The sequence below is a fragment of the Thalassospira sp. genome (assembly GCF_002709775.1).
GTDB lineage: Bacteria > Pseudomonadota > Alphaproteobacteria > Rhodospirillales > Thalassospiraceae > Thalassospira.
This window is the reverse complement of sequence record NZ_PAQR01000064.1, coordinates 1-57,671: the sequence shown is the minus strand read 5'-3', so window position 1 is coordinate 57,671 and position 57,671 is coordinate 1. Positions and strand designations below refer to the sequence as shown.

At 55.3% G+C, this 57,671-nt stretch carries 49 protein-coding genes (1 of these 49 running past the window's edge); 14 read left to right on the top strand and 35 right to left on the bottom strand.

Annotated features, from left to right (window positions below; translation table 11 throughout):
- Both CMO10_RS19245 and CMO10_RS19240 read right to left on the bottom strand, forming a co-directional pair.
- Window positions 1-1,641: the 5' portion of a dihydroxy-acid dehydratase domain-containing protein gene (locus tag CMO10_RS19245; protein ID WP_297025001.1), read on the bottom strand. Its footprint begins 522 nt before the window's first position; 1,641 of the gene's 2,163 nt are visible here — the first part of the coding sequence; the start codon lies at window positions 1,639-1,641; its stop codon lies beyond the left edge, outside the window.
- Window positions 1,642-1,700: 59 nt separating this feature from the next.
- Window positions 1,701-2,462 carry an SDR family NAD(P)-dependent oxidoreductase gene (locus CMO10_RS19240; protein WP_297024999.1) on the bottom strand — a complete coding sequence of 254 codons (762 nt, stop codon included), beginning with the start codon at window positions 2,460-2,462 and terminating at the stop codon, window positions 1,701-1,703.
- A gap of 243 nt (window positions 2,463-2,705) precedes the next feature.
- Between CMO10_RS19240 and xylF the strand changes: the two genes are divergently transcribed.
- The 5 genes from xylF (at window position 2,706) to CMO10_RS19215 (ending at window position 8,446) form a co-directional block, all read left to right on the top strand.
- On the top strand, window positions 2,706-3,737 hold the full coding sequence (xylF, locus tag CMO10_RS19235; RefSeq protein WP_297024997.1) for a D-xylose ABC transporter substrate-binding protein: 1,032 nt from the start codon (window positions 2,706-2,708) through the stop codon (window positions 3,735-3,737).
- 104 nt (window positions 3,738-3,841) lie between these two features.
- Complete coding sequence (locus CMO10_RS19230) at window positions 3,842-5,107, top strand: sugar ABC transporter permease (RefSeq protein WP_297024996.1); 1,266 nt, start codon at window positions 3,842-3,844, stop codon at window positions 5,105-5,107.
- 11 nt (window positions 5,108-5,118) lie between these two features.
- Window positions 5,119-5,967, top strand: coding sequence for an ATP-binding cassette domain-containing protein (locus tag CMO10_RS19225; RefSeq protein WP_297024994.1), 849 nt, complete (start codon window positions 5,119-5,121; stop codon window positions 5,965-5,967).
- Window positions 5,964-7,145: a fumarylacetoacetate hydrolase family protein gene (locus tag CMO10_RS19220; RefSeq protein ID WP_297024992.1), complete on the top strand. Its 1,182-nt coding sequence runs from the start codon at window positions 5,964-5,966 to the stop codon at window positions 7,143-7,145. The genes CMO10_RS19225 and CMO10_RS19220 overlap by 4 nt, the downstream gene beginning before the upstream one ends.
- A gap of 59 nt (window positions 7,146-7,204) precedes the next feature.
- Complete coding sequence (locus tag CMO10_RS19215) at window positions 7,205-8,446, top strand: ROK family transcriptional regulator (protein ID WP_297024991.1); 1,242 nt, start codon at window positions 7,205-7,207, stop codon at window positions 8,444-8,446.
- Window positions 8,447-8,511: 65 nt separating this feature from the next.
- Here the strand turns inward: CMO10_RS19215 and CMO10_RS19210 are convergent, their stop codons facing one another.
- From CMO10_RS19210 to araD, 3 genes are all read right to left on the bottom strand, one after another.
- Window positions 8,512-10,026 carry an aldehyde dehydrogenase (NADP(+)) gene (locus CMO10_RS19210; RefSeq protein WP_297024990.1) on the bottom strand — a complete coding sequence of 505 codons (1,515 nt, stop codon included), beginning with the start codon at window positions 10,024-10,026 and terminating at the stop codon, window positions 8,512-8,514.
- Window positions 10,027-10,104: 78 nt separating this feature from the next.
- Entirely contained in the window at window positions 10,105-10,824 is a 720-nt protein-coding gene (locus tag CMO10_RS19205; RefSeq protein WP_297024989.1) for a ribonuclease activity regulator RraA, read from the bottom strand.
- Between the two features lie 10 nt (window positions 10,825-10,834).
- Window positions 10,835-12,568: an L-arabinonate dehydratase gene (araD, locus tag CMO10_RS19200; protein ID WP_297024988.1), complete on the bottom strand. Its 1,734-nt coding sequence runs from the start codon at window positions 12,566-12,568 to the stop codon at window positions 10,835-10,837.
- A 227-nt stretch (window positions 12,569-12,795) separates the two neighbouring features.
- Between araD and CMO10_RS19195 the strand changes: the two genes are divergently transcribed.
- Window positions 12,796-13,506, top strand: a complete 711-nt coding sequence (locus CMO10_RS19195) for a GntR family transcriptional regulator (protein WP_297024986.1) — start codon at window positions 12,796-12,798, stop codon at window positions 13,504-13,506.
- A 27-nt stretch (window positions 13,507-13,533) separates the two neighbouring features.
- On the opposite strand, the gene CMO10_RS19190 is transcribed toward CMO10_RS19195, so the two are convergent.
- From CMO10_RS19190 to CMO10_RS19135, 12 genes are all read right to left on the bottom strand, one after another.
- A complete protein-coding gene (locus CMO10_RS19190) occupies window positions 13,534-14,445 on the bottom strand; it encodes a dihydrodipicolinate synthase family protein (RefSeq protein ID WP_297024984.1) in 912 nt (303 codons plus the stop codon).
- A gap of 238 nt (window positions 14,446-14,683) precedes the next feature.
- The gene (fdhD, locus tag CMO10_RS19185; RefSeq protein WP_297024983.1) at window positions 14,684-15,493 is read right to left on the bottom strand and encodes a formate dehydrogenase accessory sulfurtransferase FdhD; all 810 of its coding nucleotides are present in this window, start codon (window positions 15,491-15,493) and stop codon (window positions 14,684-14,686) included.
- On the bottom strand, window positions 15,490-15,714 hold the full coding sequence (locus CMO10_RS19180) for a formate dehydrogenase subunit delta (RefSeq protein ID WP_297024982.1): 225 nt from the start codon (window positions 15,712-15,714) through the stop codon (window positions 15,490-15,492). The genes fdhD and CMO10_RS19180 overlap by 4 nt, the downstream gene beginning before the upstream one ends.
- Before the next feature lie 93 nt (window positions 15,715-15,807).
- Window positions 15,808-18,687: a formate dehydrogenase subunit alpha gene (gene fdhF, locus CMO10_RS19175; protein WP_297024980.1), complete on the bottom strand. Its 2,880-nt coding sequence runs from the start codon at window positions 18,685-18,687 to the stop codon at window positions 15,808-15,810.
- A gap of 4 nt (window positions 18,688-18,691) precedes the next feature.
- The gene (locus tag CMO10_RS19170; protein WP_297024979.1) at window positions 18,692-20,248 is read right to left on the bottom strand and encodes a formate dehydrogenase beta subunit; all 1,557 of its coding nucleotides are present in this window, start codon (window positions 20,246-20,248) and stop codon (window positions 18,692-18,694) included.
- Window positions 20,245-20,709, bottom strand: a complete 465-nt coding sequence (locus CMO10_RS19165; protein ID WP_052657636.1) for a formate dehydrogenase subunit gamma — start codon at window positions 20,707-20,709, stop codon at window positions 20,245-20,247. Before CMO10_RS19165 ends, CMO10_RS19170 begins: the two co-directional genes overlap by 4 nt.
- Before the next feature lie 109 nt (window positions 20,710-20,818).
- Window positions 20,819-21,712, bottom strand: coding sequence for a LysR family transcriptional regulator (locus CMO10_RS19160; protein ID WP_297024976.1), 894 nt, complete (start codon window positions 21,710-21,712; stop codon window positions 20,819-20,821).
- 333 nt (window positions 21,713-22,045) lie between these two features.
- Window positions 22,046-23,770, bottom strand: coding sequence for an OFA family MFS transporter (locus CMO10_RS19155; protein ID WP_297024974.1), 1,725 nt, complete (start codon window positions 23,768-23,770; stop codon window positions 22,046-22,048).
- Between the two features lie 297 nt (window positions 23,771-24,067).
- Entirely contained in the window at window positions 24,068-26,080 is a 2,013-nt protein-coding gene (locus tag CMO10_RS19150; RefSeq protein WP_297024972.1) for a sensor histidine kinase, read from the bottom strand.
- Window positions 26,077-27,510, bottom strand: coding sequence for a sigma-54-dependent transcriptional regulator (locus tag CMO10_RS19145; protein ID WP_297024971.1), 1,434 nt, complete (start codon window positions 27,508-27,510; stop codon window positions 26,077-26,079). Before CMO10_RS19145 ends, CMO10_RS19150 begins: the two co-directional genes overlap by 4 nt.
- Window positions 27,511-27,647: 137 nt before the next feature.
- Window positions 27,648-28,406 (bottom strand): SDR family oxidoreductase, encoded by a 759-nt coding sequence (locus CMO10_RS19140; RefSeq protein ID WP_297024969.1) that lies wholly within the window; start codon window positions 28,404-28,406, stop codon window positions 27,648-27,650.
- Window positions 28,407-28,443: 37 nt separating this feature from the next.
- Window positions 28,444-29,178 (bottom strand): TSUP family transporter, encoded by a 735-nt coding sequence (locus tag CMO10_RS19135; RefSeq protein ID WP_297024967.1) that lies wholly within the window; start codon window positions 29,176-29,178, stop codon window positions 28,444-28,446.
- A gap of 194 nt (window positions 29,179-29,372) precedes the next feature.
- On the opposite strand from CMO10_RS19135, the gene aptA reads away from it, so the two are divergent.
- Window positions 29,373-30,692 (top strand): omega-aminotransferase AptA, encoded by a 1,320-nt coding sequence (gene aptA / locus CMO10_RS19130; RefSeq protein WP_297024966.1) that lies wholly within the window; start codon window positions 29,373-29,375, stop codon window positions 30,690-30,692.
- A 327-nt stretch (window positions 30,693-31,019) separates the two neighbouring features.
- On the opposite strand, the gene pdxR is transcribed toward aptA, so the two are convergent.
- On the bottom strand, window positions 31,020-32,534 hold the full coding sequence (pdxR, locus tag CMO10_RS19125; protein ID WP_297024964.1) for a MocR-like pyridoxine biosynthesis transcription factor PdxR: 1,515 nt from the start codon (window positions 32,532-32,534) through the stop codon (window positions 31,020-31,022).
- A 235-nt stretch (window positions 32,535-32,769) separates the two neighbouring features.
- On the opposite strand from pdxR, the gene CMO10_RS19120 reads away from it, so the two are divergent.
- From CMO10_RS19120 to CMO10_RS19105, 4 genes are all read left to right on the top strand, one after another.
- Entirely contained in the window at window positions 32,770-33,912 is a 1,143-nt protein-coding gene (locus tag CMO10_RS19120) for an extracellular solute-binding protein (RefSeq protein ID WP_297024962.1), read from the top strand.
- Between the two features lie 144 nt (window positions 33,913-34,056).
- Window positions 34,057-35,154 carry an ABC transporter ATP-binding protein gene (locus CMO10_RS19115; RefSeq protein WP_297024960.1) on the top strand — a complete coding sequence of 366 codons (1,098 nt, stop codon included), beginning with the start codon at window positions 34,057-34,059 and terminating at the stop codon, window positions 35,152-35,154.
- A 14-nt stretch (window positions 35,155-35,168) separates the two neighbouring features.
- Window positions 35,169-36,089, top strand: a complete 921-nt coding sequence (locus CMO10_RS19110) for an ABC transporter permease (RefSeq protein WP_044829051.1) — start codon at window positions 35,169-35,171, stop codon at window positions 36,087-36,089.
- The gene (locus CMO10_RS19105) at window positions 36,086-37,246 is read left to right on the top strand and encodes an ABC transporter permease (protein WP_297024957.1); all 1,161 of its coding nucleotides are present in this window, start codon (window positions 36,086-36,088) and stop codon (window positions 37,244-37,246) included. Before CMO10_RS19110 ends, CMO10_RS19105 begins: the two co-directional genes overlap by 4 nt.
- A gap of 80 nt (window positions 37,247-37,326) precedes the next feature.
- Here CMO10_RS19105 and CMO10_RS19100 read toward each other — a convergent pair whose 3' ends face one another.
- The 15 genes from CMO10_RS19100 to CMO10_RS19030 form a co-directional block, all read right to left on the bottom strand.
- Window positions 37,327-37,722, bottom strand: coding sequence for a RidA family protein (locus tag CMO10_RS19100; protein ID WP_297024956.1), 396 nt, complete (start codon window positions 37,720-37,722; stop codon window positions 37,327-37,329).
- Window positions 37,715-38,146, bottom strand: a complete 432-nt coding sequence (locus CMO10_RS19095) for an acyl-CoA thioesterase (protein ID WP_297024955.1) — start codon at window positions 38,144-38,146, stop codon at window positions 37,715-37,717. The genes CMO10_RS19100 and CMO10_RS19095 overlap by 8 nt, the downstream gene beginning before the upstream one ends.
- Window position 38,147: 1 nt before the next feature.
- Window positions 38,148-38,837, bottom strand: a complete 690-nt coding sequence (locus CMO10_RS19090) for an ABC transporter ATP-binding protein (protein ID WP_297024953.1) — start codon at window positions 38,835-38,837, stop codon at window positions 38,148-38,150.
- Between the two features lies 1 nt (window position 38,838).
- The gene (locus CMO10_RS19085; RefSeq protein WP_044828269.1) at window positions 38,839-39,588 is read right to left on the bottom strand and encodes an ABC transporter ATP-binding protein; all 750 of its coding nucleotides are present in this window, start codon (window positions 39,586-39,588) and stop codon (window positions 38,839-38,841) included.
- Entirely contained in the window at window positions 39,581-40,567 is a 987-nt protein-coding gene (locus tag CMO10_RS19080) for a branched-chain amino acid ABC transporter permease (RefSeq protein WP_297024950.1), read from the bottom strand. The genes CMO10_RS19085 and CMO10_RS19080 overlap by 8 nt, the downstream gene beginning before the upstream one ends.
- A complete protein-coding gene (locus CMO10_RS19075) occupies window positions 40,567-41,484 on the bottom strand; it encodes a branched-chain amino acid ABC transporter permease (RefSeq protein WP_044828267.1) in 918 nt (305 codons plus the stop codon). Before CMO10_RS19075 ends, CMO10_RS19080 begins: the two co-directional genes overlap by 1 nt.
- 79 nt (window positions 41,485-41,563) lie before the next feature.
- Window positions 41,564-42,703, bottom strand: a complete 1,140-nt coding sequence (locus CMO10_RS19070) for an ABC transporter substrate-binding protein (protein ID WP_044828266.1) — start codon at window positions 42,701-42,703, stop codon at window positions 41,564-41,566.
- Between the two features lie 137 nt (window positions 42,704-42,840).
- On the bottom strand, window positions 42,841-43,686 hold the full coding sequence (gene kynA, locus CMO10_RS19065) for a tryptophan 2,3-dioxygenase (RefSeq protein WP_297024948.1): 846 nt from the start codon (window positions 43,684-43,686) through the stop codon (window positions 42,841-42,843).
- A 1-nt stretch (window position 43,687) separates the two neighbouring features.
- Window positions 43,688-44,881, bottom strand: coding sequence for a kynureninase (kynU, locus tag CMO10_RS19060; RefSeq protein WP_297024946.1), 1,194 nt, complete (start codon window positions 44,879-44,881; stop codon window positions 43,688-43,690).
- Window positions 44,878-46,503: an AMP-binding protein gene (locus CMO10_RS19055; protein WP_297024944.1), complete on the bottom strand. Its 1,626-nt coding sequence runs from the start codon at window positions 46,501-46,503 to the stop codon at window positions 44,878-44,880. Before CMO10_RS19055 ends, kynU begins: the two co-directional genes overlap by 4 nt.
- A gap of 25 nt (window positions 46,504-46,528) precedes the next feature.
- A complete protein-coding gene (locus CMO10_RS19050; RefSeq protein WP_297024942.1) occupies window positions 46,529-47,680 on the bottom strand; it encodes an acyl-CoA dehydrogenase family protein in 1,152 nt (383 codons plus the stop codon).
- Window positions 47,680-48,492 carry an enoyl-CoA hydratase family protein gene (locus CMO10_RS19045; RefSeq protein ID WP_297024941.1) on the bottom strand — a complete coding sequence of 271 codons (813 nt, stop codon included), beginning with the start codon at window positions 48,490-48,492 and terminating at the stop codon, window positions 47,680-47,682. Before CMO10_RS19045 ends, CMO10_RS19050 begins: the two co-directional genes overlap by 1 nt.
- Window positions 48,485-48,979, bottom strand: a complete 495-nt coding sequence (locus CMO10_RS19040; RefSeq protein ID WP_297024939.1) for a MarR family winged helix-turn-helix transcriptional regulator — start codon at window positions 48,977-48,979, stop codon at window positions 48,485-48,487. The genes CMO10_RS19045 and CMO10_RS19040 overlap by 8 nt, the downstream gene beginning before the upstream one ends.
- Before the next feature lie 2 nt (window positions 48,980-48,981).
- On the bottom strand, window positions 48,982-49,740 hold the full coding sequence (locus CMO10_RS19035) for an SDR family NAD(P)-dependent oxidoreductase (protein WP_297024937.1): 759 nt from the start codon (window positions 49,738-49,740) through the stop codon (window positions 48,982-48,984).
- Window positions 49,741-49,746: 6 nt separating this feature from the next.
- The gene (locus CMO10_RS19030) at window positions 49,747-52,041 is read right to left on the bottom strand and encodes a bifunctional salicylyl-CoA 5-hydroxylase/oxidoreductase (protein ID WP_297024935.1); all 2,295 of its coding nucleotides are present in this window, start codon (window positions 52,039-52,041) and stop codon (window positions 49,747-49,749) included.
- 192 nt (window positions 52,042-52,233) lie between these two features.
- On the opposite strand from CMO10_RS19030, the gene CMO10_RS19025 reads away from it, so the two are divergent.
- Window positions 52,234-53,070 (top strand): alpha/beta hydrolase, encoded by an 837-nt coding sequence (locus CMO10_RS19025; RefSeq protein WP_297024933.1) that lies wholly within the window; start codon window positions 52,234-52,236, stop codon window positions 53,068-53,070.
- A 1-nt stretch (window position 53,071) separates the two neighbouring features.
- Window positions 53,072-55,024 carry a 3-hydroxyacyl-CoA dehydrogenase NAD-binding domain-containing protein gene (locus CMO10_RS19020; protein WP_297024931.1) on the top strand — a complete coding sequence of 651 codons (1,953 nt, stop codon included), beginning with the start codon at window positions 53,072-53,074 and terminating at the stop codon, window positions 55,022-55,024.
- 202 nt (window positions 55,025-55,226) lie between these two features.
- Here CMO10_RS19020 and CMO10_RS19015 read toward each other — a convergent pair whose 3' ends face one another.
- Window positions 55,227-56,132 (bottom strand): hypothetical protein, encoded by a 906-nt coding sequence (locus tag CMO10_RS19015; protein WP_297024930.1) that lies wholly within the window; start codon window positions 56,130-56,132, stop codon window positions 55,227-55,229.
- A gap of 47 nt (window positions 56,133-56,179) precedes the next feature.
- A complete protein-coding gene (locus CMO10_RS19010) occupies window positions 56,180-57,481 on the bottom strand; it encodes an MBOAT family O-acyltransferase (RefSeq protein WP_297024928.1) in 1,302 nt (433 codons plus the stop codon).
- Between the two features lie 97 nt (window positions 57,482-57,578).
- Here CMO10_RS19010 and CMO10_RS19005 point away from each other — a divergent pair.
- Window positions 57,579-57,671 (top strand): transposase (locus tag CMO10_RS19005; protein WP_297025037.1); only part of this gene is annotated, 93 nt, incomplete at its 3' end.

The window sequence follows — 57,671 nt, the reverse complement described above, 5'->3', positions numbered from 1 at the left end:
TCCGCCATTGCGCCGAACGACTGAGGCAATCAGGTCTTCGTCAACGCCATCGGTTTCCATCAGACGCGTGATCAAATCGGGTGATGCAAAGTCCGCATTACATACATGTTCGTTTTCGTAATAGCGCACGATGAAAACATGATCGTCGAAATGCGATAGCAACCGGTCACTCATGCCAGATGTCTTGACCGCGCAATTCTCAAAGAAACTGCCACTTAGCACATCAACGCCAGATCGCTGCCTGACCGGATTGGCACGAATGACCGACGCATCCCCAAGCGAAAGATCGACCGGGTTTTCAAGATTGGCAATCCGTTCTGCCCAGCTCTTCCCAAGGATGGTCGGCGCATCAAGATCCATCGCAACACCAAGGTCGGCAAGAATGCGATAGATGCTTTCCATACCGCGATTTTTGCCCTCGGCCATTTGCTGGGCCAGAACAAAGGTGTCACGATTTTCCGTCAGACTATGGGCGAAAATTTCCGGCACCGGGGTTTGGGTGCGGACGTCCTGATAATCGTCGATCGAGATATCAAAACCCGCATAACGCATCATGAAAGGCAAATGCAAAAGCATGTTGCTACTTGAGCCGGTGGCATTGTGAATGCGCACGAAATTGGCAAAATTGGCATTGAGCAAATAGCCAATCGCATATTGCGGTTTGTTGAACACCCCAAACAGCGCATCGACCCCTGCCGCCACGGCCTCATAGGGTGGGACATCGGTCAGCAATTCAAGTTCCGGCGGGGTCAGACCGAATGCCGCCAGTATGGTGCGCGACGAATTGCCGGTACCGTTAAAGGCACAAATCCCGCCTTTGGAGTCACAGGTCGCAGTTGCCAACTCATCAAGCACGCGACGCTCCAACGCATCGTCAATGATGCCAAGCAACCGGGCACGTTCAAGCAACCCGGCAAAGGCTTCGTCCGATGTGCATTGCAGGATGTAACGCATGTTTTCGCGGATATCAGCGCCAAGGTCATCATGTCCTGCGGCGTCCGCGTCATCCGCGATCTTGTCGAGCAACCGGCGCGTGCCATCGGGGATTTCACCGCCCTTAAGAACATGCGACGGCGCAAACACGGCCCAGACTGGCGCCTGATCCCCGCGCCAGGCGCGTGCGTGATCCGCAGAAGCCAGACCAGCAACCACCGCCGCAGGCGACTTGTCGCAACCGGCAATCACATAGGCCGCATGATAACTGTGCCCTTCAAAGGTGATATTGACCGCCGCTGCCGTATGGTTACGTGATGCCAGTGAATAGCTTTGGCCGATATTGTTTTGCGCTGTGCCATCGCAAATCACCGGAACATGAAACAGGAACGGCACCCCGCCCATTTCCCAGATGCGCATGGCCGCCATAAGCGCTTGTGGTCGATCAAGAAGATGGGCCGGATGATCAGGTGCACCGCCTATGATCGCGACGCGCGGACGGTTTTCAACCAGTCGTCCGACAACCTCGCGGATTTCGGGAACGACAAAATTTCGCCCCCGGACGATGGCAGGATTTTCATTCACGGCATCGCGCAAAAGCCGAACTACGGTAATTGGCTGATTTGCCAACCCCTGAATGCAATCACGATATGGATTGGCCTTTTCATCGATAATGATCGGCGAAGCCTGTGAACCTATTGACGCCATGATAGCAATATCCCGGGTTTGAATGGCGGATTTGAAACCAAATCCATCAAGACGTCGGATCAGACGATGCCACCATCCACAATGAAATTCTGCGACGTGCAAGCCGATGAAACGTCAGATGCCAGAAACAGCACCATTTGCGCGACATCATCACCAATCAGTCGACGCTTAAGGCATTGCTGCTCCTGAATGCGTTCTTCATCTTCGGGCGAAATCCATAGATCAAGCTGGCGCTGGGTCATGATACATCCCGGCGTCACCGCATTGACCCGAATACCATCCGCCCCCCAATCGCGCGCCAAGGCGCGGGTAAGGCCGATAATGCCGGCCTTTGCCGTTTCATAGGCAACCAGATCGGGCAGGCCCATCAAATAACTGACGGAACTGAAATTAATGATGCTGCCACGGCCCTTCTCTTTCATGGCTGGTGCCACCGCACGCGCGCAAAAGAAATGATGGCTCAGATTGACATCCAGTCCTTCGCGCCATTGGTCCGGACCGACATCTTCCGGGGCGTGCCGGTCATCACGGGCGGCATTGTTTACCAGAACATCAATCGGCCCGATCTCGACCGTCAGATCGCGAATGGCGTCCGGAATCGCGGGTTGCTTGCGAAGATCAAAGGATCGGTACACCGGCGTGACACCGTATTCATCCTGGATAGAGGTAATGAGCTTTTGCGCCGCGTCATCATCGATATCAAAGAACCCGACCCGTGCCCCCTGCGCGCAGAACGCCCGGACCATGGAAGCCCCGATCCCGGATGCACCGCCGGTTACAAGCACTGATTTACCGTCAATGTCGTGATAACTCGCTGTCATAACGTTCCCTGTCTCTTCTTCATATTATTTTAGGTGAATGAATTAAATATTGCAGCGCACCACACCGAAAACAGCGATAAATCAACTTTTGATTACATGATTTCCGATAGATAATGCGTTAAACGCGTTATTTTCAATTCGACCACTAAAAAATATTTGACACCACGCTTTCTTCACGTCAACATTTTTTCGACAACAAAAATAAATGTCAGCAAAAGACACACATATTCAGGGAAGAAACCGATGAAAAAACTCCTCTCGACGGCCATGCTGGCCGGTACAGTCCTATTGTCTGCCAATGCCTTTGCCGCTGACCTGACCGTTGGTGTCAGCTGGTCGAACTTCCAGGAAGAACGTTGGAAAACCGACGAAGCCGCGATCAAGGCTGCTCTTGATGCCGCCGGTGCCGAATACATCAGCGCCGACGCGCAAAGCAATCCGTCCAAACAGCTTTCCGATATCGAAAGCCTGATCGCACGCGGCGCTAATGCGCTTATCGTGCTGGCACAAGATTCGGCCTCAATCGGCCCGGCTGTCGAACTGGCGCTGAACGAAGGCATTCCTGTCGTTGGCTATGATCGCCTGATCGAAGACCCGAACGCCTACTACATCACCTTCAACAACAAGGAAGTCGGCCGCCTGCAGGCAGAAGCCGTCTTTGCCCAGCAGCCCAAAGGAAACTACGTCTTTATCAAGGGCGCCCCGACCGATCCGAATGCCAACATCCTGCATGAAGGCCAACTTGAAATCCTGCAGGCAGCGATTGATTCCGGTGCCATCAATGTGGTCGGCGAAGCCTATACCGACAGCTGGCAACCGGCCATCGCCCAGCGCAACATGGAACAATTCCTGACCGCTGCCGACAACAAGGTCGACGCTGTGGTTGCCTCCAATGACGGCACCGCAGGGGGTGTTGTTGCCGCCCTGTCCGCACAGGGGATGCAGGGCATTCCGGTATCGGGTCAGGATGGTGACCATGCGGCACTGAACCGTGTTGCCCTTGGCACCCAGACCGTTTCGGTCTGGAAAGACGCCCGTCTTCTGGGTCAGCGGGCCGCAGAAATTGCCGTTGAACTGGCAAAGGGTGCCAAACTTGATGACGTTGACGGCACGCAGGACTGGCAAAGCCCGAACGGCGTGACAATGAAGTCATACTTCCTGGATCCGGTTGCAATCACGCAGGACAAGCTCGACCTTGTGATTGACGCGGGTTGGGTCGCCAAAGACGTCGTTTGTCAGGGTGTTAGCAATAGCAAGGTCACGGCCTGCAACTAGGCCTACTGTCTTTCCCACGACCTTGCTTAACCACGGGGTTGGCTGCATTTCCCAATATCGCGCAGATATTACAAGCCAACCCCGACCCCTTGCGAGCTTAATTCATGTTACGACTGCTTTCGAAAATGGAAGTCGACCGTCGCTTGGTCGGCCTTGCCGTTGTCCTGCTGATCATCTGGGTCGGTTTTGACATTGCATCTGGCGGGCGTTTTATAACCCCGCGCAATATCTTTAACCTGTCGGTTCAGACCGCCTCGGTTGCCGTCATGGCGTGTGGCATGGTTCTGATCATTGTTACGCGCCATATCGACCTTTCGGTCGGCGCGGTGCTGGGCGTTCTTGCCATGATCATGGGCATTGTCCAGACCGATTTCCTGCCACAGTTCCTGGACTACAATCATCCCCTGACCTGGGTTTTGACCCTTGCAGTCGGCATTGTCATCGGTGCTGCCATCGGGGGCATTCAGGGTGTCGCCGTCGGGTATCTTGGTGTCCCTGCCTTTATTGTCACGCTTGGCGGACTTCTGGTCTGGCGCGGTGCTGCCTGGTGGGTCACGCAAGGGCGCACCGTTGCCCCGCTTGATCAGAATTTCATCCTGCTTGGGGGCGGCATTGAAGGAACAATTGGCGCGACCTGGAGCTGGATTGTTGCCCTTATCGCCATTCTTGCCATTGCTTACGCGGCAATCATGGAACGCCGTCGCCGCCTGTCCTTTGAATTTCCGGTCAAGCCTGTCTGGGCGGAATACACCAATACCATCATCAAGGCTGGTCTGGTTCTGGTCGTGATCGCGACCTTGAATGCCTATCACTTGCCGACGCGCGCAGCAGAACGCCTTCTGGAAAACAAGGGCATTCCGGTCACGCCTGAAAACCTTGAAATCTCGCACGGTATTCCGATCCCGCTTCTGATCGTTGCCCTTGTTGCGATCATCCTGACCATTGTTGTCAAACGCACGCGGTTTGGCCGCTATGTCTTTGCCATCGGTGGCAACCCGCAAGCAGCAGAACTGGCCGGCATTAACGTCAAACGCATGACCGTTGCCGTCTTTGCCCTGATGGGTGTGTTATGTGCGATCAGTGCCGCCATTTCATCTGCACGCCTGCAGTCTGCGGGCAACGATCTTGGTACACTTGACGAGCTTCGCGTCATTGCGGCTGTTGTGATTGGTGGTACGTCGCTTGCCGGTGGCCTTGGTACGATCTATGGCGCGCTGATCGGTGCACTGGTGATGCAAAGCCTGCAAAGTGGCATGGCGCTTCTTGGCGTTGATACCTCGCTGCAAAGCATCGTCATCGGCCTCGTTCTTGTTCTGGCAGTCTTTAGCGACAAGTATTTCCATCGCCGTTACAGCGACCCGAGCGCGTAAGGAGACCCGTCATGACCGATACCAACATCACAAAAGACCCGCTGGTCGAAATGCGCGACATCCATATCAGCTTTGGCGGTGTCAAGGCCGTTGACGGTGTTTCAATCGACCTTTATCCGGGCGAAGTCGTCGGTGTTCTGGGCCATAATGGCGCTGGCAAATCGACGCTGATCAAAATTCTATCCGGTGCCTATCAGGCCGATAGCGGACAGATCATTGTTGATGGCAAGGAAGCCAAAATCGAGAATGCCCGAGACGCGCGGGATAACAATATCGAGACGATCTATCAGAACCTTGCCCTTGCCGATAACCTTGATGCTGCCCAGAACCTGTTTCTTGGCCGCGAGCTGACCGACAAGTTCGGCTTTCTTAATGAAGCGGCGATGGAACACAAGGCACGTGAAGTGTTGCATCGCCTGAACCCGAACTTCAAGAAGTTCACATCCCCGGTATCAGCTCTATCGGGCGGTCAGCGCCAATCGGTTGCGATTGCCCGGGCCTTGCTGTTTGAAGCACGCGTTCTGATCATGGATGAACCCTGTGCCGCCCTTGGTGTGCATGAAACAAAAATGGTCGGTGAACTGATTGATCAGCTCAAACGTGACGGGCTGGGTATTTTGTTGATCAGCCACGATCTTCATGATGTCATCGATCTATCGGACCGGCTGCATGTCATGAAAAACGGAAAGCTGGTGGGCAGCGTGCGCACCGAGGATGTTACACATGACGATGTTCTTGGCATGATCATCCTGGGTAAGATGCCGGAACATCTTATGCACCTTGCCGGTCCGGGTGCGACAAATGCCCCGGGATCGTCACCAGACGCCCCCAACAGCCAAACAAGCGAGATAGGAAAATGACGACAGGCTTCGCGATAAACACCGCTGATATCCTGCCCGAAGACGCCAACCAAGCTGTTCTGGTCGGGCGAATTTGGGACCCGCGCGTTTCGGGACCGACGCCGGTTCTTGTTGATGGCGATACGTTGCGTGATATCAGCAAGCTTGGCCCGACCGTCAGTGAAATCCTCGAACGCGACAAGCTGGTTGAGCACCTGTCAAACACGGCTGGCTTTCCAAGCGTCGCATCGCTGTCAGAGGTTCTTGATCAATCCCACCCCGGTGCAGATCAAGACAGACTTCACCTCCTTGCGCCAAATGATCTGCAGGCGATCAAGGCCAGCGGCGTGACATTTGTCGCAAGCCTGCTTGAACGCGTTATCGAAGAACAGGCACGCGGGGATGCCAGCAAGGCCGATCAGATCCGAACCGAAATTACCGGCATTATCGGTGATGATCTGTCGCAGATTGAACCCGGATCGCAAAAAGCTGCCGACATCAAAAAGATTCTGATCGAGAAAGGTGCATGGTCGCAATATCTCGAAGTCGGTATCGGACCGGATGCCGAGATATTCACCAAGGCGCCGGTCATGTCGGCTGTCGGCTATGGCGCCCATGTTGGCTTGCATCCGATTTCAAACTGGAACAACCCGGAGCCCGAGGTGGTTCTTACGGTGACGTCGCTTGGCAAGATTGTCGGCGCGACCCTTGGCAATGACGTCAATCTGCGCGACGTCGAAGGGCGGTCGGCCCTGCTGCTGGGCAAGGCCAAGGACAATAACGGCTCCTGCGCGATCGGACCGTTCATCCGGCTGTTTGATGATCACTTCACACTTGAAACGGTGAAATCAGCAGACCTTGCCATGGCGGTCGATGGGAACGACGGATACCACCTTGATGCTGTCAGCTCGATGAGCCAGATCAGCCGAACACCTGAAAGCCTCGTCTCGCAGGCAATTGGTCGGCACCATCAATATCCGGACGGCTTTATGCTGTTTCTCGGGACGATGTTCGCCCCCACTGATGACCGCGGCGGATCGGGCAAGGGCTTCACCCATGAGATGGGCGACCTTGTCAGCATCTCGACGCCAAGCCTTGGCAAGCTGGTCAATCAGGTTGACCGATCAGACGTCATCAACCCCTGGCAGTTCGGGATAACCGCCCTGATGAACAATCTTGCCCGGCGCGGATTACTGTAATATCGATCCTGTCAGGTAAAAGTCGACCGGCTTCGTTACAAAGGATACAGTCCAGCCTCATGATCCGCCGCACAGAAAGCGAAACCCCGCGCCAGCCATCCCAAACCGCGATTTTGCGGTATCTGCGCGTGCATGGTCCGGCGGCACGGATTGATATCGGCACGGCAACCGGGCTTAGCCCGGCGACAGTAACATCGCTGACCGCCGATCTGATGGCACAGGGGCTGGTGCGCGAAAGCGAAAGCGGCAACGGAAGCTCGAACGGCAACGGCACCACACGTGGTCGCCCCAAAGTGCTGCTTGATCTGGTGCCGAACGCGGCCTGTGTGATCGGGGTTAAAATCACCATCAACCTGATCGAAATCGCCTTGGGCAACTTCAAGGGCGAGATCGAACGCAGCGTCGAACACAGCATCAACACCCGCGATCTTGGCGCAGAAGAACTGACCAGAACACTGATCGCACTGATTGACCGCTTTGTTGAGCGCAATGCTGATTTCAGCCCGCAACCACCTGTCGGCATCAGCATTGCCGTTCAAGGGGTAACCGACAGCAACAGTGGTGAAATCATCTGGTCACCGGCACTGCGCCACCGCCATATCCCGTTGGTCAAATCCCTGACAGAGCGCTATGGCGGCGTTGTTCAGATGTCAAACGATGCGAACTGTATCGCAACGGCCATCTCGCAAAACACCAACCTTCATGATGGCGGTGACTTTGCCGTGATCATGTTGGGATACGGCATTGGCATGGGACTTGTCCTGAACGGCAATGTCTATAACGGTGAATTTGGTACCGCAGCCGAATTTGGCCACACCAAGTTCCAGCCTGACGGACCGCTTTGCAATTGTGGGCGACGGGGCTGTCTTGAGGCTTATATTGGCGACTACGCGATCTTGCGCGATGCCCGTGGCCTGATTGACCTGCCAGAAGCCAACAACCTGCACCCCAGCGAAGAACAAATGATGGATCTTGTTGCCCGTGCGCGCAACGGCGATACGGGCCTGACCGAACTGTTCCGCCATGCCGGCAAGGTTCTGGGATATGGCATTGCCAACCTGATTGCACTTCTGGGTCCCAAACAGATATTTATCACCGGGTCCGGCGCGCGCGCTTTTGACATGATGGAACCGGAGCTTCGCCGTGGCCTGGCAGAGGCCCAGGTGCCTGAACTCAGCCGCGGACCAACGATCACCCACCTGGCATGGGACAAGGACCTTGCCCTGCAAGGCGCAATTGGTCAAAGCCTGCTCAGGCATGATGAAAACATGTTTCAGGCGACCACAACCGCTGGGAACTAATCACCCCCAAAAGAAAAAGCCGCCCCGGATGGAGCGGCTTTCTTGATGATCTATCCTGATTTTGATCAGGCCAGATCGGCTGGCAGGACATCGGTCGGGATGTTCTGGTAGCAGACCGGACGCAGGAAGCGGCGAATTGCCATCGTGCCAACAGAAGTCGCCCCGAAGTTGGTCGAAGCCGGATAAGGCCCGCCATGCACCATGGTGTCAGACACTTCAACACCGGTCGGGAAACCGTTGGCCAGAACGCGGCCAGCCTTGTGTTCAAGGATCGGCAGAAGTGAACGGGCATCTGCGGCATCTGCTGCATCAAGATGAAGCGTGCAGGTCAGCTGACCTTCAAGCGATTTGGCGATCTTGCGCATTTCCGCAACATCCTTCACCCGAACCACCAGACCGAGCGGACCAAAGACCTCTTCGCCGAGTTCATGGTTGGCAAGCCAGTTTTCGCCGGTGGTTTCAAACAGATACGGCGTGGCATTACGCAGATCACATGACGTGGTCAGGACTTCCTTCACACCCGACGTCGCGGCAACGCGTTTTGCCCCGGCGCGATAGGTTTCTGCCATGCCATCGGTCAGCATGGTCTGCGGACCGACACCCGAAAGACCTTCTGTGGCCGCGGCAACGAATGCATCCGCATCGGAACCTTCGATCACAACCGCAATGCCCGGATTGGTGCAGAACTGGCCAGCGCCCATGGTGAGCGACCCTGCCCAGCCCTTGCCAATTTCAGCACCTCGTGCCTTAACGGCATTGGGCATCAGGAACATCGGGTTGACCGAGCCCAGCTCACCAAAGAACGGGATCGGCTCCGGACGGGCTGCACACAGATCATAAAGCGCACGACCACCGCCAAGCGATCCGGTAAAGCCAACCGCCTTGATCAGCGGATGCTGCACAAGGCTTTGGCCGACATCGCGTTTGCCACCCTGAATAAGGCTGAACACACCGGGATGGACGCCGCATTTCTTTATCGCGGCATCGATTGCCTGCGCAACAATCTCGCCCGTGCCCGGATGGGCCGAGTGGCCCTTGACCACGACCGGGCAACCGGCCGCCAAGGCCGATGCGGTATCGCCACCCGCAACCGAGAATGCCAGCGGGAAGTTCGATGCACCAAACACGGCAACCGGGCCAATCGGACGCTGCATCAAACGAAGGTCCGGGCGCGGCAAAGGTGCACGATCCGGAAGCGCTTCTTCATAACGGCGATCAAGATACGCACCATCAAGAATGTGGCTGGCGAACAGGCGAAGCTGGCCAACCGTACGGCCACGTTCGCCCTGCAGACGGGCTTCGGGCAGGCCGGTTTCCTGGGTTCCGATTTCGGTGATTTCATCACCGCGCGCATCGATTTCATCGGCAATGGTATTGATGAATTTCGCACGTTCTTCGCGGGTGGAATAGCCAAAGGTCCAGAAGGCTTCCTCAGCCGCCTTAGCGGCCTGATCAACAAGGGCCGGCGTTCCGACCGGGAAGGTATTGGCCGGGCCGTGGGCCGGTTCGGACTGGAAGGTCGTCTCGCCAGCGACCCATTCGCCAGCAATCAGATGTTTTCCTGTCAGGGTATAAGACATTGCAATCAATCCTCTGGAATTCGTGGATATGGATAAGGCTCATCGTCAGGTCACACGGACCAAGGCATTTACCTGATCTTACTGGCTTTTCAGCCATTCCTCATACTTTTTCTGATTTTCATCCTTGGTGCAGGGATAAAGTCCGATGATTGACGCTCCGCTTTGCACCTGCTCAAGGACAAAGGCCTCGTAACTTTCCATGCCGGCACAGGCATTGGCGATCTCGTCGGCCAGATGGGCCGGGATCACCATAACACCGTCAGTATCCCCGACAAGCACATCACCGGGGAACACTGCAACATCACCACATGCAATCGGGATGTTGATATCAAGTGCTTCATGCTTGGTCAGGTTGGTCGGTGCCGACGGACCGGCACAATAGGCTGGCATATCAAGCGCGCCAATGCCTTCGGCATCACGGAAACCGGCATCCGATACAATACCGGCCGCGCCGCGTACCGCAAGGCGGGTAACAAGGATCGATCCGGCGGAGGCCGCAGACGCATCCTTGCGCCCATCCATCACCAGCACATGACCGGGCGGGCAGGTTTCAACCGCGACCCGTTGCGGATGGTCAGCATTGCGGAAAACCTCAATCGGGTTGCGGTCTTCACGGGCCGGGATGTAACGCAGGGTAAAGGCCTGCCCGACCATGTTTTTCTTTTTGGGCGCAACCGGCTTGACGCCCTGAATGAACTGGTTGCGCAAGCCGCGTTTAAACAGCTGGGTCGCGATGGATGCCGTGGAGGCGCGCATCAGCTTTGCGCGTGTATCCTCGGAAAGTACATATTCGGTCATCTCGGGGTCCTTAGAAAATATCAGGTTCGCCGGCAGTCTTGCCGAAAGAAGTTTCAAGGAAATCAAAGTCACAGCCCTGATCGGCCTGTGTCACATGGCGCGAGAACATATAGCCGTACCCACGTTCGAACCGCGGTTCCGGCGGGGGAAGTGCCTTGCGACGTTCTTCGAGTTCTTCCTCGTGAACGAGCATATCAAGCGAGCGGTTTGGCAGATCCAGACGCACGATATCGCCGTTCTTCAAAAGTGCCAGCGGTCCACCAACGTAGCTTTCCGGGCTGACATGCAAGACACATGCGCCATATGATGTGCCTGACATGCGCGCATCAGAAATCCGAAGCATGTCGCGATGCCCCTGTTTGATCAGCGCCTTGGGAATGGGCAGCATACCCCATTCCGGGAAGCCCGGCCCGCCCTGCGGCCCGGCATTGCGCAGAACCATTACATGATCGGGCGTAATATCAAGGTTCTCGTCATCGACGGCCTTTTTCATATCCGGATAGCTGTCAAAGACAATCGCGGGGCCTTCATGGACATGAAACTTCGGATCACAGGCCGCAGGTTTGATCACTGCACCGGTCGGGCAGAGATTGCCTTTCAGAACGGCAAGCGAGCCTTCCTTATAAACCGGATTGCTGATCGGGCGGATGACATCATCGTTATAAACCACCGCCCCTTCAAGGTTCTCGCCCAAAGACTTGCCGGTGACCGTCATGCAGGTCGTATCAAGACGATCTTCCATCTGCTTCATCAGGGCGCGCAGGCCACCAGCATAGAAGAAGTCCTCCATCAGGTAGTCCTTGCCCGATGGCCGGACATTGGCGATCAGCGGCGTGTTGCGACCAAGCTCGTCAAGGTCTTCAAGCTTAAGCCCGACACCTGCACGCTTGGCCATCGCAATCAGATGCACCACCGCATTGGTCGAACAGCCGGTTGCCATGGCAACAATGGCGGCATTTCGGCACGACGCATCGGTGATGATTTTATCAGGTGTCAGGTCCTCCCAGACCATATCGACAATCCGGCGTCCGCAATCAGCCGACATGCGCTGATGTCCGCTATCGACCGCCGGGATCGAGGATGCACCGGGAAGTGTGAGCCCCATGGAATCAGCAATCGCCGTCATGGTCGATGCGGTACCCATGGTCATGCAGGTCCCGGCAGAACGCGCAATACCGCCCTGAATGCCAAGCCATTCATCATCGCTGATGTTGCCCGCGCGGCGTTCATCCCAGTATTTCCAGGCATCAGAACCAGAACCCAGCGTCTTGCCGGCATAGTTACCACGCAACATCGGACCGGCCGGCAGATAGATCATCGGCACACCGGCCGAAATCGCCCCCATAACCAGACCCGGTGTCGATTTGTCACAGCCGCCCATCAGCACCACGCCATCAAGCGGATGACATCGGATGTTTTCCTCTGTCTCCATGGCAAGCAGGTTGCGGTAAAGCATCGAGGTCGGCTTGGTGAAGCTTTCATCAACCGAAAGCGACGGCAGCTCGACGGCAAAACCGCCCGCCTGCGCAACACCGCGCTTGACGTCCACCACGCGTTCGCGGAAATGGGCGTGACAGGTATTGAGCTCCGACCAGGTGTTGAGAATGCCGATGATCGGCTTTCCGCGAAAATCATCCTCGGAATAACCAAGCTGCATCATCCGTGATCGATGTCCGAATGACCGCAGATCATCGGGTGAAAACCAGCGTGCCGATCTCAGGTCCTGAGGCTGTTTCTTGCTCATTGTCTTATCCTCGGAATGTAAAAAGCAACCATGTTTGCATTGGGCGGCGATCAGAAAGGTGACCTTTTATCCTGGACGTAAACACACTTATCTGAGGGTTTTCGCCGCCGTCATCAGACATGGAAAGATACTCACTTGTGACTGTTTGATATAGTAATATATTAGTGCATATCCGACAAGACGCCTGTATACAAATTGCGTGACCAGACAAGAACTGCGGGAAAAACATGGTCGATAACCTGTTCAAAGACGCACCGATTGCCAAGAAACGCCTGCCCAAGTTGAAAAGGGGCTCGGCCAGTACGCAGCTCCATGATTCCTTGCGCCAGCGGATCATTGATCTTGAATTGGCACCGGGCCAATACGTGTCGCGGATGGAAATCGCCGAGGAATACGGGGTCAGCCAGACACCGGTCCGCGATGCGTTGCTCAAGCTTGAGGAAGAAGGACTGGTCGATACCTTTCCGCAATCCAAGACAGAGGTGTCACGCATCGATGTCGAACAAGCGCTTGAAACCCAGTTCCTGCGCCTGTCGGTCGAGCTTGAAATCACCCGCCGTCTGGCCAATGCCAAAGACCCTGCCCTGACTGTCAAAGCGCACTCCATTCTTGCCCAGCAAAACGCCGTTAGTGCCGCGAGCGATCTTGATACCTTTGGCAAGCTTGATCGCGATTTCCATTACGCACTTTATGAGGCGGCCGGCGTTGCCCAACTCTATGGCGTCATCGAAGCCCGATCCGGCCATATTGACCGCCTGCGCAAACTTAACCTGCCTGATCCCGGGAAATCGGCATCCATCCTTGATTGCCATGCCCGCATTCTGGCAGCGATTGATGCGGGCCATGCCGATACGGCCTGTGAGGTTGTCCGCGAACATCTGATGGGCACCCTTGCCACCGTCGATGCCATCCGCGAACGCAACCCGTCCTTCTTCTAGGGCGGCCTAACCAAACCCCGGCGTGATTTAACGGATCAGTCCGTTTCCCTTCATAAAGGTCGCAAGCTTTTGTGCTTGCGCGTCGGTCAACGGCCAGGCGGATGGCGGACGGGTTGGACCACAATCATCACCAAGCAGCTTCAGTGCCGACTTCACACCGGTAACGTTCGTACCATTCAATTCTTCGGCCCGGACATCCTCGAACGCCTTCATCTCGGAAATCAGTTTACGTGCCGTGGCATAGTCGCTGGCCTCCAAGGCTGCATGAATGGCCATCGAGCGTTCAGGCCAGACATTGATCAGACCCGAGGTAAAGCCGCGCGCGCCCACCGCATAAAATGCCGGCGCCCATGTTTCGGCCAGCCCGCCAACCCAAACGATATCCGGATCACAGGCATTAATTGCCTCGGCCAGTTTCATCGGGTTGGGCGTTGCCCACTTAACACCTGCGACACCTTCGACCGCGCAAAGATCAGCAATCGCCTTCGTGCCGATGGCATCGTTGCGCAGATAGAGCATCATCGGCAGACCACCGGACGCATCGGCAATGCGTTTGATATATTCGACGACGCCCCGCGGAGCGACAAACGGGTCTGGCGGCTGATGGATCATCAGGGCCTCTGCCCCGGCTTCTGCCGATGCCTTGGCAAGTGCGCAGGCATCACGAACACCACGACCGATCCCGGCCAGCATCGGCGCACGACCATCGAGCATTTCGGCGACCGACTTTGCCATCGTGATCGCTTCGTCGGTGGTGAGAGCATAAAACTCGCCCGTATTGCCATTCACGACGGGGAAATGAACACCGGCTGCCAGCGCACGGTCAATCACCGGCACAAGCTTTTTGGGCGCAACGTCGCCATTCTCGTCATAGGGCGTGACAAGAATGCCGGAAATCCCCGAGAGAACAGCGCGCAATTCGGTTTTTGAAAGTGCCATGGTTTCCTTGATCCCCGTGCCGTGGCCCGTGGGCAGCCGTCTGTCATCCGACTGCTTTCACGAACCATCTTGTAATATTTAATTACATCTTGAATAACAAGTATGCACGAAGTTGGCAATTCCAATTATGCGCCGAACATAGCCGGACATGCTACGCAGACAGGCATGCGCAAGCGCACCCGCCTTAGCAAACAGGTCATCGGTGAAAATTTACAAGTCGGGATAAGTTGATTACAGGTCAGGCAAACCGGCGAAACAGACCACGTCGTTCGCGGCAGATCATCGTCAAACCGGCCTTGCGTGCCAAGTTCACCGCCGTCAAGGTCGGCCCCGATAGGGTGACGAGCCCACCGATGCCAAACTGCACGGTCTTGGTGACGATTTCATAGGAGCAGCGGCTGGTCATCAGAACGAAGCTGCCGGCAGGGTCGATCCCCTGTCGCGCAACAGCCCCAAGCACCTTATCAAGTGCGTTGTGGCGCCCGATATCTTCGCGCACGAGAACGATGTTACCGCTACCATCGACAAAGGCGCTGGCATGCAGCAACCCGCCGCCTTCCCTATTTCGGGTCTGGCGTTCAGGCAGGGCATCAATCGCACGCAAAACAACATCCTGCGCCATGTTCGATGGTGTGACCGTGCCGATCTTGTCCATGGCAACGGCTTCAAGCGATTGCACACCACACAAGCCGCAGCCCGACCGGCCTTCAAGCGTGCGTTGCCGATCGGCAAGGCGATCAAACACATCGTCATGCAGGTCAGCCTCAATCACATAGCCTTGCAGGGTCTTGCGCACATCGCGCAGCATAATCTGGGAAATGTCATCAGCAATGCCTTCAGACAGGGCAAAGCCGACCATGAAATCTTCGAGATCATGCGGTGAAACCATCATCACGGCATGGGAATGGCCATTAAACGTCAAAGCAGCCGGAACTTCCGGCTGCAACATGATGGGCGCATCGTCATTGCCATCATCGCCCGCAACAGCACGCGCAAGATCAACGTCGCGCCCATCGAGAATGCGATTTTCCGATGGCTTGGCCGTCATGCGGGCTCCTTGACCTTCCGGATCTTTGGTGCGGCTTTCAGCACCAGCGGATGGAAGTCGGCGTTGCCTTCGGCGATCATGTCAAACAGCTGCTTGCGCATGCGCGGTTCCCAGAAATCGCTGATATGGTTGGCAACACCATCAACGCCCTCGCCCTCCGGCTGGGATTTGAAGAAGGTCGCGATCTGATTGGCCATATAGACAAGTTTGTCAGGTGCCATTGCGGTTCACTCTTTGACTGTAAGCTTTATGTAGAAGCAGGAAGTGCCAGACATCATGCCAAGGGAGTATAGCACAATGTCTGGCTCGCGATCCTATTCAGCGGCATCGACGCGCGGTTTGATCCGGCGCGACTGTTCGGCCTGACGGTCATATTCCACCTGCCATTCGGTCGGCCCATTGGAGGACGAGACCTGAACAGCGGTAACCTTGTATTCCGGGCAGTTGGTCGCCCAGTCGGTATAGTCGGTGGTAATCACGTTGGCCTGCGTGCCCGGATGGTGGAAGGTGGTGTAAACCACACCCGGTGCGACACGGTCGGTAATGGTGGCGCGAAGGGAAGTTTCGCCCGACCGGGATGCCAGACGGATCCAGTCACCTTCACGAATGCCACGTTGTTCGGCATCGTGCGGGTGGATTTCCAGCAAGTCTTCCTTGTGCCAGGCGGTGTTTTCCGTGCGCCTGGTCTGTGCGCCCACGTTATACTGACTAAGGATACGTCCCGTGGTCAGCAGAAGCGGGAAGCGCGGACCGGTGCGTTCATCGGTTGCCACATATTCGGTAACAACAAACTTACCCTTGCCACGGACAAAGCCATCGATATGCATGACCGGCGTCCCTTCCGGGGCCTTGTCATTACATGGCCACTGAACCGAGCCCTTCTCTTCGAGCAGGTCATAGCTGACATTGGCAAAGCTTGGCGTGGTGGCAGCAATTTCGGCCATCACCTGTGATGGATGGGTGTAGTTCCAGTTAAGGCCCATCGCACGGGCGAGGTTCTGGGTCACTTCCCAATCGGCAAAGCCGTTCAAGGGGGTCATCACCTTGCGCACGCGGTTGATACGGCGTTCTGCGTTGGTGAATGTCCCGTCCTTTTCAAGGAAGGTCGAACCCGGCAGGAAGACATGCGCGTAGTTCGCCGTTTCATTCAGGAACAGGTCATGGACGACCACACATTCCATGGCCGCCAAACCGGCCGCAACATGTTTGGTATCCGGGTCAGACTGAAGGATATCTTCACCCTGAATATAGATGCCCTTGAAGGTGCCTTCGACAGCCGCATCGAGCATGTTGGGGATACGCAGCCCCGGCTCGTCATCAAGTTTCACGCCCCAGATATCTTCAAAGATATCGCGGGTCGCACTGTCCTGAATGTGGCGATAGCCCGGCAGTTCGTGCGGGAAGGATCCCATATCACACGACCCCTGCACGTTGTTCTGACCACGCAGCGGGTTCACACCAACACCCGGACGGCCGATATTACCGGTCGCCATGGCAAGGTTAGCAATCGCCATCACGGTAGTTGAACCTTGGCTGTGTTCCGTCACGCCAAGACCATAATAGATCGCGCCATTACCGCCGGTGGCAAAGGCGCGCGCGGCCTTGCGCATGGTTTCGGCGTCAACACCGGTCATATCGGCGATGGCTTCGGGGCTGTGTTTCGGATCGGAGACAAAAGTCGCCCAATCCTGGAACTCGTCCCAGTCACAACGTTCACGCACGAAGGCCTCGTCAAACAGGCCTTCGGTCACGATGACATGCGCAAGCGATGTCAGAACCGCAACGTTGGTGCCGGGACGCAGTGCCACGTGGGCAACCGCCTCGATATGCGGGGAGCGGACCAGATCAATCCGGCGCGGATCGATCACGATCAGTTTCGCCCCTTCACGCAGACGCTTTTTCAGGCGCGAGGCAAAGACCGGATGGCCATCGGTCGGGTTGGCCCCGATCAGGATGACAACATCGGTATGTTCGACAGAATCAAAGTCCTGCGTCCCGGCCGAGGTACCAAACGTAGTTTTGAGGCCATAACCGGTCGGCGAGTGGCAAACACGGGCACAGGTATCAACGTTGTTATTGCCAAAACCGGCACGGATCAGCTTCTGAACAAGGAAGGTTTCCTCGTTCGTGCAACGCGACGAGGTAATACCGCCCAGCGCACCCTTGCCGTATTTGGCCTGAATGCCCTTGAACTTGTCTGCGGTGAAGCGAAGCGCCTCTTCCCAGCTGACTTCCTGCCAGGGATCCTCAACGTTTTCGCGGATCATCGGGTTAAGGATGCGGTCCTTGTGATTGGCATAGCCATAGGCAAAGCGACCCTTCACACAGGAATGGCCACGGTTGGCCTTGCCGTCCTTATAGGGCACCATGCGGACCAGTTCTTCGCCGCGCATTTCCGCCTTGAACGAACACCCCACCCCGCAATAAGCACAGGTGGTGACAACCGAATGTTCCGGCTGACCGATTTCAATGACCGACTTTTCCTGAAGCGTTGCGGTCGGGCAGGCCTGCACACAGGCACCACACGATACGCATTCGGAATCAAGGAAGTCTTCGTGCATGCCCGGTGACACACGGGATTCAAAGCCGCGACCTTCGATGGTCAGGGCAAAGGTGCCCTGCACTTCTTCGCAGGCACGGACACAGCGCGAACAGACAATGCATTTCGACGGGTCATAGGTGAAATAAGGGTTGGTTTCATCCTTGGCCATGTAGCGCGGGTTTTCTTCGCCGTTCTGGCGAACCTCGACGTGGTTTTCACCCTCATAGCCATAACGCACCTCGCGCAGACCAACCGCGCCGGCCATGTCCTGCAATTCGCAGTCACCATTGGCCGCACAGGTCAGGCAATCCAGCGGATGGTCAGAGATATAAAGCTCCATCACGCCTTTGCGGATTTTCTTGAGCCGCTCGGTCTGGGTATGGACAACCATGCCATCAGATGCCGGCGTCGTGCAGGATGCCGGGGTGCCATTGCGGCCTTCGACCTCAACCAGACACAGGCGGCACGAGCCAAACGCATCGACCATATCGGTCGCGCACAGTTTCGGGACCTGAATGCCGGCCTCCATCGAGGCACGCATGACAGAGGTACCTTCAGGCACGGTCACGTCCTTGCCATCAATGGTCAGGGTGACGGTCTTTTCGGAATTCTTGGCGGGGGTTCCGTAGTCAACTTCTTTGATCAAGGACATCGTTTCACTCCGCAGCTATATCAAGCGCGCGTGGCTTGAAGTCATCAGGGAAATGGGTCAGGGCGCTTAGAACCGGATAAGGCGTAAAGCCCCCCAGCGCGCACAAGGATCCAAACTTCATGGTCTCGCACAGATCGCGCAGCAGCTCGATCTGCAATTCAGGCTCTTCACCACGTTCAAGCTTGTCGACCACTTCGGTCCCGCGTACAGAGCCAATTCGGCACGGCGTGCATTTGCCGCACGATTCAATTGCGCAGAATTCCATGGCAAAGCGGGCCTGCTTCATCATGTCCACCGTGTCGTCAAACACGACAACACCGGCATGACCGATCAGACCATCGCGTTTCATGAATTCTTCGTAGTCAAACGGCGTATCAAACAGTTCTTTCGGGAAATAGGCCCCCAAAGGCCCGCCGACCTGAACCGCCTTGACCGGGCGGCCCGATGCAGTGCCACCGCCGATCTGTTCAACGATTTCGCCCAGCGTCAGACCAAAGCCGACTTCATAAAGCCCGCCATGTTTGACGTTGCCCGCAATCTGGATCGGGATGGTACCGCGCGAGCGGCCCATGCCGTAATCACGGTAATATTCCGGGCCCTTTTCCAGAATGACCGGAACAGAGCACAGCGAAATCACGTTATTGACCACCGTCGGACGGCCAAGGAAACCTTCAAGGGCGGGCAGCGGCGGCTTGGCACGGACAACACCGCGCTTGCCTTCCATGCTGTTGAGAAGCGATGTTTCTTCACCGCAGACATAGGCACCAGCACCCATGCGGACTTCCATGTCAAAGGCCTTGCCGGAACCAAGGATGTTATCACCCAGAACACCGGCAGCACGGGCGACTTCGATCGCCTCGTTCATCACGTCAATCGCAGTCGGATATTCCGAACGGGTATAGACATAGCCCTTGGTTGCACCGGTGGCGAGACCAGCAATGATCATGCCTTCGATCAGAACAAACGGTTCGCCTTCCATGATCATGCGATCGGCAAAGGTGCCGCTATCGCCTTCATCGGCGTTACAGACGATGTATTTCTGATCGCCATCGGCTTCGCGGACGGTATTCCATTTAATGCCGGTTGGGAAACCGGCACCACCGCGACCACGCAGGCCACTGTCAGTGACGGCCTTGACGATTTCTTCGTCCGTCATCTTGAGCGCGTTTTCAAGGCCGCTCAGGCCTTCATTGGCGCGGTAATCGTCAAGCGATACCGGATCAATGATGCCGCAGCGCTGGAATGTCAGGCGCGACTGGCTTTTGAGGAACGGAATTTCCTGTGTCCGCCCGAGGAACAACTTGTGCGCCCCGCCAGTCAGGAAATCGGCATCAAACAACGCATCGATATCGTCGGTGCTGACCGGGCCATAGGCAACACGCCCGCGTGGCGTTTCGACCTCGACCATAGGTTCAAGCCAATACATGCCGAACGAGCCGTTGCGCACGATCTTGATATCGGCACCGGTTTTGGCGGCCTTGGCGGAAATGGCAGATGCGACATCATCCGCACCGAGCGCAACCGAACCGGAATCAAGTGGAACATAGATCTTGATGCTCATGACCCCACCTTTTCAAGAATGCGATCCGCACTGACACGGCCAACAACCTTGCCATCAATCATCGCCGCCGGGGCGCAGGCACACAGGCCAAGACAGAAGACAGGTTCAAGCGTGATCTTGTGATCGGCGGTGGTTTGCGACCAGTCGACTTTCAAATGACGACGGATCTGGTCACCAAGAGCATCGGCCCCCATCGCCTGACAGGCTTCGGCCCGGCAGATCTTGATGACATGCTTGCCCGCCTTTTCTTCGCGGAAGTCATGATAGAAGCTTGCCACCCCGTGGACTTCCGCCCGGCTAAGGTTCAGCTTCTTGGCAATGGTCTGAAGCGCGCCATCGGGGATATAGCCAAACTCTTCCTGCACTTCATGCAGGATCGGCAAAAGCGGTCCCTCAAGGGCTGCCATCTGATCACAAATGGCAGCGACGCGGACGTTCTGGTCCTCGGTCGTTTCCGACATGCAAGCCTCTCTCTCAAGCATGTTTGAATTATTCGTTGTTCTTCATAGTGTCAGGCATTGTCACGGCCTGTTCAATAAAGCCATCCCGTTACGCGATAGCGAAAACCTATCAAGCCGATTGCAGCTCTGAAATGCGGGCTGCCTCCTTGATCAAGGCCGACACAACCGGGGTTGCCGGTTCGCGTCGTGCGGCGATCAGGCCGACGGTGTGAGTGGCATCGGGTTCGGTGATCGGGATCGATTTGACCCGGTCGCGCATCCCGAAACTTTCGACCATTTTTTCCGGCATGATGCTGGCCCAGTTGCCTGTTTGCACATGGGTAAACAGCGCAATCATGGAATCGCTTTCCAGCGTCGCGCTGACCTTCGCCCCCACCGCATCAAGATGCTGATCGATGATGCGGCGGTTTTGCATATCTGGCGTTAGCAGGCAAAGCGGCAATTCAGCGGCTTCGCGCCAGGTGATTGTATCACGTCCGGCAAGATCTTCCATGTTTGACGTCACAAGATGATAGCGTTCCCGGTACAGTGGGATGGCTGTTACGCGCCCAAGTGGCTCATTATCAAGATAGGTAATCCCGGCATCAATTTGCAGATCGTCGAGCAGCGCCTGAATTTCGGCAGAGGTCCGCGACAGGATGGCAAAGCTGACATCGGGGTGTTTTTCACGAAACGGCGTGGTCAATTCATGGACCATCGAAAGCGCGGTCGGAACAACCGCAATCTGCACCTGCCCGGTCAGGCCAAAGCGCATGGCACGCATTTCATCGCGCATGGATCGGGTGCTGCCGACGATATGACGCGCCCATTCCAGAACTCGTTCGCCTTCGGGTGTCAGGCCCTGATAGCGCGATCCGCGTTTGACCAGGACAACGCCAAGATGGTCTTCAAGCTGGCGCAAGGCGCTTGAAAGGGTTGGCTGCGTCACACCGCATTCTTCGGCAGCATGTCCAAAATGCTGCTCGCGGGCGAGAACCATAAACATTTCGAGTTTATCAATCATGGCGTATCCGGCATCGCAAGATCGATGCTTTTTATGGCGGTGTTGGCGATCCTGTTTTCGGCTCGCTCTATCTGGGGCGGAACACTTTGGCGCAACAATTTGGTGACGGGATTGTCGGGAAAAGTGTTCTGATTGCAGGATAACCGATTACCCCTTCGGGCATAAAGGTTATTCCTGCAACAGAACACAGATCCGGGCTGGATGAACGGAACCCGGATCTGCCCCTGACGCTTTGGCACGATGTCCCACTCGTGCCTGGCTTTACTGGCAAGTGGACAGAGCCAGTAAAACAGGCGCCAGCCGAGGGTGCATCGGCTGGCGCCTTTGGTCAGGTTAGGCTTTCGACGGAGCTTCGCTGCCGCCTGCTTCCTGGGTTTCCATGTGATGCTTTTCATGGATCGGGCTGACCAGCTTGTTGGCAATCAGCGCAATCGCAAGCAATGCCGCCATGGCATACATGGTGGTGTTATACAGGCTTGAGGTCGGATCGACCGTGCCTGCCGGTGCGATTTCCATCAGACGCCCGATGGTCACCGTTTTGGCTGCAACCAGCTGATCAAGCTGAGCAATGCCGGCACCGAACTTCTCCTGGAATGCTGCCGGATCAACCTTTGATGCCAGATCCTTGATCGAACTGGTGACCGAGGCCTGACGCAGCTGGGTGATGGCAAGCGGACCAAGAACACCAGCGGTACTCCAGGCAGTCAGAAGACGACCATGGATACCACCGACATATTTGGTACCGAAGATATCGGCGAGATAAGCCGGAATGGTTGCAAAACCACCGCCATACATCGTGAAGATGATCATGGTTGCGGCATAGAACATGACAAGCCATGTCACAGCCGGATTGATGCTGACCTGTTCTGCGGCAAACGGGATCGACATATAGAGAACGATGCCCAGAATGAAGAAGCAGTAATAGGTGTTCTTGCGCCCGATATAGTCAGACATCGAGGCCCAGAAGAAACGACCGCACATGTTAAAGACCGAAATCATGAACACGTAGGTCGCCGCAAAGGCGGAGTTGACGATAAACGGCAAGGTCGTGCCAAAGATCTCCGTCATCATGGTCTTGGCAACGCCAATCACCCCGATACCGGCCGTCACGTTAAAGCACAGAACAATCCACAGCAGATAGAACTGCGGGGTTTTAAGCGCCTGATCAATGTGAACGTTGGCATGCGTGATCATGCGTTTGGATGCGGCATCCGCAGTCGGCGGCGTCCAGCCAGCCGGAAGCCAGCCTTCGCGCGGCACGCGATAGGAGAAGGATGCAATGATCATGACGATGAAGTACGCAACACCAAGCGTAAAGAAGGTCGCAGCCGCACCGGTATTACCGGTTCCGGCAACATAAACGCCTTCTTCGATCGGCACTGGCGCTGCGGCAACCTGTGCGGCACCGGCAACAACGACTTCGACCATCTGGCCACCAACTTCGGCCATACGTTTGCCGCCCTCGGTCACGAGGTTCACGGCACTTTCCGGACCAAGATAGTCAGGCACCTTGAAGAAGGTGGCAAGCAGGGCTTCCTTGATCGGGGTTGCGATCATCGCACCGCCGCCAAAGCCCATGATGGCCATACCGGTCGCCATGCCGCGCCGGTCCGGGAACCAGCGGATCAGGGTCGAGACCGGCGAAACATAACCAAGCCCAAGACCACAGCCACCAAGCGCGCCATAGCCCAGATACACTAGCCACAGCTGATGGGTCATGATGCCAAGGCCGCCGATGATGAAACCACCACCCCAGCAGAAGGCTGCGACAACGCCGACCATACGCGGGCCGACTTCTTCAAGCCATTTGCCGCCAAAGGCAGCCGCAAGGCCAAGAAAGACGATGGCAACAGAGAAAATCCAGACAACGGATTGCAGCCCCCAGTCACCGGAGCTTGCACTGACCACCCCAAATTCCTTGATCAGTGGCGGGTTAAAGATACTCCAGGCATAGACAGAGCCGATGCACAAATGAATGGCGATAGATGCTGGCGGAACTTTCCAGCGGTTGAAATCGTCGCCAGCGACGATGTGTTCTTTCTTGAGCTTGTCAAACATGACGTTGTTTTCCTCCCGGTCTTTTGATTTTTCCTTGCCCTTCCCCGTCGCACAATTGGTCATGGTGCAGGGCAAACACGGTTAAATCCGGAATTCTCAACTTGGCAATCGGCGTGCCATACAGCGCCAAGCACCACTTTCTGTCACTTTTCCAAACTGGAACGGGTTGCTGCAGCGCACGCGCATGGACAAAATGTCCACAAGCTTAATGCGCGCATAACGTGCATATAGACAAAATGTCCACTCGCATTTGCAGCATTTTGGAGGAGTTTACTGTTTTGACCGTGAGGCCTGAGTTCAGTCCGCCTCGGGCAACCAGATGGTAAAGACCGTGCCCTTGCCCGGTTCACTTTCAACATCAAGCGACCCGCCTTGACGATCAATCAGGGTACGGGTGATCGACAGACCAAGCCCCGTGCCTTCGCGCCGTTTGGTGGTGTAGAACGGATCGAAGATGCGGTTCAAAACATCAGCATCCATGCCGGTACCGGTATCGCGCACGGTGATCTGAATGCCGGGTTTCCCACCCCGATCAACATCAGCATCAATCAGGGTCAATGTCCCGCTTTCGGGCATGGCATGCAGGGCATTGACCATCAGGTTGACCAGAACCTGCTGCAACTCGGTTCGGTTCATCAGAACCAGTCGGGTTGATTGATGTTCGCGCACGACCTTGATATCAGCCCGGCTGAGAAGATGGGCAACGAGGGGCATGCAATCATCAATCACCTCGGCGACACTGTGGCGTTCGACGAAGCCCGCATATTCTTCGGGTTTGGCAAATTGCAGAAGCTTGGTCACGATCAGATTGATGCGATTGACCTGTTCGTCAATCAGGCGGAATTCAGTATCGCCCAGTCGTGCATGTTCACCCAGAAGATCGCGCAGGACATCAAGATTACCCTGAAGGACGGCGACGGGATTGTTGATTTCGTGCGCCACACCGGCGGTAATTTCACCGATCGCAGCAAGCTTTTCCGACATGATCAGTTGCCGGGTCGTGGCTTCAAGCGCGCGGTTGGCTTCGCGCAACTCGCTGGTGCGGGCATCAACGCGGGCATTGAGCTGATCATTCCAGGCGCGCAGGCGTTTGTCGCGTTCCTGCACCTGATCAAGCAGATCATCAAGATGCTCAGCGACAAGGGCGATCTCATCCTGCACCTGATCAAGATTTGTTCGCGCCGACAGATCGCCGTTTTCAACCCGGCCAATGGTATTGGCCATCCGTTCCAGGGGCTTGAAAATACCCCGCGCCCAGCGCAGGAAGATCGGCACTGACAAGGCCGCAACAAACAGAAACGCCCCGATCAGGATCAGAAGGCTTTCATATTTGGTCTGGGCAAAGGGGGCTTCGAGGAAACCGACATAAAGCATGCCAACCCGTTTACCATAGCTATCCTTGATCGGCTCATAGGCCGATATGTACCAGTCATTAACCACAAAGGCGCGGTCGAGCCAGACATTACCATCTTCAAGCACGGTCTTGCGCACCACGCCCGAGACCCGGGTGCCCAAGGCACGGCGGTCGGCAAACAGACGGACATTGGTGCTGACCCGGACATCATCAAGAAACAGCGTCGCGGTCCCCTGACTGCCCTCGGGCAGGCTGTTCTGGCGATAAACAAGGTCGTTGATCGTATCGATAAAACCGAGGTTCTGGTTAAGCAGTATGCCACCCACCAGCGCAGCACTGCCGCCCGTCGGCAGTTCAACGTGACTTGCCGAATGTACCACCATGCCACGTGTTTCAGCATCGCGGGTCGAGGGGACGGCATTGGGCGTTTCAATCAGATCAAGGCGCGCGCGTTCGGCCAGGTCAGGCGAAATAGCGGCAAGGTCGCGATTGCTGAAAATATCAATGCTGGTGGAGGATTGGCCGTTATAGGCACTTTCAATCACCGGCCAATCACCATCGCGCCGATCACCCACTTCGTTATCGCGTCCGGGCGACAGGTAAAGGAAATCAAGACCCAGTTCCTGCTGTCGCGCTGCAAGCAAGCGGTCAATGTCGTTAGCGTTGCCGCTCGCCAGCACATCACGCACCGCGACCGATTGACCAAGGGCCTCGATCTGTTCGCCGGTGTTTTCCAGGATATGGGTAAAATACTGATGGGCAATTGTCAGGTCGCCACTGACCTTTGATGTCAGCAGCGCATCAAACTTCGTATTCCAGCGCACCATCATCACGCCCAATAACAAGGGCAGGATCACAAGCGTTGGCAAAAGTGCAATCGCCAGCAGCTTGAAGCGAACGGACCGGGTTCTTTTGGCGGGGGGCGTGGTGGCGCCCGACGGTGACGCGTCGGTCATTCCTGTTCCCAGCTTGCGCATTTGCGATCAATCGTCTTGCGCGACACACCCAACCTTCTGGCGGCTTCGTTCCGATTGCCGTTGGTCTTGTGCAGCATCGCCAGAATGTGACGGCGCTCCATCTCGTCCAGGGTCTCGTCAGATTCTGCCTGTGCGCCCTGATCAGCAAATTCGTCGCGGAACTCGGCCGGGAACTTGCCAAGGATCAGGGTGCGTTCGATCAGGTTGCGCAATTCACGCACGTTGCCCGGCCATTCATAGCGTGTCAGTCCGGCCCGCACCGACGCATCCATCGGCACCTCGCGCACGCCAAGCTGCTTGGACAGCTTGGTCATGAACAGCTCCGCCAGTTCCAGCACATCGTCGCCACGTTGGGAAAGTGGCGGCATTTCGATATGCATGACATTGATGCGGTAAAACAGATCGGCACGGAAACGCCCAGCTTCGACTTCGGCCTCAAGATCGGCGTTGGTTGCAAAGACAAAGCGCAGATCAACAGGGGCTTCGCGCTCTGATCCGACCGGGCGAACACGGCGGCTTTCAATCGCGCGCAAAAGCTTGCTTTGGGTGGCGAGTGACAATTCACCGACTTCATCCAAAAACAGCGTCCCGCCCTGCGCATGCATGAACAGGCCATCGCGTGCTGCCTGTGCACCGGTAAAGGCGCCTTTGACATGGCCAAACAATTCCGCCTCGATCATTTCGGACGGAATGGCGGCACAGTTGATCGGCACAAACGGCTTTTCTGCGCGATCCGACAGCGCATGCAAGGAACGCGCGGTGACTTCCTTGCCCGTTCCGCTTTCACCGGAAATCAGGATTGATGTCGGCAACGGGGCCACACGGGCGATGGTTTCGCGAATTTCCTGAATTTGCGGCGAATAGCCAATCAACTTGTCACGCAACAACACATGATCGGACGTCGCGCGCAATTCATGGCGCAGCACATGGTTTTCACGGCGTAACCGCATACGATCCAGACAGCGCGCCACCGCATTTAAAATCTGGTTGGATCGAAATGGCTTCAGGACAAAGTCGACAGCGCCGGCGCGCAGTGCCTTGATCGCGGTATCAAGGTCGGCATAGGCCGTCATCAGAATAGCATCTGAGAAAAAGCCGATCTCACGCTGTTCGGTCAACCATTCCACCCCGCTCTTGCCGGGCATGATGTTATCAAGAATGACGACATCAAAATGGTGCTGATCAAGTAAGGCTGTGGCTTCTTCGCAGTCGGCTGCTTCTTCGACCCGCTTGGCGCGCGGGCCGAGGGTGCGGACAAGGAAGTTGCGCATGCCCGGCTCGTCATCGACGATCAGGATGGATGCCTTTTCAAGCCACGGGCCGAATTCCGGCCCCGGCCCGCTATGACCTGCGTCATTGCCCGCAGACGGCGCTGCCCCCTCGGACGCGCCCAGTACGGTCGATCTCATGATGTTCCTCCGCTGAAACATGCTTTATTTTTTTTCAAAGCTTAGTTCAGCGGAAAGAGAAAAGCAAAACCGTTGGTGGTAGTTACGCCATTCCGGCGTCGAATTTGACCACCACCAACGGATCATCACGCCAATGATCAGGCTTCCTTGCGATGGATGGCAAAGGGCGACCAGCTTTGGCTCGTCGGCATGACTTCAAGCGAGTTGACGTTTACATGCGCTGGCAAATTCGCCACCCAGAAGATGCTTTCGGCAATGTCTTCCGGCTGGATCGGATCGGCACCCTTGTAAAGCTTGTCATAAGCTTCCTTGTTCCCACCCGTGCGCACCAGCGTGAATTCACTTTCGCACAAGCCCGGTTCGATCGAGGTAACGCGTACACCGGTGCCCGCCAGATCACAACGAATGCCCAGCGAAAACTGCTGTACAAAGGCCTTCGTCGCGCCATAGACGTTGCCGCCCGGATAGGGCCAGTTTGATGCGATGGAGGCCAGATTGACAATCGCCCCTTTGCGTTCAATCAGCTTGTTGAGCATCACATGCGTGATCGCGACCAACCCCTTGTTGTTGGTATCAATCATCGTCATCCAGTCGGAAAGATTGCATTCCTGCGCCGGGCCAGTGCCAAGTGCCAAACCGGCATTGTTCACCAGCAAATCGACATCGGCGAAATCAGCAGGCAAGCTATCGACCGCCTTCTGGATGGCGTCAGAGTCCTGAATGTCAAAGCAAAGCGCATGGGCGACCGAGGCACCACCGAGTTCACTAACAAGGGCCTCAAGACGTTCGGCACGTCGGCCAGTCACGATGACTTTCCAACCTTCCTTGACAAACCGCCGGGCCGTTGCCGCGCCAAAGCCAGAAGTTGCGCCGGTAATGAGTGCTGTTTTGGTCATGGGGATCTCCGGTGGTTTGAGTGGTTTGGCGAAAAGCTTACAGACTGATCGCGATGGTTTGTACGAAACCGATAATGGCAATGATAACGAGGCTGATGGCACACACCCGGCGCCAGACCATTGCCGACATCCGGCGATAGATCATCTCACCCGGGAAATAGGCGATCATGGCGATCACAAGAAGAGGCAAGGCAAGGGCGATAAAATCATCCGGCAACATGCCCGAAAGCGCACGTGTGATGAAACCAAGCAGATCGACCGAGCCGAAATAGATCGCAAGCGTGTTGCGCACCCGGACATCCTGCGTACCACCGGCCAAAAGCCATGCGGCAACCAGCGGTCCGCCGACGGCAAAGCCCGACATCAGGATACCGACCGAGCAGGCCAGAAGTGCTCCGATGACAAAATGTCCCATCCATTTTGGCGGGTGGTGCAACATGGCAACCAGGGCCGCCACCGCAATCGCAAGATTGGTCGCAATGCGGATTGTCTGATCATCAAGTGCAAAGGCGACATAGGGTCCAAGCACCGCACCGAACAGCCCAAAGCTCAGAAGGATCGTGCAGGCCCGCCAATCGACCTTGTCCCGGTCAAAATCGCGCAGGATCAAACCGGTCAGGACGATATCAATAATCAGAATGATCGGCGTTGCCGTTGCCGGGGCGAGCAAGCTCGACAGACCAAGGGCAGCCAGCAGCGCAAAGCCAAATCCGGTGACACCACGAAACAGGGCAGCAACCGCGACAACCATGCCAGACAAGATCAGTTCCATGGAATTCCTCGTTGTTACAAACCTGAATTACGCCACCGATTGCCCGGACAATAGAGCCACAATCCCCCTTTTAATGGAGCCACATAGCGATCTGGACCTAAATATTGTCGAGTTCTGGCACTAACGCTGATTCAGGCGACGGGTTTAGCTAGCAGCATGAATTCCGCCCCACACTGTTGCAGACAGGAGCCAGCATGAACGTTTCCGTCAAGCCGAACATGACCAACCATTGGATGCCATTTACCAATAACCGTCTGTTTCACGAAGAACCACAGATGTTTGCCAAGGCGGAAGGTGTCAAATACTGGACGCCGGAAGGCCGTGAAATTCTCGATGGTTCGTCTGGTCTGTTTTGCTGTGCGGCCGGCCATGGTCGCCCGGAAATCGCCGATGCTGTTTACAAGCAGCTGAGCACGCTGGACTATTCGCCACATTTCCAGCGCGCCGCCCCGGTTTCGTTCGAATTTGCCGAAAAGCTGGCTGGTATCCTGCCCGATGGTCTTGATCGCGTGTTCTTTGCCGGATCAGGATCCGAGGCAGTTGATACCGCAATGAAGATGTGTCTGGCCTATCACCGGGCAACCGGCAATGCCCAGCGCACCCGGTTCGTGTCACGTGCCTGGGGTTATCATGGTGTGAACCTTGGCGGGACGTCACTTGCTGGTATGGTCAATAACCGTCGTGATTTTTCCGGCATCACCTGTGACGTTGTCCACATGCGCCACACCTGGACCGAAGAACAGAAATTCACCCGTGGTCAGCCGGAAACCGATGCCGATCTGGCCAATGATCTCGAAGAAATCTGCAAGACCTATGGCGGCGACACGATTGCTGCGGTCTTTGTCGAACCGATTGCCGGTTCGATTGGCACAATTGTGCCGCCGAAAGGCTATCTCGAGAAGCTTCGCGCGATTTGCGACAAATACGGCATCCTGCTGGTGTTTGATGAAGTGATTACCGGTTTTGGCCGAACAGGTTCTGCTTTCGCCTCCCAGGCATTCGCAGTCAAGCCGGACCTGATCACCATGGCCAAGGCACTGACCAACGGCGCTATTCCCATGAGCGCGGTTGCCACCAGTGCCGAAATTCAGGCTGCCGTCTTTGAAGCCGCTGGCGATGCGGATCGCCCGGAATTCTTCCATGGCTATACCTATTCGGCTCATCCGGTGGCCTGTGCTGCCGGGATTGCTGCGCTTGATATCTATGCCAAGGACAAACTGTTCGAACGCGCCGATGATCTGTCATCGCACTTCCTTGATGGTGTGTTTGGCCTGCGCAACCTTCCGCATGTCAGCGACCTTCGCGGCTATGGCATGATGTCGGGAATTCAGCTGACACCGGGCGATGCACCGGGCGCAAAGGGTAGCTGGGCACAGCGCGCGCTGTTTGACGAGGGCCTGCATGTCAAGGCGACCGGGGATGCGATCATCTTCGCCCCGGCATTCGTCAGCACCGAACAGGACATCGACGATATGGTAGCTATCCTTCAGAAGGTTCTGGGCTCGCCGATGTAATCTGCCTGCAGGGGACAGATGCCGATCTCAGGGGAGTGGGGTCGGGCAGGGTCCAAACTCATTCACATGACCGCCCCGGCAACAGATATGAGAGAAAAAGCTAGGAAAAGCCCGCAGAGCGGGGTGATCCCCGGTCAAGGGATTTGACGCAGAGGCTTTCTCTCAGATCAGTTGTCCTTCGGATCACCCGGATTTGCACGGGCTATTTTGTCGCAAAATCTTGAAAGATATAGATCTTGCTGCGATTTCGCTCCGCATATCCGCACAAATCCGGGTGACCGGGACGATTATGTGTATGAGTTTGGACCCTGGGGATCGCCATACAGTTTACTGTGCGGCGGTCCCTTTCCTGTTTTCGGCCATCACCGCCATGATGGCATCGCGCAACTGGGTAATGCCCGGCGCGATCTGATCGCGTTCAATTACGGCAAAGCCTAGTCTGAGACGATCACGCGGGGCGGTATCCGGATCGCAATAATGCACATCCCCCGGCTCGACCAAGACACCGCGCTTGGCGGCTTCGCGATGAACAGCCCAGGCATCGATGTTTTCGGGCAGTTTGACCCAAACCGCCGATCCCCCCGTCGTCGGGGTGACGTTCAGTTCCGGCAATTGCTTGGCAATTTCGTTTTGCATCAGTTGCCATTTTTCAGACAAACGATCACGCGTTCGACGCAGGTGTGAGTCCAGATGGCCTTCGCCGATAAACAGTGCCATGGCGCGCTGATCCTGTGCCGATGGATGGCGATAATTCAGGCGGCGAAGGGCGCGCAATTCCTTGATCAGTTCGCTGTCGGCCAGGATGTAGCCAATCCGCAGGCCCGGGAACATCAGCTTGGTCAGGCTGCCGATATAAATGATATGGCCTGAGTTATCATAACTCTTGAGCGCTGCACGCTGATGACCAAGATAGTTCAGCTCGTGCTCGTAATCGTCCTCGACCAGAATGAAGTCATCCTTGCGCGCCCGTTCAACCAGCTGCAGGCGACGGTCCAAAGACATGGTCACACTGGTCGGGCATTGATGCGATGGCGTGGTATAGACCATATCGCATTCCGTAAGTCGGGGCGAGTTGGCAAGACCTTCGCTATCGATCGGAAGCGGGCAGATATCAGCCCCGGTTGAGGCAAAGATATTGCGCGCATCGACATATCCCGGATCTTCCATCCCGACCGTGCGCCCCCGCCCAGCGATCAGCTGACCGACCAAAAACAGGGCATTCTGGGCGCCGATGGTAATCAGCAACTGATCGGGATGCGCCCGCAGGCCACGATGGGGCAAAATGCGGGTAATGATCTGCTCAAGCAGTTGGGGATCATCCATATCGACCTGATCACCGACCCAGCTTTGCGAATGGGCAAGCGATCCTGCAAGTCGCATGGAATCGCGCCAGCGCGAAATGGTGGTTTTGTCTGGTGCCACCTGCCCGTAAATGAACGGATAGGGAAAATCACGCCAGTTGGCCGGTTTGACGATATTGCGCGCCTCGGTCGGGCGGAACTGCAAATGACGTCGCCACAGATCAGGATCACGTTCCTTGGAAAACAGCGAGGCAGTTCGTGTATCCACACTCAGCCGAAGTTGCTGGCGGATATATTGTTCATTGACGAAATGCCCGCGCCGCCAGACTGCGGTCAGATAGCCATCATCCAAAAGCCGTTGATAAACAAGGACAACCGTGTTGCGCGATACCTTGAGCGCGGATGACAAATCACGCGTTGATGGCAAGGGTTCGTGCGAGGGCAAGCGACCTTCGAGAATCGCATCGACAAGCCCCTGATGCAGCTGTTGCTGCAGGGTCTGACCGGCAATTGCCGGATCCTCAAGTCGGATGTCGAGCATCGGGTGCACCCCTTTTATTTCGGCACTGCAGCAGGTTAATTCTGCTGGCACCATAGTTTTTACCTTGTGGCTCTATTACTAGAGTAACCGGCAGATATACCATTTTGTCAATGCGATAAAACAGGAACAAGAACCGCGATCATAATGCGGTCGGTTCAGGGAAGTTATGTCCACCAGGGAGGCGCATGGTGCGCCGCACATAAGGGAAAAATCCCGGCTATCAGGAGACATACGGATGACCAAGTTCAATTCCGGCCCCAAATTTAACCGGCGCACACTTCTCAAGGGCTCGCTTGCTGCCGGCTCTGCATTGGCAATGCCAGCGATCATCAGCAGAAAAGCACTCGCCTCTTCGGGTGAGATCAACATTCTGATGTGGTCCGACTACCTGCCGGAAACCTTCCTCAAATCGTTTACCGATGCGACGGGCATCACGGTCAATTACACCGGCATCGGTTCGAACGAGGAAATCATCAACAAGATGAAGGCCTCCAAAGGTCGCGGCTTTGATATCGTATCGCCGACCAACAACCGTGCGCTTCAGTGGAAGGCACTCGAACTGCTTCAGCCGTTCGACATGTCCAAAGTCGCCATTGATGCCGTTAACCCGGCAATGGCCAAAATCGGTAGCACCGACTGGGCATTTGAAGCGGGTAGCACCTATTGGCTGCCGCACATCTGGGGTACCGAAGGCATGGCATGGCGTACCGACCAGTTCCAGCCGGATGGCATGTTCCCGTCCTATGGCGATGTCTGGTCAGAAGCCAATGCTGGCAAAACCATGGGCCGTGCGCATTCCATGATGCTGGGTGCCGGTCTTTACATGGAAACCACTGGCGAACTGGCACCGGGCTCGGTCTGGAAAGCTTACACCTCTGAAGAGGAAATGCGCCCGGTTTGGGAAAAGATCACCGAATGGTGCATCGCGCGTAAAGGCAACATCAAACTAATCTGGAACGATGCCGATACCCAGAAGAACGGTCTTCTGAACGAAGGTGTGATCGTCGGTCAGACCTGGGATGGCCCTCCGCTTGCCCTTAAAACCGCTGGTGAGCCGGTCATGTACCGCGCACCGAAAGAAGGTGCTCTGGCGTGGGTTGATGGCCTTGCCCTGCCGACCGGTGCCGAGAACATCGATGCCGTCTATGAGTTCATCAAATACGCCTTCATGCCGGAACTGGCTGGTGAGGCGATTGACCATCATGGTTACAACTCCCCGGTTCTGGGTGCAGACAAGTTCGCTGGCGAAGCCTATGCCAAGAACTTTGCCGATGCCTATCCGGGTGATGCGCTGGCCAACCTCAACCCGTGGCCGTCCGAACCGCAGTGGTATGCCGACATGCGTACCGAGTATGTGAACCGCTTCGAAAGCGCCTGATTTCGATTTCCAGGGGCGGCACGTCTTTGCACGTGCCGCCCTTTTTGGGTTCTTCACCCTATTCAATTCAAACAACAATAATTCCGTTGTCGCCCGTATCTGCGGGCGAACAGGGCTTTGCCGTTTTCAGGGGTTGTCAGTTCCATGACCAAAGAAATTTCGCTTGAGCATGTCTGGGTGGAGTTCGGTGAATTCACCGCCGTCCACAAGGCTAATCTGAACATCGCAGGTGGCGAGTTCTTTTCATTCCTCGGCCCGTCGGGCTGTGGCAAGACAACGCTTTTGCGCTGTATTTCCGGTTTTCAGGAACCAACCCGTGGCAAGGTCAAAATCGGTGGAGAAGACATGCGTGGCGTTGGCCCGAACAAGCGCCCCACCGCCCTTATTTTCCAGAACCTGGCCCTTTTCCCGCTGCGCTCGATTGCTGATAACATCGCATTCCCGCTCGAAGTACGCGGTGTCGACAAGAAAACCCGGCGCAAGCGCGCCGATGAGCTGCTTGAACTGATTGCCCTGTCAGGCCAGGGCGACAAGAAAGTCAGCGAACTTTCCGGTGGTCAGAAACAGCGTGTAGCCATTGCCCGTGCGCTTGCGGTTGAACCCGATATCCTGCTGCTGGACGAGCCGCTTTCAGCACTTGATCTTAAGCTGCGTCAGCATATGCGAACCGAGCTCCGCGCCATTCAAAAGCAGGTCGGTCTGACCTTTATCTATATCACCCACGATCAGGGTGAAGCGCTGACCATGTCGGACCGCATTGCCGTCATGAACAAGGGCAAGATCGAGCAGATCGGCGATGGCAAGGCGATCTATGATCATCCGACCACAAGTTTTGTCGCGTCCTTTGTCGGGGAAAACAACGTGCTTGAAGGCACGGTTCTGTCCAATGACGGGCAGAAGATGCAGATTGATGCCGGACTTGGCACGCCATTCACAGTCGAAAGCCATCCGGCCGGTGGCCCAGCCCTTGCCCCCGGTGATGACTGTCATCTGTTTGTCCGCCCTGAAGCACTTCGGATATCGAAGGATGAAAGTTCGATCAATCAGTTCGAAAGCAACTTCGTCACCGAAGAGTTCGAAGGCAATATGCGCCACATCGTGATGAATGCGAATGGCAAGGATCTGAAGCTTTCGCTGATCAATGATGGCACCAACGCGATTGATGCCAATGCCCCGGTCAAACTCGATTTCGCACCGGAAATGGGCATTGCGCTCAAACCGGGCGAATTGGCCAGTGCGTAACGGGGGCCAGTATCATGCGTGATCTTTTTTACGATCTTGTTCGGCGCAACGGCATGGCGGTGTCGATCTATTTGATGCTCGCCGTCAGCATCTGGGTGTTCCTTTTGATCATCCTGCCGCAGCTGACCATGCTGGATTACTCGTTCCGATTTAACCTGCCGCCCGCCAAAATCGGTGGCCCGGAAGACGTTTATACCCTTGAGCAATATCGATACTTCTTCCAGGGCAGCGGCGCTTCGGACGGGATCAACACCCTTGATATCGGCATCCTGTTCAAAACGCTGTTCGCTGCCGTGTTTGTCACCGTTTTCGATTTGATCATCTGTTACCCGGTGGCATTTGTTCTAGCGAAATCATCTGCCGGGGCAAAGGCGCGCTTGCTGGTTCTGGCACTCATCGTGCCTTACTGGATCAATGAAATTCTGCGTGCCTTTGCGTTTCGCATTCTGTTTGGCGCGACGGGTGTCATCAATGAAACCGGCATGGGGTTGGGGCTTTGGGATACACCGATTGACTTCATCCGCGAAGATGTCGCGCTCTATGCCGGGTTGGCATATGCCTATATCCTTTTGATGATCTTCCCGCTTTATAACGCGATTGAAAGCCTTGATCGCAACCAGATTGAAGCAGCGCGTGACATGGGTGCCAACTGGTGGCAGGTCCATGCCAAGGTTGTCATTCCCTATGCCAAGCCGGGCATTGCATCGGGCATGACCATGGTCTTCATGCTGACATCAGGTGCGCTTGCGGCACCACAGATTTTGGGCGGTCCATCGAACCTTTGGTTCACGCAGCTGGTCTATCAATGGTTTAACTCGGGCGGCAACTGGCCACGTGGCTCGGCATACGCGATGGTCCTTCTGATTGTCTGTATCGCGCTTGTCTTGTTGGTGATGCGCCTGTTCAAGGTATCGATCGGGGAGATCAAACAATGAAGATGAAATCCCCGACTGCAATGATCCCGGGTTTGTATCTGACCCTGTTCTTTGCCTATCTGTTCGGACCGCTGATCATCATGGTGATCACCGCGTTTAACTCATCAAGCTTCCCGCGTGTATCACCGTGGGAGTGCTTCACCACCGACTGGTTTGGCAAACTTGCCGCTGATGACAAGCTTTTGGCGGGTCTGGGCAATTCGCTTCTGATCGGGGTTGGGGTCGTTTGCGTCGCCATTCCCATCGGTCTGGCAGCCGCAATCACCCTGTCGCAGGTCGGTCCGAAACTGCGTGCAGCGCTTTATACGATCTTTATTGCGCCTATTCTGGTGCCGGGCGTTGTCATTGGTCTTTCCACCCTGATCTTCTGGGACCGGATCGGAACCCTGTTCAACGCACCGTATGAGAGCTTCTTCTACGATGGAACTTTCCTGACGATCTTTGGTCAGGTGACCTTTATTGCCGCCTACTCGATGCTGGTGTTCCTGTCGCGTATTCAGCGCTTTGACACCACACTGACCGAAGCGGCCCTTGATATGGGTGCCACACCGACGCAGGCATTCATTAAGGTGCTTTTGCCCTTCATGGCGCCCGCAATCGGTTCCGCCACGGTTCTGGCGTTTCTAGCCTCGCTTGAAAACTACAACACCACGGTGTTCACGATTGTTTCAAGCAGCACCTTTACCACCGTTCTGTCATCGAAGGTGCGTTATGGCCTTGATCCATCAATCTCGGCCGTGGCGGTGATCATTATTGCCATCACCTTGATCGGGGCGATCATTTATGAATGCCGCAATCGCTATAACACCAAGGGCTGGGCCCATGTGGTTGCCGACCGCCCGGTTCTGAAGGTCGCAACCCATCCGGGTACGGTGGCGGTGATCTTGGGTCTTCTTGCACTGGCCGCTGTTGTGTTCATTCAAAACCACGATTCAAGTGCCTGTACCGCGCAGATCCTTGAAGACAAGCGTGCGCTTCAGCAAAAGCTAATGGAAGAACAGTCGCTCAACACGCCGCAACAAACCGTTCCGGCACCGACCATGCCAAACCTTGGCCCGCTGGGTGGGGATGAAGGGGGTGCTTCGGCACCAAGCCCGTTTGGCAATAGTATCTTCTCGCCGGAGAACCTTGGAACCAGTGCCCCGGATGGTCAGTAATCCGACCAAATGGGATGAAAACGAAAAGGGCAGCACATCATGTGCTGCCCTTTTTTAGTACGTAACGAAGGTTCGCTTGATCAGGACGGGATGGCCGCAGTTGCCTCGATCTCGACCACGGCTTCGTCCTCGACCAGCTCCTTGACCACGACCATGGTCATGGCTGGGAAATGCTTGCCAAGGATGCGCTGATAGGCTTGGCCAACTTCGCGCTGATTGGCGAGATATTCCTTCTTGTCGGTGACATACCAGGTCAGGCGCGCAAGATGTTCGGGCTTGCCGCCGGCTGCTTCGAGGACAGCGACAATGTTTTTAAGCGCCTGTTCCATCTGTCCGACGAAATCCTTGGCGACAAAGACCTGATCTTCGTTCCAGCCAATCTGGCCACCAATGTAAAGTCGTGCACCGTCGGCCAATACGCCGTTGGCATATCCCTTGGGCTGTTTCCATCCGTCCGGCTGAATGATTTTATGCATTGTTTTCTACCACTTGATTGATTTCTTTTTCGATTTTGGCACGCAAATCATCTGGCCATGCCACTGACTTTCCGGCCCCGTGCCTTGTAAAGACCAGGGTAACCGTTGTTTTCAGGCGTTGCTCGCCACCTGATTGTGCGGTGATTTCCAGCTCTAAACTGGAACGCCCGATCCGTGTTGGGATCAGACAGAATTCCAAAATGTCGCCAAGCTTGCTTGGCGCAGTAAAGGCAACACTGAGCGCAGCCGTTGGAACGGCAACCTGCATCGGGCCGTGCATGGTCGGGAACCCAAATCCGATGACCTGATCAAACCATTCCTCGACCGTGGCATTCACCATCTCGAAATAGCGCGGATAAAAGACAATCCCCGCCGGATCGCAATGCTGAAACAGAACTTTCTGCTGATAGGTGAATGCCGCCATGTCAGACCCCCAGATATCGATCAGCAAGATCGTCGGTCAGCTCATTGACCGCGCCTGTCCAGGCCGTAATGCCCTTTTCGACAATCACATAGCGATCCGCCACACCCGAGAGTTCCTTAAGCGATTTGTCGACTACAAGGATCGTCAGCCCCGATTGTTTCAGCTGATTGATCGCAGCCCAGATTTCCTGACGCACAACCGGCGCCAATCCCTCGGTCGCTTCATCAAGGATCAGCAAACGAGGATTGGTCATAAGAGCCCGACCGATGGCCAGCATCTGCTGTTCCCCGCCTGAAAGCGTGGATGCCTTTTGATCGCGCCGTTCGGCCAGGCGCGGGAAAAGACCGGCAACGCGATCAAAGTCCCACTCGCCCGGACGGGCTGCAGCAATCAGGTTTTCTGTCACGCTAAGCTGGGCAAAGCACCGGCGCCCTTCTGGCACCAGACCAAGGCCAAGGCGGGCAGCCTTGTGTGATGGCATTTTTGCCAGATCCTGTCCGGCAAAGCGGATCGACCCATCACGATGTTCCATCATGCGACAGATGGTCTTGATCGTGGTGGTTTTGCCCATGCCATTACGGCCCATGAGTGCAACCGCCTCGCCCTCATTCAAGGACAAATCAATGCCAAACAGGGCCTGCGACGCGCCATAAAACGCGGTAACGCCACTAAGTTCGAGAAGTGCAGTCATATCAGGCGTCCTCCCCGAGATAGGCACGTTTGACATCATCATTGCCGCGAATTTCATCCACCGTTCCGGTGGCTATGATCCGGCCATAAACCAGAACCGAAATCCGGTCGGCGAGTGCAAAGACCGCATCCATGTCATGTTCGACCAAAAGGATCGGGGCCTGTCCGCGCAAACCATCAAGGAACCCGGTCAGACGTTTGGAACCTTCCGGCCCCATGCCAGCCATCGGTTCATCAAGCAGAAATGCCTTGGGCTCGAGTGCCAACGCGACCGCCATTTCAAGCTGGCGGCGTTCGCCGTGCGAAATGTCGGCAGCACGCATTTGCGCCCGGTCCGCCAACCCGACCCGTTCAAGCTGGGCCATGGCGGGATCCACCAGCGACTTGTCACTCAGCACCGGTTTAAAGAACCGGAACACCTTGCCGCTAACCGACTGACGCGCCAGCATGACATTTTGCAGGACCGAGAATTCCGGCATCAGGGATGACACCTGAAATGTCCGGGCCAGCCCCATGCGTGACCGTGCAACCGCATCAAACTCGTTGATGTTCTGACCGTTGAAATGGATATCGCCACTGTCAGATTTGATCTCGCCCGCGATCTGTTTGATCAGGGTGGATTTTCCCGCCCCGTTCGGCCCGATCAGGGCGTGAATTTCACCCGGACGCAGATCGAGCGTGACGCTATCACTGGCCAGAAGCGATCCGAACTGCTTGGTGACATTGGAAAGCGAAAGAATGGCATCAGACATGTTTACGCTCCCCCGCCAGAACACCGACAAGACCACCGCGTGCAAACAGCACGACCAGCAACAACAGAACGCCCAGCGGCAATTGCCAGAATTCCCAAACACCACCCAGAAGATGTTCCAGAATGATGTAAAGGGCTGCACCGGCAAGCGGACCGAACAAACGCCCGACCCCGCCCAGAATGACAAACACCATGATTTCACCCGACATGTGCCAGGACAGCATGGTCGGGCTGACAAAACGGTTGAGATCGGCATAAAGCGCGCCAGCAAGGGCCGTGATCATGGCCGACACCACAAAGGCGACCAGACGAATGCGGAACGGCGCAATACCGACCGCCGTCATACGTTGCGGGTTCTGACGTGCGCCCTGAAGCGCAAGACCAAAGCGCGAGCGGATCAGAACAGCGGAAAACGCCATCGCAATCGCCAGCATCACGGCACAAAGCGCAAAGAAACTGATCGGATCCAGGGTATTAAGCCCCGGGAAGCCGTTGCGCACATAGATCGACAACCCGTCTTCGCCGCCATAGGCCGGCCAGGAAATCGCGAAGTAATAGATCATCTGCGCGAAGGCCAGCGTGATCATGATGAAATAGACCCCGCTTGTGCGAAGCGTGATCGCACCAATCACAAGCGCAACCAGTGCCGACACGATCAGGGCGACAATCCAGATAATGATCATCTGGGTCGTGCCTTCGATCAGAAAAGGGCTTTCCATGATCGGCTCGTAGTTCAGCGCATGGCTGGCAAGGATACCCGCAGCATAACCACCAATGCCAAAGAACGCCGCATGACCGAACGAGACAAGCCCGCCATAGCCAAGCACAAGGTTAAGCCCGACCCCGGCCATGGCAAAGATCGCGACCTTGGTGGCAAGGGTGATGATAAATGGTTCATCCATGCCAAGTGCGATCAGCGGTACAGCGACCAGCGCGATGGCAAGAATGGAATTGATAAGGGTTTCGCGGTTCATGGTCATCAGGCAGCCGTCCCGAACAGACCGCTTGGACGCAGGAACAGAACCAACGCCATCACGATATAAATCAACATGGATGCCAGTGCGGAGCCAATCGCCGTGGCACTTGACGGATCAAGGAAGGTCGCAAACAGGTGCGGCAAAAGGAAACGCCCCATCGTATCGGTAAAGCCAACCAGCAAGGAGCCAACCAGTGCCCCCTTGATCGATCCGATCCCGCCAATGACAATCACGACAAAGGCCAAGATCAAAACCGGCTCACCCATACCAACCTGTACTGACTGGGTCGTGCCGACAAAGGCACCGGCCAGCCCGGCGAGTGCCGCGCCAAGGGCAAAGACCACCGTATAAAGACGGTCAATATCAACCCCAAGGGCTGCGATCATGCCACGGTCGGCTTCGCCCGCGCGAATGCGGATGCCAAGGCGGGTTTTGCCAATCAGCAGGAACAGGCCAACAGCCACCGCAAGACCGGCAATAATGATGGCAAGACGGAACAGCGGATATTCAAATGATCCACCCAGAACCACCGTGCCGGTCAGGAAATCAGGCACGCTGAGGAATAGTGGAAAGGATCCGAAAATCCAGCGGGTGCCTTCGGAAAAAATCAAAATAAGTGCAAAAGTCGCCAGAACCTGATCAAGGTGATCGCGGTTATAAAGACGGCGAATAATCAACATTTCGACCAGCGCACCGGCGATGGCAGCCGCCATCAGACTGGCAACAAGCCCCAGCCAGAAAGAACCGGTCCATGCAGCCACAGCCGCACAGGCAAACGCACCGACCATATAGAGCGAGCCATGGGCAAGGTTAATCAGCCCCATCACACCGAAAACAAGCGTCAGCCCAGATGCCATCAAAAACAGCATCACACCGGACTGAAGGCCGTTTAACAGCTGCTCCAGAAAAAGAGAGAACATTATTGGAAACTCCGTCACAAGGTGGTCAGGGGCCAGCTACAAAATCGAAACCGGCCCCCGGCCTCTTGTCAGCTCGTAATTACATCGAGCATTCCGACGCATAGGCGTCAGAGTGATCCGTCAGCGCCGTACCGATAATCTTGTTGGTCAGCACGTCACCTTCTTTGACGACTTCACGAACATAGATGTCCTGGATCGGATGCTGGTTCGGGCCAAAGATGAATTTGCCACGGACCGAGTTGAAGTCAGCTGCACGCAGCGCATCACGGAATGCATCGGCATCCGAAACGCTGGCCTTGTCCATCGCCGACAGCAGCAGGTTCGCGGTGTCAAAGCCGTAAGACGCATAAAGCGACGGCAGACGACCATATTCAGCCTGGAAGGTTTCAACGAACGCCTTGTTGGTAGCGTTGTCGATGTCTTTGGACCAGTTGGAGGTGTTCTTGAAGCCAAGCGCATCATCGCCAACAGCACCAAGAATGCCCTGATCCATCGAGAAGGCCGGACCGATCAGCGGAATATCAACACCGGACTGGGCATACTGTTTCATGAACGCAATACCCATGCCGCCCGGCAGGAAGAAGAAGACGCTTTCTGCACCCGATGCACGGATCTGTGCGATTTCGGCTGCATAGTCGGTCTGGCCAAGCTTGGTGTAAACTTCGTCGGTGATGTCACCCATGAAGAATCGCTTGAAGCCCGACAAGGAATCTTTGCCTGCCGGATAGTTCGGAGCAAGGATGAAGGCGCTGTTGTAACCGGCACTCGATGCGTAGCCACCGGCTGCTTCATGCAGGTTGTCGTTCTGATAGGAAACGCTGAAATAGTTCTGGTTGCAGCCCTTGCCAGCAAGCTGCGACGGTGCAGCGTTGACCGACAGATAGAACTTGTCCTGTGCGACCGCCGACGGCACAACCGCCATAGCAAGGTTCGACCAGATGATACCGGTCAGAACATCAACCTTGTCCTGCTGGATCATTTTATCGGCCAGCTGAACCGCAATATCGGGTTTGCGCTGATCATCCTCGATAACGACTTCGAGATCCGGATTATTTGCCTGTTTGACGGCAAGCATGAAGCCGTCACGTGCGTCAATCCCAAGACCTGCACCACCGCCAGAAAGCGTGGTGATCATACCAACCTTGACCGGCTCCGCCTGCGCAGCACCGGCAGCAAGCAAAGCAGCGGCTGCTGCGATGGTTGTCTTAATACCCTTCATTTAAGCCTCCGTGTTTATACAATTTTTCGTTTAGCAACACGTTGATCCCGCGACATTTATGTCTTTGTGCGTCGCGGTTCTTGTGAACCTGATGCCTGCCCCTGATTTTGCAGTATTTGCATCCGGTCCGTCCATCCTCAAAGCGCGGTTCTTACCCGCCAGAGTTCCGGAAACAGTTCTACTTCCAACATTTTCTTCAGATAACTGACGCCTCCCGTGCCGCCAGTCCCACGCTTGAACCCGATCACGCGTTCGACCGTCGTGACATGGTTAAAGCGCCATCGCCGGAAATAGTCTTCAAAATCGACCAGCTTTTCCGCCAATTCATAAAGCGACCAGTATTTACCCGGATCGCTGTAAACCTTTTGCCAGGCCGCAATGACTGCATCATCGGGCGTATAGGGTGCCGAAACATCTCGGTCCAAAACCTCTGCTGGCACATCAATCCCCTCGGCACTGAGCAACCGCAAGGCTTCGTCATAAAGGCTCGGTGTTTCCAGTTCCGCCTTCAGCATCGCGGTGATGTCTTCACGGTGCGCGTGCGGGTGCAACATGGCGTGATTGCGATTGCCCAGCATGAATTCGATCAGACGATACTGATAGGACTGGAAGCCCGAAGACGGTCCAAGCGCATCGCGAAACGTTGTGTAGTCACTTGGCGTCATGGTGCGCAGCACATCCCACGCATTATTCAGCTGTTCGAAAATGCGCGACACACGCGCCAGCATCTTGAATGCCGGGCGGACATCACCACCATGGATCGCCTGACGGGCGGCGGTGATTTCACGAATGGCAAGCTTCATCCAAAGCTCCGACGTTTGATGCTGAATGATGAACAGCATTTCGTCATGGGCATCGGATTGCGGGTGCTGTGCGGTCAGGATCGCATCAAGCGACAGATAATCGCCATAGGACATCTGATCAGAGAAATCCGTGCGTGCACCCTCGGAGCTTGGATCATATGGCGTGGTTGGTTTTGCCATCTCAGGTCACCGCGTTGCGTTTGTGGAATTCCGGCTTGTCCCAAGCCTTGGTTTCCATGATTTCAGCAAGGATTTTGACCGCACCGTCGACATCATTGTTGTCGATGTAAAGCGGGGTAAAGCCAAAGCGGATGACATCCGGTGCGCGGAAATCACCAATCACACCGCGCGCGATCAAGGCCTGCATGACGGCGTAGCCCTGATCGAACTTGAATGATACCTGCGATCCACGTTCATCAGGATTGCGCGGGCTTGCCAGCTCCAGCATCGGACAGCTTGCCTCAACCCCGGCAATGAACTGTTCGCACAGCTCGATGCTGCGTTTGCGGATATCGGCCATCTCAACACCATCCCAGGCCTTCATGGCTTCTTCCAACACGGCCATCTGGATGACCGGCGGGGTGCCGACACGCATGCGCGACACATCCGGTGCCGGGGTATAATCGGGATCAAAGGCAAAGGGTGCGGCATGACCAAGCCAGCCTGAAAGTGCCGGTCGGGCGACCTTGGCATGATCGGGCCGGACATAGATAAAGGCCGGCGCGCCCGGGCCACCATTCAGATATTTATAGGTGCACCCGACGGCGAAATCGGCATTGCAGCCCGCCAGATCAACAGGCACCGCCCCGGCGGAATGCGCGAGATCCCAGATCACCAACGCACCGGCGGCATGGGCCAGATCCGTGATGCGTTTCATGTCATGCATGCGCCCGGTGCGATAATCGACCTGGGTCAGCATCAACACTGCCAGATCTTCATTGATCAGGCTTTCGACATCTTCGGGGTTGGGTGTTTTCAGCACGTGACCACGATCAAGCGACTTGATCAGGCCGTCGGCCATATAAAGATCGGTCGGGAAGTTACCGTTATCTGAAACAACCACCTTGCGATCCGGGCGCATTTCAAGCGCGCTTGCCAGCGCCTGATAGACCTTGATCGACAGGGTATCGCCCATCACCACAGTCCCGGATGCCGCCCCAATCAAACGCGCGACAAGATTGCCGACACGCTCGGGTTGCTCCATCCATTTGGCATCGTTCCAGCCACGGATCAGCATTTCCCCCCATTCCTGTTCGATCATCTCCTTGGCACGGTTTGCGGCCGTTTTCGGCAACATGCCAAGCGAGTTCCCATCAAGGTAAATGACACCTTCCGGGATATGGAACAGGGATTTGGTGGCGACAAAGTCGGTCATGCAGACGTTTCCTGTTTCAGTCTGAAGCGCTGGATTTTTCCAGTCGCGGTTTTTGGCAAAGCCTCGATAAATACGACGGAGCGCGGATATTTAAACGGCGCAATCGTCGCTTTTACATGATCCTGAAGGGCTTTGGCCATCTCGGGCGTTGGGTCGAATTCGGCCGCCAGAACCACATGGGCCTGAACAATCGTGCCGCGGTCTTCATCAGGCGCGCCAATAACCGCACATTCCGCAACAGCCGCATGGGCAAGAAGGGCTGCCTCGACCTCAGGCCCGGCGATGTTATAGCCCGATGAGACGATCATATCGTCATTGCGCGCGGCAAAGTGATAGTAGCCGTCTTCATCGACATAGAACGCATCACCCGTCAGGTTCCAACCATCGCGGACATAAACATGCTGGCGGACATCATCCAGATACCGGCAGCCAGTCGGGCCACGCACCGCAAGCCTGCCAACGGTTCCAACCGGCACCTCGTTCATCTTGTCATCGACGATCTTTGCTTCATATCCGGTGACCGGGCGGCCCGTGCAGGCCGGGTGGCTATCGCCAAAACGGTTGGAGATAAAGATATGAAGCATCTCGGTCGCGCCAATACCATCAAGCATCGGCTTGCCGGTTTTTTCCATCCAGGCTTCATAGACCGGCGCAGGCAGGGTTTCCCCGGCCGATACAGCTGCGCGGAGCGATGAAAGATCAGCACCTTCGTCCATCGCGGACAACATCACACGATAGGCGGTCGGTGCAGTAAAGCAGACGGTCGCCTTATAGGTTTCGATGATTTCGATCATGTTGGGCGGCGATGCCTTTTCAAGCAAAGTCGCCGTCGCCCCGAAACGCAGCGGGAAGATCGCAAGCCCGCCAAGACCAAAGGTAAAGGCAAGCGGCGGTGATCCGACAAACACGTCATCGGGCGTCACATTCAGCACTTCCTTGGCATAGCCATCGGCGATGATCAAAAGATCCCGGTGGAAATGCATGGTGGCCTTAGGGCTTCCCGTGGTGCCAGACGTAAAGCCAAGCAGGGCAACATCATCACGCCCGGTCTTGACCGCATCGAACTTGACCGATTTGGTCAGCGCAATGCGATCCAGTTCCGCATCATGATTGGCGGTGCCGTCAAAACCGATCACATTTTTAAGGAACATGCTGTCCTTGGCACATGCCACCAACTCATCCATCAGCCGCGTGTCACACAGGGCAAATTCTATTTCGGCCTTGTCAACGATCTGCCCTAACTCACCCGCGCGCAGCATCGGCATGGTATTGACCACAACCGCACCGGCCTTGGTCGCCGCCAGCCAGCAGGCCACCATCGCCGGGTTATTGGCCGAACGGATCAGAATGCGGTTACCCGGCTTAACGCCGTAATCCTCGACCAGTGCATGGGCGATGCGGTTGGTCCAGTCGGCCAGTTCCTTATAGGTACGCTGGCGGCCATTGCCGATCAGGGCCGTGTTATCGCCAAATCCCTGTTCGACCATCTTGTCGGTCAGTTCGACCCCGGCATTCAGATATTCGGGATAGTCAAACCCATCCAGATTGATATCTGGCCATTCTGCAAACGGGGGCAATTTGTCCCGCGTGAAGCTATCGGTATGTGCGGTTGGTCCGAGCATTGTGAAGTCCCTGATACAGTCATTATTACGCCAGCGTTTGCCGTGCGATGATTATTTTCTGGACGTCGGATGCGCCTTCATAAATACGAAGGGCGCGGATTTCCCGGTAAAGCGTTTCAACGATGTGCCCGCTGCGCACACCATCGCCGCCATGAATTTGCACCGCCTTATCAATGACGGTTTGTGCATGATCGGTTGAATAAAGTTTGGCCATCGCCGCTTCGCGACTCACGCGCGGTGCCCCACTGTCCTTAAGCCAAGCGGCGCGATACACCAGAAGGGCCGAGGCATCGATATCAAGCGCCATGTCCGCCACATGCCCCTGCACCATCTGCAAATCAAACAGCGGCGCGCCAAACAGTTCGCGTTCCTGAACACGCGTGATGGTTTCATCAAGCGCACGTCTGGCAAAACCAAGGGCGGCAGCGGCCACGGTGGATCGGAAAACATCCAAAACCGACATCGCGATCTTAAACCCGTCACCCCCATAGCCCATCAGGGCGGATGCCGGAATGCGACAATCGGTAAACTTCAAACGCGCCAACGGATGCGGGGCAATGGTGTGCAGACGTTCGGCGATTTCAAACCCCGGAATGCCAGCCGGCACGACAAAGGCCGACAGCCCCTTGGCACCGGAGGCCTCACCCGTACGGGCAAACAGGCAATAGAAATCGGCAATCCCGCCGTTCGAAATCCAGGTCTTCTCGCCATTCAGGATAAAGTCATCGCCATCGCGCTTTGCCTCAAGCGCGATATTCGCAACATCCGACCCCGATTGCGGTTCGGTCAGGGCAAAGGCCGCAATCGCCTTGCCGGAACGCACTTTTGGCAACCAGCTATCTTTCTGGTCTTTGGTTCCGAACAAGGAGATTGCGCCACTCCCCAACCCCTGCATCGCAAAGGAAAAATCAGCAAGCCCGTCATACCGCGCCAGTGTTTCGCGGATCAGGCAAAGCGATCTGACATCAAGCTTTGATCCTGCATCATCAGGATCAATAGCGGCATGGCGCAGCCAGTTGCCTCTTGCGAGACGCGCCACAAGATCACGGCAGGCAGCATCGACATCTTCGTGATTGATGCCCTTGATGTTGGACACAGCCCAGTCATCAAGCTTTGCCGCCAATTCACGATGGCGGTCTTCGAAGAATGGCCAATCAAGATAGGTCTTATCTGCCATCAGTCGCCCTCGAACACCGGTTTTTCCTTGGCAACGAATGCCTTGTAGGCGCGATTGAAATCCTCGGTCTGCATGCAGATCGCCTGCGCCTGGGCTTCGGACTCAATCGCCTGTTCGATGGACATGTTCCACTCCTGGGCCAGCATGGTTTTGGTCATCATGTGACCGAAATTCGGGCCCTTGGAAATGCGCGTTGCCAGCTCGATTGCCTCGGCCTCAAGAACATCTGCTTCGACAAGACGGTTGTAAAAGCCCCACCGTTCGCCTTCCTCGGCCGACATGGATCGTCCGGTATAAAGAAGCTCTGCCGCCCGGCCCTGACCAATGATACGCGGCAGGATGGCGCATGCCCCCATGTCACATCCGGCAAGGCCAACACGGGTAAACAGGAATGCGGTTTTCGATGCCGCAGTCGCCAGGCGCAGATCAGATGCCATGGCAATGATGGCCCCGGCCCCCACACAAACGCCGTCAACCGCGGCAATCACCGGCTTGCCACAGCCAATAATGGCCTTGACCAGATCACCGGTCATGCGGGTGAATTCCAGAAGGCCTTTCATGTCCTTGTCGATCAACGGACCGATAATGTCATGCACATCCCCGCCAGAGCAGAAATTGCCCCCGTTCGACCCAAACACAACCGCCTTGACGTCATCGGCATAAACCAGATCGCGGAAGGTATCGCGAAGCTCGGCATAGCTATCAAAAGTTAGCGGGTTCTTGCGATCAGGACGATCAAGGGAAATGACCGCAACGTCGCCTTCCATGCGCCAGTTGAAGTGTTTTGGCGTGATGTTTGCCATCTTAGTCATGGTGGGGCGCCTCGTTATGATGGGAAATGTTGCGAAGGATTCGAATCAGGGCATCGGCATCGCTTGATGACAAATCATCAAACAGCTCCGACACCCAGCTTTCATGCACCAGTGCACGTTCGGCGAAATCCTTCTCCCCGGCTGGGGTCAGGCGGACAATCGATGCACGGCGATCATTTTCAACCGGCATGCGGACAATCAGGCCTTCTGCCACAAGACGATCAACGATCCCGGTGACATTGCCGTTCGATACCATCAACGACTTGGAAAGCTCGCTCATGCGCATGCCATCGCGTTCACGATAAAGCGCGGCCAACACGTCAAAGCGCGGCAGGGTGGTATCGAATTCCGTGCGCATTTTTTCGCGAAGCTCACCTTCGATCTTGCGCGATACCTTAAGGATCTGCAGCCAGGCCCGCAGACGTGCCTTGGACAGATCCGACGTTTCATTTCCCGCCTGTTCGGAAAGCCCTTCGGACTTGTTCATGTTCATACTTCTCCTCCCGAAACGGAAATCGTCTGTCCCGTTATCGATGCCGCATTCGGGCTGCATAGCCACATGACGGTTTCAGCCACTTCTTCTGGCTGAATGAACCGGTTTTGCGGATTTATTTTGGCAAGGCTTGCGCGCGCGGCCTCGTTGCTCATGCCGGTTTTGACAACGATGTTTTCCACCGACTTTGCCAGCATCGGCGTTTCCATAAAGCCCGGGCAAACCGCATTGATCGTGATCGGGCTGTTGGCAAGTTCAGCCGCCATACCCTTGACCATACCGACCACGCCGTGCTTCGCCGCACAGTAAGCTGTGACATAGGCATAGCCCTTAAGCCCCGCAGTCGAGGCAATTGAAATCAGCCGCCCCGGCTTGGCCTTGTCCATGACAGCCAGGCCTTCGCGGAACGTCAAAAACGTACCGGTCAGATTGACATCCATGGTGCGCTGCCACAGATCGACCGACGTTTTGCCAATCGGCGCACTTTCGGCCATTCCGGCATTGGCAATCACCAAATCGGGCGCCCCCACCACATCGACCATGGTTGTGAACATGTCACGCACCGATGTTTCATCGGTCACATCCGCCACAATGGCGGTGATGTTTTCATGTTCAGCAACTTCGGCCAGAACATCTGATCGCCGTCCGGAAACAGCCACTTTCACACCAACGTCGGCCAGCATCCGGGCCATTACGGCCCCGACACCTGAACCGCCACCAGTGATCAATGCGTTATGAACGGCAAGATCGGTCATGGCTGCTTATACCTTTCCGGTCATGGTTTCAGCCCGCTCGGCCAGACGGCACATCTGATCGCGCCCGGCATAATAAGGGGCCGGCCAATTTTCGGTGCGATTGCCAAGAGCAGCCCCCTGATGCAGCGTCCAATACGGATTGGCCAGATGCGGGCGTGCCAGACAAACAAGATCCGCACGACCGGCCATCAGGATCGAATTGACGTGATCGGCCTCATAGATATTGCCAACCGCCATGGTCGGAATACCGGCCTCATTGCGAATACGATCAGAGAACGGTGTTTGGAACATGCGGCCATAGACCGGCTTGGCATCCGTTGTCGTTTGGCCGGCCGAAACGTCACAGATATCAACGTCATTGGCTTTCAGCATCTTGGCGATCTCGACCGCCTCTTCCGGCGTAACGCCGCTATCCCCGACCCAGTCATTGGCCGAAATACGAACCGACATCGGTTTGGATTTGGGCCAGGCCGCACGAACCGCATTAATGACTTCCAGCGGATAGCGCATCCGATTTTCAAGCGACCCGCCATATTCATCATCGCGGGTATTGCTGACCGGGCTGATGAAGGATGACAGAAGATAGCCGTGCGCGGCATGAACCTCGATCATGTCAAAGCCTGCGCGATCAGCCATTTCCGCGGATGCGACAAACTGATCACGGACCATATCCATGTCTTCGCGGGTCATCGCCTTGGGCACCGCATTACGTTCCGACCATGCGATGGCAGATGCCGACATCAGCGGCCAGTTACCATCCTTAAGCGGCGCATCCATTTCTTCCCAACCCAGCTGGGTGGAACCCTTGCGCCCGGAATGGCCGATCTGCATGCAAAGTTTGGCATCGGTTTCGGCATGAACGAAATCGGTAATCCGTTTCCAGGCTTGCTCGTGGCTGGCGTCATAAGCGCCCGGGCAACCCGGCGTGATCCGCCCTTCTGGCGAGACACAGGTCATCTCGGTATAAACCAGCCCGGCACCGCCTTTTGCACGCTCGGCATAATGCACCAGATGCCAGTCGGTCGGGCAGCCATCAACCGCCTTGTACTGCGCCATTGGCGAGACAACGATGCGGTTTTTAAGCGACATGTCACGCAACTGATAGGGCACGAACATCGGATGGCGAACCGGCTCGGACGCAGGCAAACCTGCCTGTGTCTGGAACCATTTCTCTGCCCCCTCAAGCCACTTGGCATCGCGCAGGCGCAGGTTTTCGTGGCTGATGCGCTGTGATCTGGTCAGAAGCGAATAGGTAAACTGGGTCGGATCAAAATCGAAATACCGTTCGATTTCTTCAAACCATTCCATCGAGTTGCGCGCAGCAGACTGCAGGCGCAGGACTTCAAGACGGCGTTCGTCCTCATATTTGTCAAAGGCCGACTTCATGTCGGGCTCTGAATGCAGGTAATTGGCCAGCGCAATTGCACTTTCAAGCGCAAGCTTGCTGCCCGATCCGATGGAAAAGTGCGCGGTTGCCGCAGCATCGCCCATCAGAACGATGTTTTCATGCGACCAGGTCTTGCACAGAACCCGCGGGAAGTTCAGCCAGGCCGAACCACGAATATGATGTGCATTGCTCATCAACGGATGGCCGCCAAGATGATCCTTGAAGATGGCTTCGCAGGTCGCAACCGACTCTTCCTTGCTCATCTCGCCGAAACCATAGGCATCCCAGGTTTCCTGCGTACATTCGACAATGAAGGTCGCGGTTTCGTCATCAAACTGATAGGCGTGCGCCCAGACCCAGCCCTTGTCGGTTTCTTCGAAGATAAAGGTAAAAGCGTCATCAAATTTCTGATGCGTGCCCAGCCAGACAAACTTGCATTTGCGGTTATCGATATCGGGCTGAAAACGCTCGGCAAATTCAGTGCGGGTTTTGGAATTCAAACCATCACTGGCAACGACCAGATCAAATTCCTTGGCGTAGTGGGCTGCACTTTCTGCTTCGGTTTCAAAGCGAAGCTCGACACCAAGCTCACGCGCACGTTCCTGAAGCAGGATCAGAAGCATTTTGCGGCCAATGCCACAGAACCCGTGACCGGTGGAGATCGTCTTTTCGCCGCGATACTGAACCGCAACGTCATCCCAATAGGAAAAGTTGGCGCGAATGGCCTCGGCACTTTTGCCATCATTCTCGGCCAGATTGTCCAGCGTCTCGTCCGACAGCACCACGCCCCAGCCAAATGTGTCATCGGGCTTGTTGCGTTCAATCACAACAACCTCATGCGCGGGATCGCGCAATTTCATCGAGATTGCAAAATAAAGCCCCGCAGGACCGCCACCCAGACAAGCTACTCTCACCAGCTTTTCCCTTCCTGATTTGTTTGGTTGTTTCGGGAAACTGATAAAACGGTACGCCTCGATTTCATTTATTTCAAGCACAAATATTTTAGGTTTGAAATATTTTCAGATTTGCCTAGAATTTCCCTCATAACCACAATGCGCCCACCACCATAACCCGGCGCAGCCACACAGAACTTCAGGGAACCGACCATGATTACCGACTGGGATGATGCTTATGCCAATGGCGATTATATTGCCGATGCCGCGACCTATCCGGAGCTTTGGGCGACCCAATCGGCAACTTTTCGCGATGCTTTAACGAACGACAATCGCGCCCGGCTGGACATTGCCTATGGCGATGCGCCGCGTGAAAAATATGACCTGTTCCTGCCGACCGGCACGCCCAAGGGCCTCGTGGTGTTCGTGCATGGCGGCTATTGGAAGGCGTTTGATAAATCAAGCTGGTCACATCTGGCCAACGGTGCCTTTACCAAGGGCTGGGCTGTGTGCATGCCAAGCTACACACTGGCCCCCGATGCCCGACTATCAAAGATCACCGAGCAGATCGGGGCGGCCATCACGCATGCCGCCGAACAGTTCGCAGGCCCGATCCACATCACCGGTCACTCTGCTGGCGGGCATCTTGTCAGTCGCATGGCGTCTGACACGTCCCCCCTCAGCCCTCAGGTTCAGGCGCGAATTGAAAATACCGTCTCGATCAGCGGCCTGCATGATCTGCGCCCGCTGCTCAAGACCACGATGAATGATGTCCTGAAACTTGATGAGGACGAGGCTGCTCGCGAAAGTGCCGCCCTTCTAAAGCCTGCCTTGCCGTGTTCTATCACTTGCTGGGTCGGGGCTGATGAACGCCCGGAATTCGTGCGCCAGAATGATCTGCTTGCCAATATCTGGACCGGGCTTGGGGCTAGCACGCGCTCTGTGCATGCCCCCGACAAACATCATTTCAATGTCATTGCCGATCTTGCAGATCCCGACTCTGATCTTGTCGCCTGCCTGCTCACCCCGATCCGTGCGGAGGACGCATAATATGTCGACCGTCACTCTCACATTCGAAAACGCCATTGCGTTTATCACGATCAACAACCCGCCGATTAACGCCACAAGCCATTCGGTTCGCGCGGGGCTCGTCGATGCGCTTGTTCAGATTGATGTCAATGACGACATCAGGGCTGCAATCCTGATCTGCGACGGCAAGACCTTCATCGCCGGTGCCGATGTCAGTGAATTCGGCCAACCGCCGAAAGCCCCGATCCTGCCCGACGTCATCAAACGTCTTGAGGCCACCACCAAACCAATCATCGCCGCCATTCACGGCCACGCCCTTGGCGGCGGCCTGGAAGTCGCCCTTGGCTGTCATTACCGCATTGCAGACAACAAAGCCAAACTCGGCCTGCCGGAAGTTAATCTTGGCCTGATCCCGGGCGCAGGTGGAACGATCCGCTTGCCCCGTCTGATCCGGGTCACAGAGGCCGTTGCCATGATCACCAGCGGCAAGCCGATCTCCTCCACCAAGGCCAACGAAATCGGTCTGCTTGATGCCATCACTCACGGCGCGCTTCGCGATGCCGCCCGTGACTTTGCCCAAACCGTTCTGGACCGCGAAATGCCAAAACCCCTTCTACTACGCGATCCAGTCACCCCGCCGAGTACTGCCGACTGGAATGACATTACTGCCGCGACAAAAAAGAAAGCACGCGGCCAAACAGCCCCACTTGTCGCCATTTCGGCCATTCGTACCGGCATTGAGCAAGGCTCGGATACCGGCCTCAGCCATGAGCGTGAAAAATTCGTCGAACTGCGCGACAGCGACCAGTCAAAGGCGCTGCGCCATATCTTCTTTGCTGAACGCTCTGTTGCTAAACTGCCCGAACTGAGGGGCATCGAACCCAACCCGCTCAAGCAGATCGGCGTCATTGGCGGCGGCATCATGGGGGCGGGTATTGCTACGGCGTCCCTGCTTGCCGGCTATAACGTCACCATCATCGAACGTGACGAAGATGCCTGCGCCAATGGGCGTGCAACGGTCGAAAAGCACCTGTCTGGCAGCCTCAAGCGTGGCCTGATCAACCAAGACCGCTTTGACGCGCGCATGGCCACACTATCCACCAGCACCGACTATGCCGCCTTGGCCAATGCTGATCTGGTGGTCGAGGCTGTCTTTGAAGACATGGCTGTCAAACATGAGGTGTTTGACAAACTCTCCAGGCATTGCAGACCCGATGCTGTTCTGGCCTCCAACACGTCCTATCTCGATATCAACGAAATCGCCGCGAACTGCGTAAATCCAAACCGCGTCATAGGTCTGCATTTCTTCTCGCCAGCCCATATCATGAAACTGCTGGAAGTGGTGCGAACCGACAAGGCGGATGCCAAAAGTCTCGCAACCGCATTTTCTTTCGCCCACGCCCTCGGCAAGATCGCCGTTCCATGTGGTGTCTGTGATGGCTTTATCGGCAACCGGATCATGTCCGCCTATCGCAAGCATTGCGAATACATGCTCGAAGACGGCGCACTCCCACATCAGATCGACGCCGCCATGGTCGAGTTCGGTTTCCCGATGGGTCTGTTTGCCATGCAGGATATGGCAGGCCTCGAAATCTCTTGGGCCACCCGCAAACGCTTGGCTCCGTTCCGCGATCCGTCTGAACGTTATGTCGCGCTCGGTGATTATCTCTGCGAAACGGGCCGCTTTGGCAAAAAGAACGGCCTTGGCTGGTATCGCTATGATGAAAACGGCAAGGCACAACCGGACCCGGAAGTCGATGCGCTGGTGATTGCCGAGTCAGAAAAGAAAGGCATCACACGTTGTGACTTCACACATACCGAAATCATGGATGTGATCCTTGGGGCAATGCGCGATGAGGGAGACAAGATCCTAGCTGAGGGTATTGCCAATAATGCAGATGCCATTGATGTGGTGATGATCAATGGCTATGGCTACCCAAGGCATAAGGGCGGGCCGATGTTTATGACAACTTGACCTAAGTCCATAGCTGCCCCCCTTCAGCAGCTTTTTTTGGGCAACCCTGTATAGAACGGTCGCAACAATAGTATGCTGCCTAATACTCCATGAAGTGAGCTGGTTATGGGTTAATTAGCATCCGCCCCCCCCAACAACCCCTCCGACTAAAAAGGAAACCTGACCAAATGATTTGAGCCAGCCGGCTTGGGACTTATTTAAATTAATCTCTTAGATACGGAACTAATAGCCTCGCATATTTCTCAGTGAACTGCCTTCTAAAAGCGGGCGAAACATGGAAAGGGGTATCTCCCCGAAAAGCATCATCTATTGGGAGTGGAGCATCCAACACCATCCTAATACCTGAACTTTCGACTACTTTTTTTGAACTATCGTAGAACCTCTGTTCTTTCGCCGGGTCACGCATAACAGCCCGCATTAAAGGCCCAAATACGTACAGGCAATTCAGAGAGTAACGAGAGCACACTCGCCCGATCTCATTAATATAAGCAGTACTTCCGATCTTTTCGGGGATCGAATAATTCTTTAAGTGCGGGGCATCAAGGTCGATCTTTCCCGGTGATGCAATATAACCATGACTCCGAACTTGATCAGTAATTCTTGAGTTATCAACCCCTCGAATAGTGTCCCAAATAAACCGAGATGCCTCTTTTAAATCAATCAAGCGCCTCACATACTCTATTAGTAGCCTAATTTGTCCGTGGACAGATAAAGCCGGTTCAAATGGCAGTGCACTCATGTAAAACCTACCAGCTGGATTTTCTCCCCATGCCAGCGCATCTACAGAAAAGAAAAATATTATATTCGCATTCTCTTCAATTCCACCCACTAGATTTCGAAGTTGAAGTAAGGCACCGGGAAGTCCATGCCCGCCTGTAAGAGGTAACGATAATGTTCTCAGATTAGTTATCTCTGAGAACAACTCTTGGTCAATACCGTAGCCCAACGAACTATCACCCAGCATAAAAGCATCAATTTCGTCCAAACGAGTAGCAGTCAATTTCTCTTCTGCTAATCGCGTTACCACCCCGACGGCATGGTCAATTCGATGAAGATCTCGGAAAACCCAGTATTTAGTTCCGTTTATAGAAACAATGATAAAAATCACTACTACAGTGGATGCAAAGCATGTTCTAAAATATCGTGTCATTTGGATCAAAAATTGAAATAGAGGAATGGACTTGGGTTAGATAACGTAGCTAAAACAATGGCGACCAGTATACCAGTAATTACCCCCCATACTTTTGTCGGCCTCCATTCCAATACACTGGAAGTGTAATTTTCCGGAAAAAGGCTACTTCTTGTTAGCTTGGGGTCAATCTGAGATCGTCCAATTATTTGGTTCGTATTGGGAGCAAACAAACATAAAGCAAGCATTGCAACCAAGACAAAAACGACACTACGTTGATCATGAATAATCGGCGTTACTTCTACGATCTTATACATAGAATTCAGCATATGAAATGCAGTAGATGCGTTCTCTGCTCGGAAGAAAACCCATCCAACAACCACAGCAACAAATGTTAGCGCCCAACCTGACACCATCGAAAGCAACTTTAACGGGAACGGGATCACAACCCAAGGCACCTTTACCATCCTAAATCCGTGATTAATTGCAAGATAGACACCATGGAGCGCTCCCCAAATTAAGAAAGTTAAGCCAGCTCCGTGCCATATGCCACCAATTGTCATTACTAATATTAGGTTGAAGTACCGCCGTCTATTTCCGCGCCGACTTCCGCCAAGAGGAACATAAATATAATCGCGCAAGAACCTTGAGAGCGTCATATGCCAACGTCGCCAAAATTCAATTATACTTGTCGACTTGTACGGTGAGTAGAAGTTGATAGGCAGAGAGATACCAAATATCAACCCTAACCCTATAGCCATATCGGTATAACCAGAGAAATCGAAATAAAGCTGAAATGTATACGCAAGACTGGCAAGCCAAGCATCCCAAGTAGATATGGCTCTTCCCGTTGCCGCCGTTTCAAACACTGGTCCAACAAAGTTGGCCGCATAGTCCGCCACCAGGAGTTTTTTAGCCAATCCTATAAAAAATAGCGTCAATCCTGGCGCTAGTGTCGCCAACGAAACGTGAACAGTGTGGATTTGCGATCTCAGCTCTTTAAATCTGACAATCGGCCCTGCAATCAGTTTTGGGAAAAATGTGACAAAAAAGGCATACTCTAACGGACTTGCGGGCTTCACTTTGCCGTGCTTACAATCATAAAGATAAGAAATTTGTTCGAATGTAAAAAAAGAAATTGCAAGCGGAAGAATAATACTAGTTGGCTCCCCGAGCCAAAGCCCCAATTTATCGAGGTTAAGAGAAATCCAATTAGCGTACTTAAACCACGCTAGAAGCGCCACATTTACTACGACACCCAATGCCAACATACTTGAAGCAAATGTCCCTCTTGCAATCAAGCTGCCAAGTGAGAAATTGAACATCATCGAGACTACTATTAATACTACATAAACTGGATGCCACTGAATAGCCCCTGGAATTGTAGACACCCCATCACTTATAAAGTGAGGCAAGGAGTTTACGATGCCCAAGAGTCATTTTACCGATGAGTTCAAAATCAATGCCGTTCGCCAGATTACAGAACGAGGTTACTCAGTAGCGGAAGTTTCTGCTCGT

Coding starts and splice junctions, on each gene's coding strand:
- CMO10_RS19240 (WP_297024999.1), bottom strand. CDS start 2,462: ATGACAGCGAGTTATCACGACATTGACGGTAAATCAGTGCTTGTAACC.
- xylF (WP_297024997.1), top strand. CDS start 2,706: ATGAAAAAACTCCTCTCGACGGCCATGCTGGCCGGTACAGTCCTATTG.
- CMO10_RS19230 (WP_297024996.1), top strand. CDS start 3,842: ATGTTACGACTGCTTTCGAAAATGGAAGTCGACCGTCGCTTGGTCGGC.
- CMO10_RS19225 (WP_297024994.1), top strand. CDS start 5,119: ATGACCGATACCAACATCACAAAAGACCCGCTGGTCGAAATGCGCGAC.
- CMO10_RS19220 (WP_297024992.1), top strand. CDS start 5,964: ATGACGACAGGCTTCGCGATAAACACCGCTGATATCCTGCCCGAAGAC.
- CMO10_RS19215 (WP_297024991.1), top strand. CDS start 7,205: ATGATCCGCCGCACAGAAAGCGAAACCCCGCGCCAGCCATCCCAAACC.
- CMO10_RS19210 (WP_297024990.1), bottom strand. CDS start 10,026: ATGTCTTATACCCTGACAGGAAAACATCTGATTGCTGGCGAATGGGTC.
- CMO10_RS19205 (WP_297024989.1), bottom strand. CDS start 10,824: ATGACCGAATATGTACTTTCCGAGGATACACGCGCAAAGCTGATGCGC.
- araD (WP_297024988.1), bottom strand. CDS start 12,568: ATGAGCAAGAAACAGCCTCAGGACCTGAGATCGGCACGCTGGTTTTCA.
- CMO10_RS19195 (WP_297024986.1), top strand. CDS start 12,796: ATGGTCGATAACCTGTTCAAAGACGCACCGATTGCCAAGAAACGCCTG.
- CMO10_RS19190 (WP_297024984.1), bottom strand. CDS start 14,445: ATGGCACTTTCAAAAACCGAATTGCGCGCTGTTCTCTCGGGGATTTCC.
- fdhD (WP_297024983.1), bottom strand. CDS start 15,493: ATGACGGCCAAGCCATCGGAAAATCGCATTCTCGATGGGCGCGACGTT.
- CMO10_RS19180 (WP_297024982.1), bottom strand. CDS start 15,714: ATGGCACCTGACAAACTTGTCTATATGGCCAATCAGATCGCGACCTTC.
- fdhF (WP_297024980.1), bottom strand. CDS start 18,687: ATGTCCTTGATCAAAGAAGTTGACTACGGAACCCCCGCCAAGAATTCC.
- CMO10_RS19170 (WP_297024979.1), bottom strand. CDS start 20,248: ATGAGCATCAAGATCTATGTTCCACTTGATTCCGGTTCGGTTGCGCTC.
- CMO10_RS19165 (WP_052657636.1), bottom strand. CDS start 20,709: ATGTCGGAAACGACCGAGGACCAGAACGTCCGCGTCGCTGCCATTTGT.
- CMO10_RS19160 (WP_297024976.1), bottom strand. CDS start 21,712: ATGATTGATAAACTCGAAATGTTTATGGTTCTCGCCCGCGAGCAGCAT.
- CMO10_RS19155 (WP_297024974.1), bottom strand. CDS start 23,770: ATGTTTGACAAGCTCAAGAAAGAACACATCGTCGCTGGCGACGATTTC.
- CMO10_RS19150 (WP_297024972.1), bottom strand. CDS start 26,080: ATGACCGACGCGTCACCGTCGGGCGCCACCACGCCCCCCGCCAAAAGA.
- CMO10_RS19145 (WP_297024971.1), bottom strand. CDS start 27,510: ATGAGATCGACCGTACTGGGCGCGTCCGAGGGGGCAGCGCCGTCTGCG.
- CMO10_RS19140 (WP_297024969.1), bottom strand. CDS start 28,406: ATGACCAAAACAGCACTCATTACCGGCGCAACTTCTGGCTTTGGCGCG.
- CMO10_RS19135 (WP_297024967.1), bottom strand. CDS start 29,178: ATGGAACTGATCTTGTCTGGCATGGTTGTCGCGGTTGCTGCCCTGTTT.
- aptA (WP_297024966.1), top strand. CDS start 29,373: ATGAACGTTTCCGTCAAGCCGAACATGACCAACCATTGGATGCCATTT.
- pdxR (WP_297024964.1), bottom strand. CDS start 32,534: ATGCTCGACATCCGACTTGAGGATCCGGCAATTGCCGGTCAGACCCTG.
- CMO10_RS19120 (WP_297024962.1), top strand. CDS start 32,770: ATGACCAAGTTCAATTCCGGCCCCAAATTTAACCGGCGCACACTTCTC.
- CMO10_RS19115 (WP_297024960.1), top strand. CDS start 34,057: ATGACCAAAGAAATTTCGCTTGAGCATGTCTGGGTGGAGTTCGGTGAA.
- CMO10_RS19110 (WP_044829051.1), top strand. CDS start 35,169: ATGCGTGATCTTTTTTACGATCTTGTTCGGCGCAACGGCATGGCGGTG.
- CMO10_RS19105 (WP_297024957.1), top strand. CDS start 36,086: ATGAAGATGAAATCCCCGACTGCAATGATCCCGGGTTTGTATCTGACC.
- CMO10_RS19100 (WP_297024956.1), bottom strand. CDS start 37,722: ATGCATAAAATCATTCAGCCGGACGGATGGAAACAGCCCAAGGGATAT.
- CMO10_RS19095 (WP_297024955.1), bottom strand. CDS start 38,146: ATGGCGGCATTCACCTATCAGCAGAAAGTTCTGTTTCAGCATTGCGAT.
- CMO10_RS19090 (WP_297024953.1), bottom strand. CDS start 38,837: ATGACTGCACTTCTCGAACTTAGTGGCGTTACCGCGTTTTATGGCGCG.
- CMO10_RS19085 (WP_044828269.1), bottom strand. CDS start 39,588: ATGTCTGATGCCATTCTTTCGCTTTCCAATGTCACCAAGCAGTTCGGA.
- CMO10_RS19080 (WP_297024950.1), bottom strand. CDS start 40,567: ATGACCATGAACCGCGAAACCCTTATCAATTCCATTCTTGCCATCGCG.
- CMO10_RS19075 (WP_044828267.1), bottom strand. CDS start 41,484: ATGTTCTCTCTTTTTCTGGAGCAGCTGTTAAACGGCCTTCAGTCCGGT.
- CMO10_RS19070 (WP_044828266.1), bottom strand. CDS start 42,703: ATGAAGGGTATTAAGACAACCATCGCAGCAGCCGCTGCTTTGCTTGCT.
- kynA (WP_297024948.1), bottom strand. CDS start 43,686: ATGGCAAAACCAACCACGCCATATGATCCAAGCTCCGAGGGTGCACGC.
- kynU (WP_297024946.1), bottom strand. CDS start 44,881: ATGACCGACTTTGTCGCCACCAAATCCCTGTTCCATATCCCGGAAGGT.
- CMO10_RS19055 (WP_297024944.1), bottom strand. CDS start 46,503: ATGCTCGGACCAACCGCACATACCGATAGCTTCACGCGGGACAAATTG.
- CMO10_RS19050 (WP_297024942.1), bottom strand. CDS start 47,680: ATGGCAGATAAGACCTATCTTGATTGGCCATTCTTCGAAGACCGCCAT.
- CMO10_RS19045 (WP_297024941.1), bottom strand. CDS start 48,492: ATGACTAAGATGGCAAACATCACGCCAAAACACTTCAACTGGCGCATG.
- CMO10_RS19040 (WP_297024939.1), bottom strand. CDS start 48,979: ATGAACAAGTCCGAAGGGCTTTCCGAACAGGCGGGAAATGAAACGTCG.
- CMO10_RS19035 (WP_297024937.1), bottom strand. CDS start 49,740: ATGACCGATCTTGCCGTTCATAACGCATTGATCACTGGTGGCGGTTCA.
- CMO10_RS19025 (WP_297024933.1), top strand. CDS start 52,234: ATGATTACCGACTGGGATGATGCTTATGCCAATGGCGATTATATTGCC.
- CMO10_RS19020 (WP_297024931.1), top strand. CDS start 53,072: ATGTCGACCGTCACTCTCACATTCGAAAACGCCATTGCGTTTATCACG.
- CMO10_RS19010 (WP_297024928.1), bottom strand. CDS start 57,481: ATGATGTTCAATTTCTCACTTGGCAGCTTGATTGCAAGAGGGACATTT.